We start from the raw sequence: 57,671 nt of genomic DNA on the forward strand, positions 1-57,671 counted from the left end.
ACTTAGTAGGTCCGGAAGCGGTAAGGTTGCCGGTTGAATCATAAAAGTTTAATGCGGAGTTCTTATCCACTTTACGGTAGTACGTAAACTTATAGTCAAACCGCTTTTTCAGATAACTGGCGTTGAAGAAATATTCAGATCCTTGCAGGGAAGACGGAATACGGAAGCCACCATTGAATTTCAGGTCTTCAAACAGATCACTTACCCCAATCTTGATTAATCCGTTCACAGGATCCGTGAGGCGTATAGGGGCCTGCGGCTGACCGGTGAAAGGCTGGTATTTGTTAATCAGTACAGAGTTATCCAATTGCAGGATCAGGTAATCAGAAGCAAACTTGTATTTGTATGGGAACAGCTTAGACTTCTTCAGTATTTGTTCGTCCTCTCTTTTCTTCTCGAACAGTGCAGGGCCTTTAGCCTCACCAGTAGCGGTGCTGTCGGCCGGTTCATTGCCAAATTCATTCTGGAAGAAGTTAGTATGTGTAGTGGTGTCTTTTAATGGCGCCTGATAAGTGGGCAGTCCCAAACGGAGACTATCGTTATGCATCTGTGCGCGTCTGAAGTTGGTAGCACGGGCGGTGATGTTTCTTTTCTTCAGTACCACCGTATCTACTTTCAGCTTCATCAGGCGTTTGATATCGGCATATTGTACCACTTCAGATACTTCTCCCTTTTCACCGGTAATCCGGGATTCCTGTATACCATAGGGGTAGTTGGAAATAGGGAAAGTATAGGTAGAATCTTTAGTGAGCGCCACTGCTTCAATAGAATCCGGCGCTGTGGCGCCATAGGCCGCCAGTGCGGAGTCCAGTTCTTCCGGTTCAGGGTTATGCAAAATTTCCGAACCTACATAAAACAGGGAATCCACGCCATCGGCCTGGGATTTAAAGAACCCGGCATAACGGTTACGGATACCGTTGGCATCGGATACAAAGGTGAAGTGGGTAGTGTTGTACTGCATCGGCAGTTTGGCGTTACCATACTGGAGATCAGTTAACTGGGTGATCTGCTTTTCAGAGCTCTTGTTCCAGTTGTCTACCATAAAAATATTGAAAGGCCTGTTCATCAGCGAAGTATCTGTACCTCTTCCTTTGGGCGAAGGCCTGTTGGAAGAATAGAGAATACCGCTTTTGCCGGGGAATGCAGCAAAGGAAGGATCCAGGTCATCATATACGTCATTGGTGATCTGGTCTGTTTTGGAATTGCTGATATTATAAGTGAAAATATCGGTGTGGCCATTTTTTACGGCAGACAGTAACAGGGTATTTTCCTGTACCGGCATGTATTTAAAGTCGATTACCCGGTCGAACTGATTCAGTTCCTGCCGTATAGTCGTACGGGTAATCAGGTCATAGATCATCAGTTTGGTTTTGCCTTCATGCTCATATACCACGGCGAGACGGTTACCTTTAGTATTCCAGGCCAGCTGCGGATAGTTAGGATCTACCTGGTTGGCCAGTTGCATTACGCCGCTACGCAGCAGTACCTTGGGTTTGTTCCATCCCAGCTGTATCTGCACACGGTATACGCCTTTTTTAAACTCCACTACTGCATAAGAGTTATTCTTAGGGTTTGGATTGAAACGATAGTATTCTGACTTGGGAGTTATTTCCTGGGCTACAATAGTGCGGCCTTTGGCGGATGTTTTTCTCCTGCGGTTATCTTCCTGGAATCGTTTCTGATAAAATACGAAGAAATCTTTAGTTGCTTTTTTAGGAGTTTGGTTCAATACCTGTTCAAATCCTTTTTTCAGTCCGCGGTTAATACGGGTAATGTACATGAGGTACGGCACGGCATCTTTGCCATACTTACTTTCCACATAATACCAGAAAGCCTGACCTGCCAGGAAGGTATGATCATAGGCCAGTGCATTAAAGTTGCTGTATTTGCCGGACATAAGGATCAGTTTCAGTTCCTCATCCTGTTCGGCGGTCCAGTTTTCGGCAGCATATCCTATAAACCCATCTGTAAACCATTTAGGGAAATCTATAAGGGCGGCGTTACCGGCAAATTCGCCGATATCTTCCCCAAAAAGCAATGTTTCCAGCATAATACGGGCAATACCCTGTCTTATCTGCCGGCGGAGGTGCTCATGGTTGCCATCAAAGTAAACGATCATCTTGTTCCCTACCAGCTTTGTTACTCCCCCTGTATTCTGCCACTCTACGCCAATACCGATATTGGACTGCTTCATTTCCCCGAAGGAGTTGTAAACCACAATATTAATGCGCTGTCTGGGGTTGCTCTCCATGAACTGTTCCAGCTGAGGTAATTCCTTTTCGGCTACCTGGGCGGCATATTTACCAAGTTCAAGTCCATTCTGGCTGAAATAGGTATTAAAATGACGGCTTTGATAGTATCTCCACTTAAAGTTCTTGAACTGCACTCGATTTTGGCCGAATTCTACTGTATTGGTCTGGGCTTGCGATACTATCGTTCCAAGTAATAGGGTACCGTGGAATAATAACCGGGTAATAAATCTGTTCATACAGAAAGTATTGATAATATTGTGATCTGTTTTAAAATTAGCCTAAAAAAATCGGGTAACAATGATTGAAATACAACAATTCACTTTTGGTCCATTACAAGAAAACACCTTCCTGCTTATTAACGGTAAAAAGGAATGTATAATTATAGACCCGGGATGTTATTTTCAGGACGAAAGAAAAGAATTATTACAATATATACAAACACACGGGTTAAATGTTATAAGATTATTGAATACGCACTGTCACTTTGATCATATTTTTGGTAATAAACTCGTATCAGATACGTATAAAGTGCGTCCGGAGTTTCATGAGCTGGAACAGCCGGTACTGGATAATTCCCAGAGAGCCGCTGCCATGTACAATATTCCCTTTGAGCCTTCTCCTATGGCTGGCCGATACCTGCTCGAAGGCGAAACCATTCCCTTTGGAACGGATGAACTAACGGTATTGCTTACACCGGGGCATTCTCCTGGCAGCGTATCTTTCTACTGTGCAGGCCAGCACTTCGTGATTGGAGGCGATGTATTGTTCTACCAGAGCATTGGCCGTACCGACCTGCCAGGAGGCAACCACAGCACCCTGTTGCAAAGTATCCGGGAAAAACTGTTTGTCCTGCCAGACGAGGTAAGGGTATTCCCTGGCCACGGACCTTCCACCACGGTTGGTTTTGAAAAGAAGCACAACCCGTTTCTAATCTAAACTGGCCACCCCCTAATAGCTAAAGGGACCGCTAACAGCAGTCGCTAAAAGCCAACCGCTAAAGTCTAATAGCTAAAAGCTAACTGCTAACCGCTACTTCGCTATATACTTGCCGATTACCGGCAACCGGGCAAACTCCTTCTTCTCCATACGGAAAATAAACCAGGCATAGGCTGCAAAGAAAGCTGTTGCTACTGCGAGGGGAAGGGGTTTGAGCGCGTAGATATCTTTAGGTGACAGCACCAGCCCGTTCAGCCAGTTAAACACATAGTAGATACCTACAGCCAATCCTACGTAGGTAATGAGTTTAGGGAGATGATAGGGAATCGGATAGTACTTTTGCCCCCAGACGTAGCACACTACCATCTGAATAAAGTAACAAACCATGGTAGCCAGTGCGGCGCCATAATAGCCCATCACCGGAATCCACCAATAATTCAGCAGGAAAGCAAGAATGGCCGTCAGTATGGTAATCACTGCCCCGGTTTTGGTGCGGTCAGTGAGTTTGAACCAGATGGTAAGGTTATAATAGATCCCCAGGAACATATTGGCCAGCAATAAAACAGGCACAATCCGCATCCCCTGGTAGTAGAAAGGCACCCGGAGGAAGGCTTTCCAGATATTCAGGTAAAGACTTACAAACAGGAACATAAAGCAGAGCATGATCACAAACAGCTTCATGATACGGGCGTACATTTTCCTGGGATCGCCGCTCTCTGCCTGCTTAAAGAAAAAGGGCTCCGCTCCTAACCGGAATGCCTGTATGAACATAGTGATCAGGATGGCCAGTTTGTAATTGGCACTATATAGGGCAATTACTTCTTTTTTAGCTTCCATATTATTCCCCGGCAGGAACTGAGGTAAAAACCAGGCCCTGTCAAAGGTTTCGTTTACCATGCCCGCCATACCTACTATAATCAGTGGCAAGGCGTAGTGCATCATCTGCTTCCACAGCCGGGCATCAAACTTCCATTGAATTTTGCGGATCTGTGGAAGGAAAAGTACCAGGGTAATGGCACTGCCCAGCATATTACTGAGATAGATATATCCCGTCTGGTCGCTGCTGCTTTGTACATCCGGCACCCAGTGGTGGCCTGTAGCGTATAGTTTAGGGCAGATGACCAGGAAAAAAATATTGAAGAAAATAGTGGTAACGATTCCGGCTATACGAATAGCCGCGTACCTCACGGGACGGTCTTCCAGCCGCAACTGGGCAAATGGAATGGCTGTGAGCGCATCAAACGCCATCAGCATCACCACATAGGTATAATAGGTAGGGTGACCATTTAGCCCCGCCAGTTCCCCTGCATAGGAATTTATGACCGAAGACTTCAACAGCAATAATAAGATGGTGATACTGATGGTCGACAGCAGCAGGGATATGGTGGTGGTTCCCAGCACATTCGCTTTGTTTTCCTTTTTGGCAAAACGGAAAAAAGCCGTTTCCATACCATAAGTCAGCACAATATTGGCAAAAGGTATATAGGCATAAACGTTAGACATCTCCCCGAAGGATGCACGGGTTAAAATCGTCAGATAAAAAGGGGTAAGAAAATAATTGAGCAGTTTGCTCACTATATTACTTAACCCATAATACATCGTTTGTCCTGCCAGTTTCTTGATACTCAATTCCCAGATATTTTGGTGCAAAATACGAATTACGGATTATGTATGCCAGATTAATGGGTGCATCCAACGAGTGGAACACCCCGCGGCCAGCTACTCAAATCCGCCCCTGCGCTGTTGTTTCTTATCCGATAACCGTTTTTTTGACTCAATTCTTTTCTCCCTGGCTGCTTTGGATGGCCGGGTGGGTACCCGCTTTTTACGGGGGATCAGCGCTTTGCTGATCATGTCATTCATTTTGGAGATTACCTCCTGCTTGTTGCCCAATTGGGTACGTTCTGTTTGGGATTTCACCTGAAGCAGACCATCCGCGTTGATGCGGTTAGACAATTTCTCCATCAGCACGGTTTTCTGTTCCGGGGTTAACAGGGCAGAAGCCATTATATCAAAATAGCCTTCTACCATGGTTTCCACCTTATTCACGTTTTGTCCTCCGCTACCACCGCTGCGGGCAGTGCGAAACGTGATTTCAGTGGTCACATTGATATTCATGTATATTTAATTTTTAATATAAAAAAGCATTAAAGAAGGGCAATTTATTAAAACTGCAGCGAATATGCCCTTTTCTTTGTGCTTTCAGGCTTTACAGGCTAATGGAAACGTATTTCCTTACACCTATAAAGTATAGGGAATCAGGAATATCCCTGATGAATCCTGTTTCACCGGAACGGGGTTGTCATTCAGCAGGAGGCCATATACTGATGATCCGCAGCAGCCAGACGTCTTCGTCAAAAAAGTCATTTTATCCAACGTAAACTTTCCAGGTCTGCCCACACGTAATGATTGAGGAGTTCTCACATAAAAAAACAGAACTGCCTTATTTTTTGGGGTATCTATCCACTGTCTTACCTGCATAAGCGTGTCGGGCATCTGAATTTTGATGCTGTCTAGCGGTATGCGGGCATCAGGGCCATACACCAGATCATGTCCAGTGCCGGGGTCTACCAGTTTAAACCCAAACATCAGCTGTGCCGGGGAGTCACACATAATACCATCGCAGGGAGTATCCTTTTTTGAACTTTTACAGGCGGAAAATAAAATGAATCCAATAAATAAAACGTAACAGAGACGGGTCATGGAAGAATGATTTTGGTGAAGTTTAAACGTGAGGCAGGGGAGAAAAGTTACAGATTTAACCGATTTGCTTTAATTTCCCACCCATAAAAAATGGAGCCATGAGGGTAGTTATACAACGCGTTAGTTCCGCATCAGTAACGGTAGATGGAGCTATCACCGGACAAATTCAGCAGGGATTGCTGGTGCTGCTGGGCATAGAAGATACAGATACTACAGATGATATTCAGTGGCTGAGCACTAAAATCGTGAATCTCCGGATTTTCAATGATGACGATGGCGTGATGAACGTGTCCGTGAAAGATATTCACGGTGATATATTGCTGGTGAGCCAGTTTACCTTGCACGCTTCCACAAAGAAAGGTAACCGGCCTTCGTATATCCGTGCCAGTAAGCCCGATGTTGCGATCCCCTTGTATGAGAAAATGATTCTTCAGCTGGAGCAGGATTTAGGGACTACTATTCAAAGAGGTGTTTTTGGGGCAGATATGAAAGTGGCGTTGTTAAATGATGGCCCTGTCACCATTATTATCGATTCTCACCACAGGGAATAAAGACGACAGCAATGCAGTCAATCCGTTATCTTTAATAAATAAAAACTAATCCATGACCATTCAGGAAGCCCAGGAAAAAATTGATAGCTGGATAAACACTACGGGAGTGCGTTATTTCAGTGAATTGACCAATATGGCCATACTCACAGAAGAAGTAGGAGAAGTAGCCCGTGTGATGGCCCGCAAATATGGTGATCAGTCATCGAAAGAAAGTGATAATAAAAAACTGCTGGCAGATGAACTGGCTGATGTGATGTGGGTATTGCTCTGCATCGCTAATCAAACGGGTATTGATATGACGGTAGCGTTGGAAAAGAACTTTGAAAAGAAAAATATCCGCGATGCACAGCGGCATCATAATAACCCTAAATTAAAATCCTAATGCAGCCTGCACGCTTTTTGTGTGCTGCTTATAAAACAATGCTATGCAAAAACAGGGAAAGCTAAAAAAGATCTGGCAGGTACTGAAACAATCCGGAAGCGAATTCATGGAAGATAAAGTACTGAAGCTGAGTGCTGCATTGGCTTATTATACTATATTCTCCGTTGCCCCTATGTTGATCATCATCATTTTTTTCTGTGATTTGTTTCTTGGTAAAGATGCCGTAGAAGGTAATATTTACGGACAAATCAGCGGCCTGGTAGGTAGTAATGCCGCTTTGCAGATCCAGGATATGATTAAGAATGCTTCCCTTTCCGGCGATATGAACTGGGCTACCATAGTGGGTTTTGTTACACTCATCATTGGTGCCACCGGGGTATTTGCGGAAATACAGGACTCTATTAACCACATCTGGCGGCTGAAATCCAAACCCAAAAAGAATGGCCTGTTACGCATGATCCTCAACAGGCTCCTCTCCTTTTCCCTGGTGGTGAGTCTGGGCTTTATACTGCTGGTATCCCTGGCTATCAACGGATTGGTTGAATTATTCTCCACGCTGGTGGTGAGCTTGTTGCCGGGAAAGATAACTTCCGGAATCCTGTTTTCCCTGGCGGATTTTGTAGTGCCCTTCCTGGTGATTGCTACGCTTTTTGCTATCATCTTTAAGGTACTGCCAGATGCCCGTATCAAATGGAAAGATGTACGGGTAGGTGCCATTGCTACAGCCATTCTTTTTATGCTCGGTAAATTTGCGATAGGATACTATCTCGGAGCCAGCAAAGTAAGCTCTACTTATGGCGCCGCTGGTTCTATTGTGATAATACTTCTTTGGGTATACTATTCCGCAGCCATCCTGTACTTTGGGGCTGTATTTACCCGGGTATATGTACAGCATTCCGGGGCACAGATTTACCCCAACGAATATGCCGTTTGGATCAAACAAATAGAGGTTCCGCATGAGCCGGAAGTGGTCCAGGAAGGATAGCCTATCTGTTGGTCATTAGGTTACAAATATTTTAATAATCGCATACGTATTTTCAAAATAGGCATTTATCTTTGCGCCACTATGTCTACAGATCAGAATAAATTCCAGGCGATCATATCGCATTGTAAAGAATATGGTTTTGTTTTTCAGTCCAGCGAAATTTACGATGGGCTCAGTGCCGTATATGATTACGGTCAGTAYGGGGCTGAACTGAAGAAAAACATCAAGGATTATTGGTGGAAAAGCATGACCCAATTGCACGAAGATATCGTGGGGATCGATGCCGCCATCTTCATGCATCCTACTACCTGGAAGGCATCCGGACACGTGGATAATTTCAGCGACCCGATGATTGATAACAAGGATAGCAAAAAACGCTACCGTGTAGATCATCTCATTGAAGGGCACGCAGAAACATTATCCAAAGAAGCTGGCGATGCACTCCTGGCACAAATGGATGAACTGCTGAAGGAAAACGACTTCGCAGGGCTGAAAACATTAATAGAAACCAATAAAATAAAATGTAGTGTTAGCGGTACCGTTAACTGGACAGAAGTACGTCAGTTTAACCTGATGTTCTCCACCCAGCTGGGTAGCGTTACAGATGAAGCGAGCGAAATATACCTGCGTCCTGAAACGGCACAGGGTATCTTCGTCAACTTCCTGAACGTACAAAAAACCGGCAGGATGAAAGTGCCTTTCGGTATTGCACAAATTGGTAAAGCTTTCAGAAATGAAATCGTAGCCCGCCAGTTTATTTTCCGTATGCGCGAATTTGAGCAAATGGAAATGCAATTCTTTGTACGCCCTGGCACACAACAGGAATGGTATGAAAAATGGAAAGCAGAACGTATGCAATGGCACCTGAGCCTGGGTATTGACCCTGCTAAATACCATTTCAAAGACCACATAAAATTGGCGCACTACGCTGATGCCGCCGTGGATATTGAATATGAATTCCCATTCGGTTTCAAAGAAGTGGAAGGTATTCACTCCCGTGGTGATTTTGACCTGAAACAACACCAGGAATACAGCAAGAAAAAAATTCAGTACTTCGATACAGAAATCAATCAGAACTACGTGCCTTACGTGATAGAAACTTCTATTGGTCTGGATCGTATGTTCCTGCTTACTATCTGTAATGCTTACGCAGAAGAAGATCTGAGCACTGCAGATAAACAGGATAGCCGTGTAGTATTACGTTTACCTGCTAAATTGGCGCCGATTAAACTCGCTGTTTTTCCGCTCACTAAAAAAGATGGTTTGCCGGAGCTGGCGAGAGAATTGATGAATGATTGTAAACCTGCTTTCCATTGCTTCTATGAAGAAAAAGATGCGATCGGAAAACGTTACCGCCGCCAGGATGCCATTGGTACTCCTTTCTGCGTAACCATTGATCATCAGACCAAAGAAGATGGTACTGTAACCATCCGTCACCGCGATAGCATGGAGCAGGAACGTATCCCGCTGTCAGAAGTGAAAGCACTGGTTTTAAGCAAAATTCTCTAGTACCATTTCCCGGTAACTTATAGTGGCTATGACCGTTATATAAGTATAAGCAAGCACCTTTATGCCTGTACGAAATTATATAACTGTCATAGCCCTTTTTATATGTTGTTTGTCAGTTACCGCGCAAACGCAGCCCCCAGCGGAGGCCACCAACATCTCCGTAAAGAAAGCACCACACCCCTACAGTCAGACAATATTGTTAAGCGGTGCTGGTCCTGCCTGCGGCATATCCCTGAATTATGATATCCGGTTCAACGGTACCTATAAAGGACTCGGCGCCAGAATTGGTTTCGGATATGTACCGGAGTATTCGGAAGAACGGCAATCGTGGAGAACGCATATTACCTATAAGAGAATATATAAAGCCAAAACTACGCTGCCATTCGGCCTTAATTACGTGCTGGCCCCCTCTCCCAAACACATGATAGAATTCGGTGCAGGACTTACGTACATGTCCGGCGATTCTTTATGGTACGATGAGGTTACCACCGGTTACACCTGGATAGGCTGGATGTCCATGCACTATCGCCGTACTATTGGAAAGCACCTGCTCATGAGAGTCGGACTCGCAGCGATGGTCGCAAACAACTATGTTGCACCGTTTCCAACACCGGAGTGGGGAATGGGATTCAGGTTTTAGCGGTTATCCGTATAATTCCTGGTGTATATCATGCCGGTCATAGCCAAGTGCCTGTATCCGGTGCTTTGCCTCGTCAATCATGGCTTTCCAGCCACAAAGGAAAAAGTGGGCCGGACGTTTGTCGTTCTGCAACAGCTCTTCGTATACACTATGTACATATCCTTTTTTACCGGTCCAGTTTTCCTCACGTGATAAAGTTGGGATGTAGTTGAAGTTGGGAAGAGATGCCGACAGTTGCTCCATCTCGGCCGCATATAGCAGATCATGCTGATAACGAACGCCGAAAATAAGGTGAATAGGTGCATGCGGTATCCCATGCAACTGAATGTAATGTGCCATCGAACGGAATGGAGCTATTCCTGTACCCGTACAGATCAGGAATAATTCCCTGTCTAACGGTTCCGGGAGTACGAAAATTCCCTGCGGTCCTCTCAGCAACAGTTCACTCCCTACTTTTATTTCATTGAACAGGTAGGTGCTGCCTAATCCGCCTTCGAGGAGTACAATTACCAGCTCAAACACATTGCTGCCGTCAGGATGAGAGGCAATGGAATAACTACGCCAGCGTTTGTTTTTTTTCTCATGAATAGGCAGATCCAGGGTTACGAACTGCCCCGGCTTAAAGTCAAACCGATCCATGTCCGGTACCTGTATCCAAAAGCGGCGGGTGTTGTGGGTTTCATCCACCAACTTTGTGACGATGCCTGTGTGCCATAGGTCCAACATGGAAAATGAGTTTTGGTCTCACTGAATATACTGAAAATTCGGGATTTTGTTATTTGGATATTTCCTTATTTGATTATTCCCCGGCCAGCTACCTTCCTCAAAACCTAAATATCTTGATAACCAAATATCAAAATCGGTAAATGTTCTTTACCTTTGCTGTCTTCATGAATTTACAGGCTGTATTACAATTATTTCAACGTGATGCTCGCCTGCAGTCGCTGGTGAAGGGGATACAATCACCCACCCCACAATACTTTCAGCTTTCCTCCATTAGTGGGAGTGCAATAAACTTTGTGGCAGTTAGCACCTGGGCGCATGCAGATGCGAACCATCTCTTCATCTTAAACGATAGAGAGGAGGCCGCCTATTTCCATAACGATCTGGAACAACTCAGCCAGGCACTGGACATTTTCTATTTCCCGGACTCTTTCAAAAAAGCAGGTCAGTTTCACGAGATCAACAGCAGCCATAGCATGCTGCGGACAGAAGCCCTCATGAAATTTTCCGGTGACAGCGTCCGTAAAAAAATACTGGTTACCTATCCGGAAGCACTCTGGGAGAAAGTGGCCGGCAACCAGGCTTTTAGCGCCAATATGGTGCAGCTGAAAGTAGGCGATGTACTGAAAGTAGATTCGCTGCTGGAACAATTGATCACCTGGGGCTTTCATGCAACAGATTTTGTGTATGAACCCGGTCAGTATGCGGTAAGAGGTGGTATCCTGGATATCTATTCCTTTGGTAACGAAAAGCCTTACCGTATTGAATTATTTGGAGAAGATATAGACTCCATCCGCCTGTTTGATCCCGAGACACAGCTGAGTGAACGCAAACTCACCCAGGTGACGCTCATCGCTAACATGGACACCCATGGCACCAGCGCGGATCACGGCAAAACACCGCTCACGGAATTTCTTCCTGCCAATACCGTCGTATGGATGAAAGATCCCGCCTATGTACAGGGCGTGATAGAACAAATGGAGCAACGCCTGGATGACTTTCTGCTCACCGGGCAGAAAGTAAAAGTGGATGAAGACGAAGAGATGGTGTTGAAAGAAGACGACTTTGTGAAAGCCGCTCCACTGATACAGCAACTACTGAAAAAGTCCACCATTGTTTTTGGTAACAAAGACTGGCTCGCTGAAAAAGGCTATTCCGCCACAGCTATAGCCTTCGATACCCAGGAACAGCCTGTGTTTAACCGGCAGTTTGATCTGCTGATCAAAGACCTGGGCAAACATAACAGTAATAAATATTCCCTTTTTATATTCTCAGATAATCCCCGTCAGCTGGAACGCTTGCGGAGTATTTTTGAGGACCTCAAAGCAGATTTTGTATTTTTCCCCATTCCTGTTGCAATCAGCACCGGATTTATTGATCACTCGCTGAAACTGGTGTGTTATACCGATCACCAGATCTTCCAGCGCTTCCACAAATACAAGGTAAAGCAAGCCTATAACAAGAATAAGGCTATTACCATGAAAACCTTGCGGGAGCTGCAGTCGGGCGATTTTGTAACACATATCGATCATGGCGTGGGCATGTACAGTGGGCTCCAGAAAATTGAGGTAGGGGGAAAAATGCAGGAAGCCATCCGTATTATTTACAAAAACAACGACCTGTTGTATGTAAATATCAACTCCCTGCACAAAATCAGTAAATATACCGGCAAAGAAGGCGTAGAACCTAAAGTAAATAAACTGGGTAGCGATGCCTGGGATAAGCTGAAGGAAAAAGCCAAAACGCAGGTAAAAGATATCGCGAAAGATCTGATACAGTTGTACGCTGTACGTAAAGCTCAACAAGGTTTTGCGCATACACCGGACACTTATCTGCAAACAGAACTGGAGGCTTCCTTCATTTATGAAGATACCCCGGATCAGAGTAAAGCAACGGCAGATGTGAAACGTGATATGGAGTCACCGGCACCAATGGACAGACTCGTATGTGGCGACGTAGGTTTTGGTAAAACAGAAGTCGCTATCCGTGCCGCATTTAAGTCTATTGTAGATGGAAAACAGGCGGCCGTATTGGTGCCTACTACCATCCTGGCATTCCAGCATTACAAAACTTTTGCAGACCGTTTGAAAGATTTTCCCTGCACAGTAGATTATCTGAACAGGTTTAAATCTTCCAAAGAAAAAAAGGAAACACTCAAGCGCCTCGAAGAGGGAAAGATCGACATCATCATTGGCACACACGCTTTGCTGGGCAAAGAAGTGAAGTTCAAAGATCTCGGTGTACTGGTGGTAGATGAGGAACAAAAATTCGGTGTTTCTGCCAAAGAAAAACTGAAACAGATAAAACATAATGTAGACACCCTCACACTAACGGCAACGCCTATACCGCGCACGCTGCAGTTTTCGTTGATGGGTGCCCGTGACCTTTCCGTTATCAATACACCACCGCCCAACAGGCAGGCTATTGAAACAGAAGTACAGGTATTTAACCAGGACCTGATCCGTGATGCTATTTATTACGAGGCAGAAAGAGGTGGGCAGGTGTACTTTATCCACAACCGGGTAAAAGGACTCAAAGAAATGGCCGGGCTGATTCAGGGATTATGCCCCGACCTCTCTATTGCTACTGCACACGGGCAGCTCGAAGGACATCAGCTGGAAGAAGTGATCCTGGATTTCATTGACCGTAAATACGATGTATTGGTATGTACCAATATCGTGGAAAGCGGTGTGGATATTCCCAATGCAAATACTATCATCATTAATAACGCTCATCATTTTGGGTTGAGTGATCTGCATCAGCTACGTGGCCGTGTAGGACGCAGCAATAAAAAGGCCTTCTGTTATCTGCTGGCACCGCCTATGAGCACCCTGCCTTCCGATAGCCGCAAACGCCTGCAAACACTCGAACAGCACAGTGAGCTGGGTAGCGGCTTCCAGATTGCTATGCGCGACCTGGATATCCGTGGCGCCGGTAACCTGCTGGGCGGTGAACAAAGCGGTTTCATGGCGGAAATAGGTTTTGATATGTACCAGAAAATTCTGGACGAAGCCATCCGCGAACTGAAACAAAATGAATTCCGCGATCTGTTTAAAGATCAGCTGGAAGAAAAGAAAGACTTTGTAAGTGACTGTACTATCGATACAGACATGGAAATATTGATTCCTGATACCTATATAGAGAGTATACAGGAACGTTTGAACCTGTACCAGGAATTGGATAATATCATGGAAGAAGGCAAGCTAAAAGCCTTTGAAGTGGATATGGCTGACCGCTTCGGTCCATTACCTGAGCCGGTAAAAGAACTGCTCACCATGATCCGCTGCCGCTGGATGGCCATACAACTCGGCTTCGAAAAAATGATGCTGAAAGAAGAAAACCTGCGTTGCTATTTCATTAATAACCCCGATTCCCCTTATTTCGAATCCCCTACGTTCAATCATATATTAACGTATATACAAACCCGTACAAACAACGCCAAACTGAAACAGGTAGGCAAAAACTTTATGCTGGTGGCCTCCCGTATCCGTAATATGAATGACCTGTACGACTTCCTCAAGGCAATGACCGACAGCCGCAAATAATTTCCCCTGTAACATAAACCCGTTGTAAACGTTTCATTCATAATATGAAATGTATATAGCTATTTCTGTAACTGTGCATTAACAAAATTTTATAAAACCCCATTGTGGAATCACTTTTAAACGTAGCATCATGAGGGTGTAATTAACAACGGAAACTAATTTTTTAAAAACAATAGAAAACATCGACACATGAAAAAGGTAATGTTATTAGCCGCAGGATTATTTTTGGCCTTAAGCACTTTTGCACAACAGGCAGACAAACAACCGGTAAAAAAGATTGAAGTAAACGGTTCCGCAGAAATGGAAATAACACCGGATGAAATTTATTTCAACATCTCTTTACGTGAATATGTGAAAGGTAAAAACAAAGTAGAGATCAGCACATTGGAAAAACAATTGCAGAAAGCAGTAGCGGACGCAGGTATTTCCAAAGCAGATTTTACCATCGAAAACGTGTATGGTAACAACTTTGAGATATTGCGTAAAAAGAAAGATCCACAGGAATTTATGGCACGCAAACAGTATCGCCTTAAATTAACGAAGCTGGATAAAATCAATGAAATTCTGGGCGCAGTAGATGCAGAAGGAATTGAAAATACAAGAATTGCTTCTTACTCTTCCAGCAAAATGGAAGCATATCGTAAAGAAGTAAAAATTAAAGCATTACTGGCAGCGAAAGAAAAAGCAGAATATATGCTGACTGCTATCGGTAATAAAATGGATGGCGTTATTGAAATCCAGGAAATGAACACTGATAACTATACAGACGTTCGTCCAATGATGATGGCTAATTACAAGTCGGCAGGTGGTAGTGAAGATGCTTCATCTGAGATTGATTTCAAAACCATTAAGATCCGTGCAGAAGTAAGAGTTGTATTTGCGATAAAATAATTACACTGGAGATGTAATAACAAAAAAAGAGGTTGTTCCGTAATGGAACAACCTCTTTTACATTTATAAAGACTAGTTAAATTAGAAGCTGTATCTCAGACCCAGCTGCATCTGATGACGGGATGCAAAGAAATCTTTTGAGTAAGGAGTACCCGGATTGCTGTAGGTATAAGTTGGATAGTTGTTAACCACTTTACCAGTAGGCGTCAGACCCACACTCGCAGATGAGTTGAAGGTATTTGGTGAGAAGTAGGAAATACCCCATTCTTTGTTCAACAGGTTAGTAACGTTCACGATGTCGTAAGTCAGCGTGATAGTGTGTACTTTTTTACCTGCCTTGAAGTTCAGGTCCTGGCTGAAGCGGAAGTCAGCCTGTGTATTCCATGGTGTACGTCCACCATTACGTTCTGTGAAATCACCTTTACGGCTGCTCAGGTATTTGTCGCTGTTTACGTGATCCATGAAAGCTGCTGCTTGTTGAGCGGCTGTAGCTCCACCGATTTTATCAGTAAAGAAGTTGGTAGCTTCGGTTACATCTTTTGGAATGTAAGCCAGGCTCACCTGCTGAGGAGTACCCTGTACAGAGGCGTTTACGAAACCGTAGCTGAATGGCAGACCGGAAGAAGTGTTAAAGAAGGCAGAGAAGTTAGATACCCATTTACCTTTTGTACCCCAGTCCTGTTTGTAGCTAACGGTAGCTACTATACGGTGACGAACATCAAAGTTAGAATAAGCCAGACCCGGATTGTTAGGGTTCAGTGCCTGGTTCAGCTGCCAGTTAGACTCCATAGAGTTACGGATACCGTTGGTGATATCTTTCGCCTGTCCGTAAGTATAGGCAGTCATGAAGTTCAGACCAAAAGGAAACACTTTAGAGATCTGGGCAGTGATGCTGTAACGGTAACCTTTGTCGGTGTTAGACAGGAGGTAAGCGTTTGTATACAGGGAATTGATTTTTTTACCAGAGAAAATTGGTTGTTGTTTATTTACATCGTAAGCATAGTAAGTAGGATTATCTACCAGGTTCACCTGTTGGAACTGCAGATCCTTAATTACTTTGGTATAGATACCTTCGATGGTGAACTTCCACTGATCGTGAGTAGTGTAATCCAGTGCCAGGCTACTTCTCCATACTTGTGGCATTTTGAAGTTATTGTCAATCATATCTACCTGCGTAGCACCTGCTGCGTCTTTTACGTTTACACCATTCTGTGAAGCGAAATCAGCGATACCATTCTGTGAAGGTTTAGCTGCAGGCAGTGGTGTATTTACGAATGGTTTGCTGGATGCTTTATTATCGTATGCACCATAAGTAACACCATTATTATAGTAAGCGTAACCAATCCATGCAAAAGGAATACGACCAGTGAATAAGCCGCTACCACCACGTAATACCAGGCTGTTGTCACCTTTGATATCGTAGTTGAAACCTAAGCGTGGAGAGAACTGTATGTTATTCAGGAAGTCGTTTTTGATATCCTTAGGTTTGGTATAGGAGTAAGTAGTTCCAAAATTAGGATCTTCCGGTGATTTGATAGTTTTATCGCTCAGTGGTTGTTTGTTAGGAATACCAGTGTAGTCTAAACGTAAACCTGGAGTGATTCTGAAGCGATCAGTAATTTGAATTTCATCCTGTCCGTATAAGCTCAGCAGGTTCACTTTGAACTGTGCGGGAGGATTATTCATGATATAATCACGGGAGTTGTTGGTATAATTGAAGTTACCACGTACACGAGCAGGATTGTTAGCCAGGAAAGCTCCAATGCTGTCGTAATCCAGACGACCATTCCAGGAGTTTACGAAACCGTAGGTGATGTTGTAGAACTCATTGTGTGTACCAACAGTAATGGTGTGGTTACCTTTAAACATGGTTACGTTATCTGTGATTTCAAACGTTTTTTGTTTCATGTTAAAGATACTTGCTTCACGGTCAGTACCCAGGAAGATAGTAGAACCTGGTGTTCTTCCTTTGATCTGGATCTGCGGTGTAGCAGGATCAGACAATGGATCTCTGAAATCATGAACGGAAGAGTAACCGAGAATCAGACTGTTAGACAGGAAGCTGTTGAAATTGCTTTTCAGTTCAGCAACTGTGGAGGTCTGGTTATTGGTTTGTTTGAAGTCAATACCTTTGAAACGGAAGTTCTGTTGATCACGTTCCAGGTTGGTGGCTTCAGAAGTAATGGTATTGTTACGGATAGATAACTGATGTTTTTCGTTGATATGCCAGTCTAATCTGTTAAAGAATTTATTAGAGTTGGAATAGATGCTGGTGTTACCTGCAGTACCTGGATCAACACCGTAAGTTTTCATTAAGGCGGTGATGTCAGCTGCATCTTTTTCTGTTAAGATACCACCGTTATCAGCAGAACCTGCAGCGAGGATCACCGGATCAACGCGACGGGTAATTTCTTCGTTGGTAAAGAAGAATAATTTGTTCTTAATGATAGGGAAACCTACACGAATACCAGTTTGGTATTCATGAAAATCGCTTGGTAATTTAGAACCGTCACCGGCATTGTTTTTACCGATCATGGAAGCGTTACGGCCATAACCATAAACGGAACCGTGTACTTCGTTGGTACCGCTGCGTGTTACCGCATTTACGCTACCACCGAGGAAGTTACCTACTTTCACATCAAATGGAGCCAGTAAAACCTGTACATCCTGGATCGCATCGAGCGATACGGGGTTGGTACGGGTACTGCTACCTGGTTGACCGCTGGTGCTGCTCTGTCCACCTAAGGAAGGGCTGAAACCAATTGCATCATTGTTGATAGCACCATCCAGGGTTACGTTATTGTAACGGTAGTTGGTACCCAGGAAGGAGTTGTTATTGCTCTGAGGAGTTACTTTGGTAAGATCCTGCAGGCTACGGCTCAGTGTAGGGAGCGTTTTGATCTGCTCCTGTCCTACTCTGGTACCGCCGGATTTACCGCCGCCAGCATTACCAGTTACTACTACTTCACTCAGGGCAGTTGATTCTTCCTGTAATTTGAAGTTGAAGCTGGTTGTTCCCAGACCCAGATTGACGTCTGCTTTTACTTCTTTCTTATATCCGATAAAGGAAACAGTGATGGTATAAGGACCACCAGGATTCAGGTTCGGCAGGATATAGCGGCCGTCACCATTTGTCTGCACGCCGGATTTGGCACCGGTGCTATTGTTTACTACGACTACAGTAACGCCGGGAATGGCTTGTCCACCTGCATCGGCTACTTTACCCGATATAACAGATGTAGTCACCTGCGCCTGCGCGTTGTTGTAAAAAATGATTACAAGGAAGCTAACTAATAGCGTAAAGAATGATTTCATAAACTGTTTGTAAGTATTTACAGGTGCAAAGGAAACAGTCTAAAACAACCAGAATGTTAACAGATCATTACGGAATTGTTAAGGAGTGCATAAAGTGAACTTAAAAAACTGTGTTTTTTATTTTTATGGTTAAAATAACATCAAGTTTCCATTGCTATTTAACCTTAATGTTAACAGAGCCGAAAAAAGGGGTTATAAATTAATTGTTAACTGAGAGTAAACAATAAACATAAATAATATAACCTTAACGTATATACGAACAAAGCCCCGCCTTTATAGGCAGGGCCAGTGTGCAAAGTCATCAAAAATGATGTTTAATAAATTTCGACTTTGAAAGTCCCGTCCGTTAAAGGTTTTTCAATATCACCATTTGATAATACACCGGAGAATGTACCCTCCGCATGTTTACTATTAATGCTCGTTATATTTACTTTGATATTTCGACCGGTATACCCCATCTCCTTTTGCTGGATTTGCATCAGGGACATTTCTACTCCTTCAAATGAGCCGGTAGTAAGGGAATCCTTAGGAAACGTAATCATCAGTTCCATGTGATAGCCGAAGTTATTGGTCACACCATCCACTACCAGGGTTTTCTTGCCGGCATAAACGGTATCAGTAACATAAGCTTCGGTAGAATTGGACTGATAAGTATCCTTATCCAGTTTAAAGAAAAAGCTGCTGGCTGGCCTGGCGTCATCTTTTTTGGAGCTACAGGCACTCAGTCCTACTCCTAATACCGCAATGATGGCTACCAATAATAATTTCATACGCATGACGTAATAGTTTTTGTTTCGGTATGCCTTTTTAGTCAGGAAAAACCAGTGCCGGCCGCTATGGTGGCGGCCAGCAATAATTTAAATTAACATAGGATACTGGTCAGGTCTGTTGGCATAGGGATAATGTGGGTGCAATATATATAAATAAAAATGAATTAAATAAATTATATATGGATATGGTGTTAATTGATTGTTTTTTCGCAGAAAAGCCTGGTGGGGAGTAGAGCTATAGTTAATTATTAAGTGTGGGATCCGGTGTGGTGGTATCTGGTAACTGTACCTGGACGATTTCATTACCATAAAGATCCTGGAAGTGCAGGAAAGTAGCATCCGGCGTGATCACGGGGCCCTGGGAAATAGTGACGCCATGGTCCTCCAATTGCTGATGATAGGCGTTGAAGGAATCGGTATACAGCACCAGCAGGGGCTGCTCCCCTGCCTGCCTGCCCACCAGTGCGTCTTGCTCAGGGCCTACAGCCTGTAGCAGCCATATACCAGTCAATTCACCGGGAGAGGGCGCCAGATGAAGATACCTTTGCCCATTAAGGGTAGCATCATATAGTTTATGAAAGCCCAGGGCGGCAGTATAGAATCTTCCGGCTTCATCATAATCGCGTACAAGTATGACTACTCTGCCAAGTGTATTTTTCATAAGTGGAGAAGTTTAAGACAGGTCAAAATACTATAATTAACAATTTTTTTGGGCCTGAATTGCGTATTATTACGGCGTTACTGAATATTTTAAAAGCACATTATGTCATCGGAAGTAATAAAGCAATTACAGGAGGCGGTGCAGTTTTCGCCGGAAAATGTGCCTTTACGCATGCACCTGGCGCAGGTACTGCTGCAGGATTATGAATATACCGCAGCTGAAGAGCAATACAGAAAGGTGTTGGAGCTCTCTTCTGCTAATACAGCTGCCCAGCTTGGTCTGGCGCGGACTTTTTACCATCAGCAGAAATACTCAGCTGCTATTGTGGTGCTGGAACAACTGGAACACAAGGAGCCTGATCACTTCGATGCCCTGCTGTTGCATTGCCGCATCCTGGTGAAAGAACAATCTATGTCCCAGGCAAAAGATATATATCAGCATTTACTGCAAATAAATCCAGGCTTCCGCGATGAAGCACTGGACGGACTTTTCCGTGTAGCCCAGCAATCTCCCGCTTCTTTTAGCGGTGAAGATGAGGAAGAAGAAGACGGCGAAAGCTTATTCATGCTGGAAAAGCCTGAAATCAACTTTTCAGATGTAGGTGGCATGGAAAGGGAAAAGCAGGAAATAGATCTGAAGATCATTAAGCCCCTGCAATTTCCGGATCTATATAAAGCCTACGGTAAAAAAGCCGGTGGAGGTATTTTATTATATGGTCCTCCCGGCTGTGGCAAGACCTATCTCGCCAAAGCTACAGCAGGACAGATACAGGCAGAATTCATCAATGTAGGTATTCATGATGTACTGGACATGTGGGTAGGTACCAGTGAAAAGAACCTGCATAGCCTGTTTGAGCTGGCCCGTCAGAGTAAACCCTGTGTGCTGTTTTTTGATGAGGTAGATGCGTTGGGCGCTAACCGGTCTGCACTCCGGCAGTCTGGTGCAACGCATATTATCAATCAGTTCCTCGCAGAAATGGATGGTATTGCGGCCAGCAACGAAAATATTCTCATCATCGGTGCTACCAATGCCCCCTGGAGCCTGGACCCGGCATTCCGCCGCCCCGGCCGTTTCGACAGAATCATTTTTGTGGCTCCGCCCGAAACAGAAGGCAGAGAAGAAATACTGAAACTGCAACTACGCAATAAACCGGTAAGTGACATTAATTATAATGCGCTGGCGAAAGCTACACCAGGTTATTCCGGTGCTGATCTGAAAGCAATTGTAGATATTGCCATTGAAGAAAAACTGCTCGAAGCACTACAAAAAGGTGTACCACAGCCCATCACACAAAAAGAATTATTAAAAGCCGCTAAAATCCATAAACCAACCACAAGGGAATGGTTTAATACTGCCCGTAATTATGCGCTGTATTCAAATGAAACCGGTCTTTATGATGATGTATTGAAATACCTGGATATTAAGAAATAACGTTTATGGCTGTATTAATTCAGCGCGCTCAGATTTTGTTACAGCAAGGCCGCTTCGAAGATGCCTTTACCGCGCTACGGCAGCACCTGAGCACCAATGCACATGATACGGAAGGCCTTTATCTGCTGGCAGTATGTTACCTGGAAACAGGCAATACTGCAGAAGCAGAACAGGTTGCCGCCAATACACTCAGCTTCGCTCCCTATGACGACCGGTTCCTGTATCTCCAGTCAAGGATAGCCTTCATTAAAAATCAATATAATGAAGCGATCAGGGCTATCAGCAGTGCGGTAGCTATCAACCCCCACTATGCGCATTATTTTGCCATGTGGAGCCAGATATTGCTGAACAAGAAGGAGTATGAAGCCGCACTGCGTAAAGCGGATGAAGGGTTGGCGCTGAATCCGGAAGATGAAGCCTGTCTGAACCTGCGCTCCCATGCATTGTTTAGTTTAGGTAGAAAAGAAGAAGCATTTTCCGGCCTCCATGAAGCACTGGAACATAATCCGGAAAACGCTTACACCCACGCCAACCTTGGTTGGAAATGGCTGGAAGCACGCAATCACCGTAAGGCACTGGAACATTTCAGGGAGTCATTAAAAATAGACCCTAATAATGAGGTGGCCAGAAATGGTATGGTGCAGGCCATGAAAGCAAAGTACTGGCTATACCGGCAGTTCCTGAACTACTCGTTCTTTATGGGGCGTCAGAAAGCACGTACCCAATGGGCCATCATCATTGCTATTTTTATACTCACGCAAATTGCCAATCAGTATTTTTATCCACTATATATTGTCCTTGCGTTAATGGCTATTTCCACCTGGTTGATTACGCCGGTGAGTAACCTGTTTCTTCGCCTCAATCCTTACGGCAGATATGCATTGAGCCCGGAGCAAACAAAGGTATCCAACATTGTAGGTATTCTCTTAGGTGGTACATTGCTCTCGGGAACAGCATTTTTAATCACAGGGATTAACGGTCTGCTGGCATTGTGTATATGTACCGGCGTTATGTTGTTGCCATCAGCAGGATTGTATGTATCAGAAAGAAAAAAGAGCCGCAATTTTACAAGATGGTATGTATGGGGGCTCGCCTTGCTGGGCGCGCTAGGAGTGGGTTTCACTTTTTTAACAAACGAACCTTTTAATATATTCGTTACCGTTATGCTGATAGGTGTTTTCGGATACCAGATTTTAGCGAATTATATTCTCACAAAAGAAGGATAAAAAAAGAAACGATAAATAAGAAAGCCTTCCGTTTTTAGCGGAAGGCTTTCTTATTTATAACCTAAACGTATATACGTAATTAAGCATCGATCTTTGCATACTTCGCATGAGATTCAATGAATGCTCTGCGTGGCGGAACTTCGTCACCCATCAGCATACTGAATACACGGTCAGCTTCAGCAGCACTTTCAATAGTTACCTGTTTCAATGTGCGGTGTTCAGGATTCATGGTAGTATCCCACAGTTGTTCTGCGTTCATCTCACCCAAACCTTTATAACGCTGAATGGTTACGCTGTCTTCTTTGCCCGCTCCTGCAAGTTTCAGGGTAGCAGCTTTACGCTCATCTTCTGTCCATGCGTAAGTTTGTTCCTTACCTTTTTTCACGAGGTATAACGGTGGTTGTGCAATGTATACATAGCCCTGTTCTACCATGGCTTTCATATAACGGAAAATGAAGGTCAGGATCAGCGTTGCAATGTGGCTACCATCCACGTCAGCATCCGTCATGATGATGAGCTTGTGATAACGCAGTTTGCTAAGATTCAGTGCCTTGTCATCTTCTTCTGTACCAATGGTTACACCCAGTGCAGTAAAGATGTTCTTGATTTCATTATCCTCGTAGATTTTGTGCTCCATGGCTTTCTCTACGTTCAGGATCTTACCACGCAGTGGCAGGATAGCCTGGTAGTTACGGTTACGGCCTTGTTTGGCAGTACCACCCGCGGAGTCTCCTTCGACAAGGTACAACTCACATTTGGTAGGGTCGTTATCAGAGCAGTCAGCCAGTTTACCCGGTAAACCGCTACCAGTCATTACACTCTTGCGTTGTACCAGCTGACGGGCTTTACGGGCAGCTTCGCGGGCCTGTGCGGCCAGCACTACTTTGTTGATAATCGTTTTTGCCTCACGTGGATTTTCCTCCAGGAATGCGTCCAGTACAGCAGCTACGGAGCTGTCTACCACACCCATTACATCGGAGTTACCAAGTTTGGTTTTGGTTTGACCTTCAAACTGCGGCTCAGGAACTTTCACGCTGATAATGGCGCTCAATCCTTCACGGAAGTCATCTCCGGTTACTTCGATCTTCGATTTCTCGAACATCTTATTTTTATCACCATAAGATTTGAATACACGGGTGATAGCGCGGCGGAAACCGGCTACGTGTGTACCACCTTCAATGGTGTTGATATTATTAACGTAAGAGAAAATGTTTTCACTGAATGCATCATTATACACCAGCGCGACCTCTACTGATACATTGGAAACCGGTTCATGTACTTCTACATAAATAGGTGTTGGTAACAGCGGGTTACGACGGCCGTTCTTGTCGAGCATCTGGATAAACTCTTTGATACCACCTTCACTGTAGAAAGTTTCAGAGAAGTTATTTCCTTCTTCATCCTTTTCCCGCTCATCAGTTAATGTAATCTTGATTTTGCGGTTCAGGTAAGATAATTCGCGTAAACGACCTGCGAGTATTTCGCGGTTGTAGGTAGTTTCCTTGAAAATTTCACCATCTGGTTTGAAGTGTATAGTAGTACCGGTTACTTCACTAACGCCTATTTCACGTACAGAGTACTGCGGTACACCGCGGTGGAACTCCTGTTCAAATAATTTACCTTCAGTTTCTACTGTTACATGCAGTACGTCACTCAGGGCATTCACGCAGCTCACACCCACACCGTGCAAACCACCGGATACCTTGTAAGTGTTCTTGTCAAATTTACCACCGGCGTGGAGTACCGTCATTACCACTTCCAGGGCAGAACGGCCTTCCTTAGGCATGATACCAACAGGAATACCACGACCATCATCCTTTACGCGGATAGAGTTATCCTCCAGGATTGTAACGTCAATATTTTTGCAGTATCCGGCAAGGGCTTCATCAATGGAGTTATCTACCACCTCATAAACCAGGTGGTGGAGACCCTTGATGCCAATATCGCCGATATACATGGCTGGACGCTTACGTACGGCTTCCAGACCTTCCAATACCTGTATACTCCCTGCATCATATTTATTGCTGCTGGGGCTGGGTGCTTGCACTAATTCTTCGCTCATATGTTGGTGTAAAATCTATTAGAAATAAAATCGGTAGACAATCATGCAAAAATACGAAAAATAAGCCTTATTTCCACAAAAGAATGCCTGTTTTTAAGAGGTGAGGACAGGCTAATTTTGCCATTACAGATTTCCGGCGCCAGCAATGTCTTTTACCCCCGTAAATAAAGTTTTCCACACCAGGTTAAAATAGGATTTTTGGATGTCCCGCTGGTAAGTTACGGTAGCAGTACGTGGTTTTTCTCCTTTTAACGGATTGGATTCATTGATAACCAATGAATTAGCAATAAGACTAATGAGTCCTTTCCGCTTAAATTCCTTGTGATCCTTATCCAGCTTCAGTACTGCAATTTTCAGATTCTGATACAGCATATTTACATGTCCATCTGCTTTCCTTTCATCTCCTTTAATATTAAAGGTCAATTCCTGGATATCGCAGGAGCGGATTTCGATTTTCCCCAGTGGTTTGGTAACCACATTCAGGTCTTTCCCATTCATATTTTTAAGTTGCCCGGACACCGCAAAGTGGCCAGCCTTATCATTCAGGGAGAAATCGAACCTGGCTGTGAGCTTACCGCTTTGCATAAATACGGCATCTACATCAGCTATCATATGCCTGTTTTTGGCAACCAGGCTGTCGATATTGGTAATATTTCTGAATTGTCCGTGCACATGACTGAAGTTGATGTGCCCTGATTGCCCGGTTACCGGGCTTAATTCAGTATACCGGATATTTATATTGCTGGCAATAAGCGTATCAATGCTCAGGGGGAGTTTTAACTTATGCAACAGTTGATGGGGATATTGCCCCAATTTGTTTCCGGGGGGCATTGGCAACATGCGGTTCCGGTAAATTTCCACACTACCGCCCTGCATATTTACCCGTTGTGCCCAGATCTGTTGTTCCTGCAGCAAAAGCCGGGGATTCAGGTCATGCAGACTAATATCGTTGAGTATCATTTCATACCTGTCCTGTTGTACGCCGGTTTTTCGTTGAAAAGCCACTTTATCATACCGGGGCTGTACTTCAAATCTACCAATATGGAGGGTACGCAATGCCGCATCATACCGGATACCCCGTACATTGATCCAGTAAAGGCTATCCCGGGTCCTGTTCATATAATCTTTCATCCCTATTTCGTAGTTGCGGGCGTATAAAAAGCGGGTAGGATCATCGAGTGCTAAAGAATCTATCAGGAAATCATTGATATGCACCCGCAGGTTATGAAACTGGTGAACAACGCGGGAGGAATCTTTTCGTGTAAAAATGTATTTAAAATTGGTGCTGTCCAGCGCCAGTTTACCGATAAAAATAGACTTCATCCTGGCAGATATGTTCTGATAGGCTGTTTTCGGTTTACTGGTATCTATCACAGTCGCGTTTTGCTCCATAATAATACTGGGGCCAGTCACGGTAAGAGAGGAGGCACTCAGCTCTTTTCCGATGAAATAGCGCCACGGTTTGAAGTATTTCAGTTCTAATTTGTCTACACTGAAGGTATAGATGTCTGTCGGTGCCCTTTGCTGGGCCAGCAGTTGCCGGTAAATTGCCGTATCTGCTATCATGACTACTTTTTCCACAGTGACGCTGCCGGAAAGTACATCAAGATGCAGATCCTTAAATTTCACTGTATAAAGACTATCTGATAACGCTGCTACATATCCGGGTAATTCGCGCTTCAATAGTGTGTTCCAGTGGCGATTCAGGTACCAACCGGTTGCTATTGCCAATAGAAGGAGGCTGCCGAAAGTGATGAGTACAATCTTAATCAGTTTGCGTATGTTAAATCCGTTTTTTGCCATCAGTAAAGCATAAACGAAATTTATACCAATAAGTTCTGTGAGCGCGCGACTGCAGCGTAAAAGCGTTCCGTTCAGGTGAGGGGACTTTGTAACTGTATTGTCAAAACGTATTTGTTTAAAAAATGAATCCCTAAATTTGTGACTTCGATAACAGCATGGATTTAAAAAAATAGCTAAAGTGAAAGAAATACAGGAAATATTGGCATTAGCCATTCCGCAACCCGCGATGAGCGACCAGCTACAACTGGCGGAGCAGGATAGTGTGTCAGTCCCTGACTGTCTGGACTTTACTTTACAGCGTTTTACATATGATAAGCCGTTGCCGGTTGAAGATGTGGCGATGGTTGTTTACCAACCGGCCAAGAGAGGGCAATCTGCTGCAATTGAGCTCCGGTATTGCGTTGCAGGTACCAAATATTGCAAAAATCCATCCTGCACAGATCAGCTTTGCGCAGAAGGTCATAAAGAGGCTTGTTCAGACAGGGTGCCATCAGTGGATTTGATCACCGTGCGCTTTCAGCCTGCCTTTATACAATCGCTGCAGAAAGGGACCACTACTTTCTCTTTATTTGAAAATCAATCACGTAAGCCTTTTGTGAAAACCATTCAGCCATGTACGAAATCCAAATCCGTACTGGAAACCATGGTGCATCACGATTATGAAGGCATTCTGAAAAATATATTCCTGCAAAGCCGTGCGTTGGATCTGTTGTTATACAGCTCCGACCAGTTTATGCAGAATGATACAGACGAGCGCTACGGTTGCCGCTTCCTGACTCACCTGGAAGACCGTGAAAAAATAGAAAATGCCCGTGGTATTTTACTGGAGCAACTGGATTCTCCTATTACCATCAGGGATTTAGCGCGCCGCGTAGCTATGAATGAATGCTATCTTAAAAAAGGCTTTAAGGCCATGTATGGTACTACCATATATGATTACTTCCAGAAAGAAAGAATGGAAAAAGCCAAGGGCCTGTTGTATGAAAAAGGCATGTCTGTTTCAGAAGTGGCCATGTTAATGGGCTATTCCTGTATTTCCCACTTCTCTACAGCTTTTAAAAAGCACACGGGGCTTAAGCCTTGCGAACTTTTGCTGCGCTAGTAAGCCAGTGTCTGTTTAACTTCTCTTTACATTTTACCTTTACATAGAATTACGATGCCGGGAAACCCGCTATCATAAAGGAGTTATATGTATTTTCCCTTTTCGATCATTTGTTTTCCCGATTTGAAAAATGGAAGATAAAATATAGCTGTTTCTTTGTAACACGATAGGCAAATATCCATTTGCGTTTCCTATAAGCTTCCTTATCAGATTTGACCATGGAAGAAGCTTGGCTGGCAAACAGTAAAGTAAAGCCATAAATAATACTTGCATGAATATCAAACACCATTGAAGTTAAGTGCATCTTGCCAGAAAAGTTTCTACCAGATTTTTATAAAGTCGTTCGCTTCTGCGGGCGACTTTTTTTTGTGGAAGGAGGTGTAAGTGTAGAGAAGCAGTAGGTTGCGGATCAGGAATTCTTGTGTGATAGTATAAATTATAGTCAGCATTACCTATTCATTATGTAGCATCTGCTGATGCTATGCTTAGCACAGGCTAAATACGTATTGTATCACTGCAGTAGAGGTGGACTTGATGTGGACTTGATGTGGACTTGATGCGGGGATGAGTTCCGGATGTATAAATGGTAAGCACTGGTTGAATGGCGTTTAAAGAATATTGGAAAATAATATTCTTCAATTTTTTAACTTAATCCGAGGTTAGGTTCTTCCATGAGATCCTTGAGTGAGGAGCAAAAGAAAACCCCGCCCAAAAGAGCAGGGTCTGTCCTATTTATCCCTATACCTATGAAATACTTGTTTGTGTTATTCAGTAATGGTACCAGCTTCGTTCAACAACACTGATTTGTCTGTACCGTTTTCCTGAATATTTATTTTGTAGTATGAAGCTACATCTGATCTCTCAATTTTCCAGCCATCTTTTATGGTTGCTGCCGGATATTTTGTTTTCAGTGTACCAGACACTGATTCCGGAAGAGTTTGAGCATCATAAGCGCTTCTTGTGGCAATCCATTTGCCATCCGCATCATACTCTGCAATTGTGTTTATGTTTTCTTTTTGGAAACTTGCTGTCCAATGTCCTGCACTTGTCTTTGTCCACTTAGCAGCTGTTGTTCCCGCAAAATTCTGATCAAAAGAACTTTTAACTGCCTCAGGTGCCTGCACCGTTTTAGCAACTATTTTTGTTTTCTTAACTGATTTTTTTTGCTGTGCAAAAGTTATGCCGGAAGTGAATAGAACCGCGCAAAATATTAACGTCAACTTTTTCATATTCGATATGGTTTTTTCCGTTGGGTTAAAATTAACTACTAGGTTTTTCTAATCTTCCTGGCAAGTAAGCTAAAACAATGCCAAAAACGTAATTTAATTGCTCTTTATTGCAAAGTACAAAAAAAACAATAAAAAATATTCAAAAAGCTTTGTTTTTAATAAAGTTGCCCCTTTAGGAGCCAGTGTATTTTCTTAACTTCGCACAATTTTAATCAATTATTGTCTAAATAACATCAAAGGGCGGGGAATTGTTTTATGTCCAGCAAATATCAGGAATATAACCAGTTGAATTTACCTCAGATCGAGAAAGATATACTGCAACACTGGGAGCAGCACCAGACTTTTGAGAAGAGTGTGGAAGTGCGCGATGGCGCCACTCCTTTTGTGTTTTATGAAGGCCCTCCAAGCGCCAATGGTTTGCCGGGTATTCACCATGTTATTTCACGTACTTTAAAAGACCTGGTTTGCCGTTACAAAACGATGCGTGGTTTCCAGGTAAAGCGTAAAGGTGGATGGGATACGCATGGCCTGCCGGTGGAACTGGGTGTAGAAAAAACACTCGGAATTACTAAAGAAGACATTGGGAAAAAAATATCCGTAGCAGAATATAATGATACCTGCCGTAAGGAGGTGTTGAAGTATAAAGATAAATGGGATGACCTGACCCGTAAAATGGGCTATTGGGTAGACCTGAAAGATCCTTACATTACTTTCGATAATAACTATATTGAAACCCTTTGGTGGTGTCTTCAAACCCTCTACAAGAAAGGGTTCCTCTATAAGAGTGTAAGTATACAACCTTACTCCCCTGCAGCCGGTACCGGTTTGAGTTCGCATGAGCTCAATCAGCCAGGTACATATAAGGATGTAAAGGATACTACTATAGTGGCTATGTTTAAGGCCCTGCAGGCAGACAATTCACAATTCCTTTTTGATGCAGCCGGAACGAATGAGGTGTTTTTCCTCGCCTGGACCACTACTCCGTGGACATTGCCATCTAACCTGGGTTTGACGGTAGGTGCTAATATAGAATATGTACTGGTAAGTACTTTTAACCAATACACTCACCTGCCGGTGAATGTTGTTATGGCGAAAGTATTGCTGGGTAAGTATTTTAAGGCAGAAGGTGAAAATGCTGACTTTGATGCTTATAAAGAAGGAGATAAAGTAATTCCCTGGAAGATACTGAGCAGCTTTAAAGGCAGCCAGCTGGAGAATATCCGCTATGAGCAATTATTGCCTTTTGCGCAGCCCGAAGAAGGAGATCCTTTTCGTGTAATTCTGGGCGATTTCGTTACCACGGAAGATGGTACGGGTATCGTGCATACTGCTCCTGCTTTTGGTGCAGATGATAATAGAGTGGGTAAAAAGTATGGTATAGGCATTTTGACTCTGGTAGACAGATCTGGCAAATTCACTGACAATGTGGGCGAGTTTTCCGGCAGGTATGTGAAGAATTATAAAGATGATCCTGACTACAAAGATGTAGACGTAGATATTGCGGTGAAACTGAAAAAGGAAAATCGCGCTTTTAAAGTCGAGAAATACGAGCATACTTATCCGCATTGCTGGCGTACAGATAAGCCGGTATTATATTATCCGCTGGACGCATGGTTTATTAAAACTACTGCGGTGAAAGACCGGATGGTAGAATTGAATAAAACCATTAACTGGAAACCTGCCTTCACCGGAACCGGTCGTTTTGGTAACTGGCTGGAGAACATGGTAGACTGGAATCTGAGCCGTAGCCGCTATTGGGGTACTCCTTTGCCTATTTGGCGTACAGAAGATGGAAGTGAGGAAATTTGCGTTGGTGGTATTGAGGAACTGAATGCAGAGATCCGTAAGGCTAATCAGGTGTTAGGCGGAGATGTGAATAAATCTTATCTGCATGAAGGCATATTGGATCTGCATAAACCATATGTGGATGATATCGTCCTGGTAAGTGCATCTGGGAAACCGATGCGCCGTGAGCCAGATCTGATTGATGTTTGGTTTGATAGCGGTGCGATGCCATACGCACAATGGCATTATCCATTTGAAAATAAAGCTTTAATTGATAGCGGTCAGGGCTTCCCTGCAGATTTTATCGCTGAAGGTGTAGACCAAACCCGCGGATGGTTTTATACCCTTCACGCTATTGGTGTAATGTTGTTTGATAGCGTTGCCTATAAAACGGTGGTTTCCAACGGATTGGTGTTGGATGCCAAAGGGCAGAAAATGAGTAAACGCCTCGGAAACGTGGTAAATCCGTTTGAAACCATTGAAAAGTATGGTGCAGATGCCACCCGTTGGTACCTGATCACCAATGCTTCCCCATGGGACAGTCTGAAATTTGATGTAAAAGGTATAGGAGAAGCACAACGTAAGTTGTTTGGTACCCTGTACAATACATATAATTTCTTCGCTATGTATTCCAATCTTGATAACTTTACTTTCAAGGAAGCATACATTCCATTAGAAGAGCGTCCGGAAATTGATCGTTGGATCATTTCCGTATTAAATACCCTGGTGAAAGATGTGACGAGCAGCTTTGATGATTATGAGCCTACGCAGGCCGGCAGAGCTATCGAGCGTTTTGTGGATGAGCAGCTAAGCAACTGGTATGTGCGTCTTTGCCGCCGTCGGTTCTGGAAGGGAGAATATGAGCATGACAAAATCAGTGCGTACCAGACATTGTACGAATGTTTGGAAAAAATTACACAACTGATGGCCCCGGTTTCCCCATTTTTCACAGATTGGTTATTTAACAACCTGAACAGTGTAAGTGGTCGCAGCAAAGCTGCTTCTATCCACCACACTGATTTTCCGGTAGTTAATACTGCTGCCATAGATACTGATCTGGAAGAAAGAATGCAGCTGGCGCAGGATATTTCGTCACTGGTATTATCCTTGCGTAAGAAGGTGAACATTAAGGTTCGTCAGCCGTTGCAAAAAATCTTAATACCGGTTACTAATGTTCGGATGCAGGAACAAATAGAAAAGGTAGCGGACTTGATAAAAAGTGAGGTGAATGTCAAAGGGATTGATTATCTTACGGAAACGGAAGGTTTTATCAAGAAAAAGATTAAGCCGAACTTCAAGTCGCTTGGTGGTAAAATGGGTGCAAAGATGAAATCTGTGGCTGCCGTTATCGGCGGGTTTACAGATGCAGATATTGCCACGATAGAGCGCGACGGCCATTTCAACCTGGTTGTGGAAGGAGAGCAAGTGCAAATCCAACTCTCTGATGTTGAGATCATTTCCGAAGATATTCCGGGATGGACAGTAGCTAATAAGGGCGCTTTAACGGTAGCGCTTGACATTACTATTACTCCCCAGCTACAGGACGAAGGAAATGCCAGGGAACTGGTAAACCGGATACAGAAAATCCGCAAGGATAGTGATTTTGCTTTAACAGACAGAATCAGCGTAACGGTTGAAAGTGTGGAGGCGCTCAAGTCGGCCATTGTGAACTATAATGACTATATTTGCACGGAAATTTTGGCAGATAGCCTGGAATTAGTGGAGCGATTACATGATGGTACAGAAATAGAGGTGAATGACCTTAAATTTAATGTATTAGTTAACAAAAAAAGCTAATCCCCCATGGCAACAAAAAAGAAGGTTGCTAGTAAAACGACCCAAAAGGTAGCTCCGGTTAAGAAAACGGCGGCAAAGGCTCCAGCAGCAAAGAAACCTGCTAAACCTGCCCCCGCTAAGAAAGCCGCACCCGCACCTAAGAAAGCCGCTGCAAAAAAAGCTGCCCCTGCAAAGGCGGCTCCCAAAGCAGCAGCAAAACCAGCAGCCGGAAAAGCCGTGGTAGCCAAAAGTACCGCTAAAAAAGCCGCCCCTGTGGCGTCGAAACCAGCGGTAAAAAAGGCTTCAGCCATACAAAACAGTAAATTAACATCCGTCAAGAACGTTGCTGTACCTGCAAAATCGACCGTTAAAAAAGAGCCTGCTGTAAAGCAGCAAGTGGTTACGAAAAGTGTTTCCGCTGAAAAAGAGAAACCATTTATTTCTAAGTCAGAAGAAAAAGAACTTAAAACGATGGCAGTAAAGAAAGCAGATACTAAGGTAGAAGTTGCTAAGGAAAAAGAATCCTCGAAAAAAGCAGCTGAAAAGCCAGTTGTTAAGGCTGAAAAATCAGTAAAGACGGAAAGATCCGAAAAACCCGAAAAAACTGAAAAAACCGAGAAAAAAGGTGGAAAAGCTACTTTGGTAACTTATCAACCTGAATTTACCAAGTCAGTGTTGGATCAACCAGCACCCCCTACCGGTCCTGTATACAGATACAGTGATTCTGACCTCCAGGAGTTTAGAGAATTGATCCAAAAAAAGCTGGAATCAGCTAAAAAGGAACTCATCTATCTGCAAGGCTTAATCACCCGTAAAGATGAAGCTGGTACTGACGATACAGAGAACAAATACATGAGCATGGAAGATGGTAGTGGCTCCCAGGAAAGAGAGCAACTTAACCAGATGGCCAGCCGTCAGATTCAGTTCATTGATCACCTGGAAAAAGCCATGATGCGCATTGAAAACAAAACCTATGGTATTTGCCGTGTAACCGGTAAACTCATAGACAAAGCACGTCTCAGAGCTGTTCCACACGCTACATTGAGCATTGAAGCCAAACTGGCTAAAAGTAAATAGTCTTACCCAACGGTAAAGACGCAACGAAAAAGGCGCAGCGGACTAGTCCACTGCGCCTTTTTTATTTCTTCACTGCGATGAGTTATCAGCAGGCGGCTACTTTTTTATTACGCAACTGGCGTACCGCCAGGTAAATTAACCCCGCTCCTGCCAGGCCTACCAAACTACCCACACCAATATTACGTGCCTGTTTTTTACTGATAGCAGGGAGCTTAATACCAAATTTCGAAGGACTTGCCTGCGCTATATCCAACAGTGGTGCGAGTGACAGCCCACTGATAATTTTGTCGGCAACCTTTTCTACAATTTCGCCACGGTACTGTGGACAAAAAGCAACGCCTATGCCTGCTTCTGCCAGTAGCTGGCTGTCTTGCTTCCCCTCTCCTACGTAAATGATGTTTTGCGTATTAATGTGATACTGCTGTGCTATATAGGGGAATACATTGCTCTTGTTATATTGGTCACCTTTCATAAAATAATCGGCTGCGGAAAATTCACCGGTGGCTACACTATTGACCAGATGCAACTTATTGGCAAATACGAAATCCATTCCCAGCTTGTTTTTTATATGACGGGCCACTGTTCCGAAGCCATCTGTGATAAGACCACAGGCATAGCCTCTTTTTTTCAATTCCTGTACTATTTCCCTGAAACCAGGTACTAAAGGAATGGCATCCGCTATCTCCAGCATCTCCGCAATATTGCGCCCTTCAAAGAGCGTGGCGCTTAATTTCATTCTGGTCAATGCATCATAACGGCCAGCTAGGATATCCTGCAGGGCTTCTTCTTTGTCAAATGCAACGGCTGCCCATTGCAGGTAGCTCTGAGTGAATACTGCATGGTCCAGGTTGAAGATGACCATCTTCTGTAATTTATCAATAGACTCCAGGATGGAATATTCCATCTGCTCTCGTATCAGGTTAATATTACCCAGGGTTTCGAGGTTTTCCTGCGGTATATTTTCTGCTTTGCGTAGAATCGTGCGGGATACTTCTCTCGACATTTTGCTTAGCTGTTCCCAGGTTTGCATGGCATTTTCTATCTTCCCGATATTCGCTTCTGTAATACGTGCGCCCAAATGGTGCATATCTATCAGCAGGCCAATATCTACGCCGTAATCATTCTCAAAATGCACACGTGACAGGAATGATTTCCGTGCTGCAATCATACCGCTGAGTGGTTGCTGAAAATGCGAAAGCTCCGGATATAATATACTAAGCAGTGGCTTGGCCACCAATTGGGTGACCCTGCCTGCCTGCCGTTCAAAGTAGGATTTGACGAAGTCGGCTTCATCTTTTTCTATAGGACCAGTTAATAGGTCTATAATATTGTCGGGGTAAGTAAGGATGTCACCGTCTACGTAAGCAATAATATCATGTTTGGCCGCCATCATGCCCTCACGCATGGAAATTCCCTTTCCGCGCTGGCTGCTGGTAATTACTCTCACCTGCTCTTTCATGGCCTCTTCTACAGTGTTGTCTGTAGAGTTATCATCCACTACAATGATCTCAATTTTACGGGACGTTTTTTTCACGGTTTTAATAACCTGGCGTATGGTAGCACCTTCGTTTAATACAGGAATTACGATAGATATCATAGGAGTTCGCTATGTTAAAAGGTTAAAAAATAAGTGCTGCAAAGAGCTGGTGTTGGCATTGTCAGGGCGCAACAATAACAAAAACCGTACCCATTACCACTATCTTTTCAGAAGATAATACAAAGGAAACATAGATGGGGACTGATTAAACGCAGTACGTCCCGCATTTTTGCGGGACGTACTGCGTTTTCGTTTATACTTTAACGTTAGGAATCCTTTATTTAAATTCCTGCATTTCTACCAACTTATGATAGATGCCATGCTGCTGCAATAGCTGATCATGTGTACCGCGTTCTTTGATCTCTCCCTTGTCCATTACAATAATTTCATTGGCATGTTGTATGGTACTCAGGCGGTGTGCAATTACAATGGTAGTACGGTTTTGCATTAGTTTGTCCAACGCAGCCTGTACCAGTTTTTCAGATTCGGTATCCAGTGCAGAAGTAGCTTCATCCAATATAAGAATGGGAGGATTTTTAAAAATAGCCCTTGCAATGGTCAGGCGCTGACGCTGACCACCACTGAGTTTCAGCCCGCGGTCACCAATGAAGGTATCATAGCCATGATCCAGCTGCTCAATAAATTCATGGGCATTTGCAATTTTTGCAGCAGCTATAATCGCCTCCCTGTCAGCATTTGGCTGGCCAAAGGCAATATTGTTGATCACTGAATCATTAAACAAAATTGCCTCTTGTGACACCACGCCAATCAGGCCGCGCAGGTCATGTACTTTAAGGTCGCGGATATCGTTACCGTCTATACGGATGGCGCCATCATTGACATCATAAAAACGCGGTAAAAGGTCGGCCATGGTAGACTTTCCGGCACCGCTGCGTCCAACCAGGGCAATCATCTGTCCCTTATTAATTTGCAGCTGAATATTTTTCAGCACATACTGTTGTTCGTATTTAAAGGATATGTTGTCGAATTGAACATGGCTGTTAAATTCTTTTACTGGTTGTGCATTGGGCTTTTCCTGAATAGTTACTGGTGCATCCAGTATCTTGAAGATCCGCTCACTTGATACCATTCCTTTTTGGATCGTGGTAATAGAAGTAGATACATTTTTAGCCGGTGTCATAATCTGCGAATAGAAAACCAGGTAAGTCATGAAAGTAGCACCAGTGAGCAGTTCACTGCCGGAAAGCACTAATGAACCACCATAAATAACCAGGATGATAATTACTATTACGCCTAGTATTTCGGAGATAGGAGATGCCAGTTCCCGCTGGTTATACATAGACTTACTGACTTTCACAAACCGATTGTTTACTTCTCCGAATTTATTTTTCATAAAGCGCTCTGCGGTGAAAGACTGTATAATCCTTATGCCGCTGAGGGTTTCTTCTGTAACAGACAAAATTTTTCCCAGCAGATCCTGGCTGAACTTGCCTTTTAATTTCAGTTTTTTCGAGACATATGAAATCAGTAAACCGGAAACGGGGAAGAAAACGATGGTAAACAGGGTCAATTTTACAGAGATATAAAACAATGCAGCAAAATAACCAATGATAATGAACGGGTCACGCAGGAGCGTTTGGACGGCATTAATCACGCTGTTTTCAATTTCCTGTACATCGTTGGTCATGGAAGATAACAGATCTCCCTTTTGCTGTTCGCTGTAAAAGGAGAGTGATTGATCCGTAAATCTTTCATACAGGCGGGTGCGTAACCGGGAGAGGACTGTCATTTTCAGGCGTACCATTACCCGGGCACTCATATATCTGCCAAAGTTGGCGATGACTACACATATTCCAATAACTGCGCAAACAAAGTATAAAGCACTCAGTTTAGATCCGCTGGCTTTGATAAAGTCGTAGAAATAATAATAAAACAGGTCTATAAAGTAGTTAATGGAAAAAGTAAAGTGTGGCGCCGTTACTACTTTTGGGACTTCATCTACCTGATTAAAAATAACCGTCAGCAACGGAATCAGCATAGCAAAATTGACCATACCGAATATGATACCGATTAATGTGTAGATGACATATTCCGGAAAATAATGATGTAAAGGGGTCGCAAATCTTAGTAATCGCTTGAACGTCTTCATTCCTGTTGCTTTTAAACTGCTGGCAAAAATAGCATAAATACGATATGTCGGGGTTTAATTGCCACTATTCTTTGCAGGAAAAGGTTAATTTCGCATCTGACGGGCTGCTGGCAGCCTGTTAAGGTTTGGCGCTGTGCTGTAAAAATGCTATTATCGTACACAGGCCCCTTTTTACTAACGATTAAAACTGAATGAGATGCAGGAAACTAAAAGGCAGAAGCAAATAGGACAATTAGTGCAACAGGAACTAAGTGGTATTTTTCAGCGGATGGGATTTAATGTGGTAGATGGAGGAATGATATCTGTTGCTGCTGTGAAAATGACCCCCGATCTGCTGGAGGCTAAAGTATACCTGAGCATGTTTCAGATTAAGGCCCCTGCTGAGATGCTGGAGCGTATCAAGGAAAGAATGGGCGAAATAAAGAAATCGCTTGGAATAGGTTTGGGCAAACAATTGCGCAGAATACCTGACGTGAGCTTCTTCCTCGATGATACCCTGGACTATGTGTTCAAGATGGAAGAGTTGTTTAAAAAGATCAAGGAAGACGATGCAAATATTAAGGATGGCAATAAATAGCATTACGAATTACGAATTTCAAATTACGGATTTGTGGGTAGATAGTAAACGCAAATACCACTATCCGCTTATGTCTACCCACAAATCCGTAATTCGTAATTTATAATTCGTAATTCGTAATTCCAACATTATGGTTTGGCAATTTGCTTCCCGTTACTTCCGGGCTAAAAAATCTACGAATGCTATTAATATCATTGCCTGGGTAAGTGTGGTGGCGATTGCAGTGGGGGCGGGTGCCCTGATTGTGATATTAAGTGTATTTAATGGTTTTGAAGGCCTTGTGAAATCCCTGTACTCGTCTTTTTATCCTGCTATAAAAATAGCACCTGCCAGTGGAAAAACGATTCTCCTCACTCCTGCCCAGTTAAAACAGATAGCAGCCGTTCCGGGCGTAGCCCATTTTTCGGAAGTAATAGAAGAAAAGGCGGTACTGCGCTACGGTGACGAGCCTACGATTGCTGTTTTGAAAGGAGTAGACAGTGGTTATAATAATGTAACAGACGTTAAAAGTAATATCGTAAGAGGACGCTTTGACACCGGAGACAGTGTTGCCTACCGGGCTGTACTGGGACTGGAGCTGGAAGGAGCCCTCGGAGTGGATGTTGTACATAGTCTGGCACCTGTAACGGTATACCTGCCGCGCAGGAATGTAAATGCCTTTGTTACGCCGGAAGACGCCCTGAATAATGGGGTATTATATCCTACAGGAACGTTTGCTATTCAGCAGGAGTTTAACAGTAAGTATGTGATTACCAATATTGAATTCCTGCGTAAGCTACTGGAGTTGGGGGATGATGAAATGTCGGCGCTGGAAATCGGGGCACGGACAGGGGTAAACGAAAAGTTGCTGAAAGAAAAACTGGAGCAGGTACTGGGCAAGGGTTATAAGGTGCAAACCCGTTATGAACAGAACCAATCGCTATATGCGATTATGCAAACAGAGAAGTGGGCGGTATATGTGATACTCAGTTTTATTATGATCATTGCGGCATTCAATATGATTGGCTCTTTGTATATGTTGGTGATAGAGAAACAAAAAGACATTACTATTCTAAAAGCCATGGGGGCGCGTAAATCATTGATCATGCGTATTTTCCTGGCGGAAGGACTCATTATTGCCGGAATAGGCACAGTGGTGGGTTTTGGGTTAGGTATTTCATTTTGCCTGTTACAGCAGCGATTTGGTATAATTAAACTGGAAGGCACCTCATTTCTGGTAGATGCTTACCCGGTAAGCATGCATGCAGAGGATTTTGGATTAGTATTTATTACTATAATGGTGATAGGTATAGCGGCCAGTTGGTATCCTGCAAGAAGGGCAGCTGTAGAGGCTATTACACTAAAGGCAACATGATAAAAAAACATGATTATTTCCTACTTGATAAACAGAGCATAGTCTTTAAAAAAAATTAAAAAGGGTTCGTATAACTATTATACGAACCCTTTTTAATTTTTTTTAAAGACTATGCTTAGTAATCACCGAGTGTTTCAGGTAATTGTGCCAATGCTTTTGCAAGTTGTTCATCACTGGGAGCAATACCATGCCATTCGTGATGTCCTTCCATGAAGTCAACACCCTGGCCCATTACGGTTTTCATGATGATAGCAATAGGTTTACCCTGACCGGTAAAGCTTTTAGCTTTTTCGAGTGTTGCTACAACGTCATCCATATCATTACCATTCATGTGAAGTACATGCCATCCGAATACTTCGAATTTAGCGCCTACATCTCCCAGTCCGGCAACATCATCAGTAGTCCCATCTATTTGTTGACCGTTAAGATCCACCGTAATGATAAGATTATCTACTTTGTGGTGTGGTGCAAACATCACAGATTCCCAGATTTGTCCTTCTTCCAGCTCGCCATCTCCGTGAAGAGAGAACACCAGGTTTTTATCGTTGTTAAGTTTTTTTGCAAGTGCTGCGCCTATGGCCACGCTCATGCCCTGGCCCAGGGAGCCGGAAGCAATACGTACACCTGGTAAGTGTTCGTGGGTGGTGGGATGCCCCTGCAGGCGGGAATTCAGCTTACGGAAAGTACTCAGTTCCTGTACGGGAAAGTATCCTGAACGAGCCAGGGCACTGTAGAAAACAGGAGATATGTGACCGTTGGAGAGGAAGAACAGGTCCTGATTTTTACCATCCATATCAAAAGGAACAGGTTTATGGTCCATTACCTTGAAATATAGTGCAGTTAAAAAGTCTGCACAACCTAATGATCCTCCCGGATGTCCGCTTTGAACACCATGTACCATCCGTACAATATCTCTTCTAACCTGAGTAGCAATATCTTTGAGCTGTGGCATGATAGTTGTTAATTTTTGTGCCGCAAAACTAATAGAATTTCGTAGAATTTGTGGCTGTTGAACTTTTTTTTTGCGATCTCAAAGTATTAAAAAAGTTGATTTTTTTAACGTTTCTTTTCACATTTCATTGAAATTAATATCTTTGCACAATTAAGCCCCACTAATGGAGAATGTATTAATTGCTACCGTCCTAAGTTTTGTGGTTACCTATTTTTCAATTCCAATACTTATCAGAGTCGCGGAATTAAAGCATTTATACGACGAACCGGACGAACGAAAGACGCATAAACAGCGTATACCAACACTCGGGGGAATTGGCTTTTTCTCGGGATTCATAATTGCAGCTGCTATCTGTGTACCCGCAATGGCTAATTCGCCGTTTCAGTATATGATGGCTGCATTCTTTATTATTTTCATGGTAGGTATGAAAGATGATATCGTAGGGCTGTCTCCGTTAAAAAAGTTAATCGGACAACTGGCGGCATCTTTTGCTATTATTTACCTGGGCAATCTTCAGCTCACCAGTATGTACGGGTTCATGGGAATCTATACATTACCTCCCAATATCAGCCTTATGCTGACGTATTTCACCTTTATAGTAGTAATAAATGCGTTTAACCTGATAGATRGTGTGGATGGACATGCCGGTAGCATTGGATTACTGGTAAGTGCTGTACTGGGTGCTTATTTCCTGCATGTGGGTGAAACTACGTATGCTGTCATCGGCTTTGCATTAGCAGGTGGTTTGGCTAGCTTCCTGATTTATAATATCTCTCCTGCCCGCATTTTTATGGGCGATACGGGATCCTTACTGATCGGGTTGGTTAACGCGGTGTTGATTCTCAAATTTATAGATGTGGCAGGAAATCCTGTTGGTAAGATGCCTGTTGCGGCTACACCGGCAGTTGCTTTTGCCATTCTGATAGTACCGCTATTTGATACCTTACGCGTATTTGCGGTGCGTATGATACAAGGTAGGTCTCCCTTCTCTGCCGACAGAAACCACATCCATCACTATCTGCTTGACTTAAAGCTGAACCACAGGCAAACCACGCTCGTTTCCGTAGCCATTAATGCTTCTTATATACTTGGCGCATTTGTGTTACAGGGAATGGGAGCCACCTGGTTGTTGATGGTGGTAATTGGTTCTGCTACCTTCTTTACAGGTATGTTATACCTGGCCCGCAAAAGATCACTGGCTATACAGGCTATACCTGAACCGGTTGTTCAGCCTGCAGCAACAGTGGCAAAAGAATCTACCAAAATATTGCGTGTTACAACAGACGGTGTGCTACAGGATAAATAATTATTTCCGGATAATTTACTGTTAAGGCTTATTGCAAGCATTTCTCCTTCCATTATCATGGAGCGTTACTTTGACGATTAAAAGAAAACCTGTAGGTTTGCACGCACTTAACTATTTATGTTATGCAAGATGATCTAACGCTTATCATTGATGAGGCAGCAGACTCGATGAAAAAAGCAATCGGGCACCTGGAATTGGAGCTTACAAAAATCAGAGCTGGGAAAGCTAATCCGCAGATACTGGATGGCATTTTCGTTGACTATTATGGCGCGCCAACTGCACTGAACCAGGTTGCTAACGTGAGTGTTGCTGATGCCCGTACCCTGACAATACAACCATGGGAAAAAAACATGCTGCAGCCCATTGAAAGGGCTATTATCGCATCTAATATTGGTCTTAATCCACAAAATGACGGTATTATCATCCGTTTATTCCTCCCCCCTCTGACAGAAGAGCGCAGGAAGGAATTTGTGAAAAGAGTAAATAATGAAGGCGAGCAGGCAAAAGTAGCTGTACGGAGTATCCGCCGTGATGCTATTGAATCTGTAAAGAAATTACAAAAAGACGGTTTAAGTGAAGATACTGCCAAGGATGCCGAAGCAGAAATTCAGACAATGACCGACAAACATAGCGTGTTAATTGACAAACACTGCGAAGTGAAAGAAAAAGAAATCATGGCAATTTAAGCAGCATCGGGACTTCCCCATGTGCTTTCAGCCGGTAAATATTAAAGCGGAGATATCAACGGATGCTTGTCCATTGATATCTCCGCTTCTTTTATTCAGCCGGTTTACTTTACCTGCTCCGGAAACTTCTCTACTGGTGCCTTGTTGGCACTGTTTACCAGGTACACACCCAGCAAAATGATCCCCATACATAATACCTGCACCCATGTAATAGGTTCATGTGCCAGTAGTCCCCAACCGACAGCCACTAACGGTAACGCATATGCTACCATAGACGCCATCACCGATCCGGCGCGTTTAATTAACAGGAAAAACAAGACTGCTGCTATACCGGTACCCATTACACCCAGTACAAGGCCTGCTGAAAGCGACCGCCATGGCGCATCCGGTTGCGTAAATTGCGGAAAGAAATTGCTGAACCATAATATCGGGAAGGTAAGTATGGCACAAAAAAACATGGCAATAGAACCCAGTTGGAGAGAAGAGAAGCCCTTGAGCGTATTGTGTACCAGGCTGATATTTATGCCATAGCTGATGGTAGCGAGGATCACGAGGAACGCATAATACCAATGCTCGTTGGTGCTGATCCCTTTGGAGGTAAAAAGCAATACAACACCAGCCAACCCAACAAATATACCTGTGAGCTGTGCCTTTTTAAATGGACTTTTAAAAATGATAATGCCGGAGAGTAAGGCCATCAATGGGACGAGTGCATTTAAAATACCTGCAAGCGAGCTATCAATTTCCGTTTCTGCCAAACAAAAAAGAAAAGCCGGGATACCGTTACCCAGTACACCGGAAAGCAAAATAAGCGGTATTTTTTTCCCTGGCGTTTGCCGTAATGCCTTTGGTAAAAAGGGTAACAGCGCTATGCCTGCCGCCACCAGCCTCAAACTGGCTACCTGGTAGGAGGTGAATGATTCCAGTCCAATCTTCATTAATATAAAGGAACTGCCCCAGGTGAGTGATAGCAAAATGAAAACTCCCCAATGAGCGAAACGTTGGTTCATAGTTATAAATTATGACTACAAAGGTGCAGGTATCGGGAGCATTCAACAAAATATAAATCGTGTTATCGCAACACTTCTGATTTGATTTTGTTAAATTTATTTATAAGAATGCAATACATGAGTAAAATCAAGTTGTCCGCGATCAGTACTACAGCGCCTAAAAAGCTGGATAAAGAAAAGATAAAGGCCAAAACCCAGGAGATTCTACAGGAACTCGATGAACTACAAAACCTGCTTTATGCACAGCATAAGCATAGTATACTGTTGGTAGTACAGGGAATGGATGCCAGTGGAAAAGACGGTGTGATCAAAAATGTTACCGGTACACTGAACCCCCAGGGCTGTACAGTGCACTCTTTTAAAGCTCCCAGTACAGAAGAATCAGAACATGATTTTTTATGGAGAGTACATCAGCAGGCACCTGGCAAAGGAATGATACAGGTATTCAACCGTTCTCATTACGAAGATATCCTGATACAGCGTGTACACAAATGGATTGACGATAAAATGGTGCAAAAACGGATCGAGGCGATTAATGATTTTGAGAAATTGCTGACCGTTCACAATAATACCCATATCATAAAATGCTATCTGCATGTGTCACGGGAAGCACAGCAGCAACGCCTGGTTGAACGCACTGAAGATCCACGTAAGATGTGGAAGTATAACGAAAATGATTTGACAGAAGCCAAACTCTGGGATAAGTATATGGAAGCATATGAGGATGCTATAAATCGCTGTAATTATGTACCATGGCTTATTGTGCCAGCCGATCAAAACTGGTATAAAGAATATTTGATAGCCCTAACGTTAAGGGATACACTGAAATCATTGCAAATGAAATATCCCCGTTTAAAGAAATAATGGATTAATAATTAACGGCTTCGGGGATTATGCTTTATTTTTGTTCACTTATTTTAACCACTAAAACCTTGCATTATGTCGTTCATCAAAGAATTTAAAGAGTTTGCCATGAAAGGCAATGTAATGGATCTTGCTGTGGGTGTGATTATTGGAGCTGCGTTTGGAAAGATCGTTACATCTTTGGTAGATAATATTCTGATGCCCATAATAGGGTTATTTACCCGTGGCAAGAATTTTAATGATCTCTTTGTATTGCTTGACACTAGTAAAGGAGAGTTTGCAACCCTGGCAGAAGCAAAGGCCAAAGGCGTGGGAGTATTTGCTTATGGCGCATTTATTCAGAGCATAATTGATTTCCTGATTATCGCTTTCTGTATTTTCCTGCTGGTAAAATTCATGAATAGACTGACCAAGAAAAAAGAAGAAGACCCTGCTCCAGCTGAATTATCTACACAGGAAAAACTGCTCACGGAAATCCGTGATGAACTGAAAAAATCAAAGTAAAAATCTTCATAAATACCCCCGCCATCATATTTCTTCCCGACCGGGAGAAATATGATGGTTATATATGTATACTCACCTTAAATATTAAATTGATGAAAAAATTCATTTTATCCATTGCCTGCTGTATGCTATTGCTTACAGCTGTACATGCACAAAATGACTGGATGAAGAAGTCACGGGAGGAAGCTGCCGGGAAAATTAAGAAAGACCCTACTGATCCCAATGACACCATTCCCAAATTATGGCGGAAAGGGATGAACATTAATGTAAATATTAACCAGGGATCATTGAGCAACTGGGCTGCAGGTGGAGATAATTTTTCTCTCTCTGTAGGTTCCAATCTATATGCCTGGGCATTCTATAAAAAAGGAAGGCGTTCCTGGGATAATGTGGCTGATCTTGCCTTTGCATATCTCAATACCACGAGCCTCGGAGGTCGTAAAAGTGATGACCGCATTGACCTGACCACCAAATATGGCTATGATATCGGCAACAACTGGTATGTAAGTGGGCTAGTGAATTTACGTACACAATTTGCCAACGGTTACCTGTACCCTTCAGATACTACAAAACAGTTGTCTTCCAAGTTCTTTTCACCTGCATACGTCCTGGTATCACCAGGTTTTGACTATAAACCCAATAATTCATTTTCTTTATTCCTCTCTCCTATTACTTCCCGTTTTGTGTTTGTAATGGATGATTTTCTTTCAAAACAAGGAGCATACGGTGTAGATACAGGTAAACATTTTAAATATGAAATAGGTGCTTATCTGTCTGCCAATTATGTAAAGACGTTTGCGAAAAATATGACTTATAAGGGCCGGCTGGATCTTTTTTCAGACTACTTACATAATCCACAAAACATAGATGTGTTTTTCACCAATGCCCTGGAACTCAAAGTTAATAAGTGGATATCCGCTTTATTGACAGTAGATATGATATATGATGATGATGTAAAAGTGTTTGAAAATAAAGAAACTGGAGTAATGGGCCCCCGACTGCAGATTAAGCAGGTAATAGGGGTTGGTTTTGCTGCGAAGTTCTGATTAGCTGGATTTTTGTTATTTTTGATATCGCACATAGGTACCGTGTATAAAAGAAGTCCGGATGTAATGTATCCGGCATTCATTTCTCGCAGTGCCTTTGTGCGAATTCTTTTTAAACCAAGTATTAAATACATTACGTGAGCGAGCAAGCACCTGTCTATAAGATCAAATTACCGCAATTTGAAGGTCCTTTTGACCTGTTGCTGTTCTTCATCGAGCGTGATGAACTGGATATTTACAATATTCCTATCAATACCCTCACGCAGGATTTTCTGGCCTATATTCACCATATTGAATCATTGAATATTGAGCTGGCCAGTGAGTTCATTCTCTTTGTGTCTACCCTGATGCGCATCAAAGCAAAGATGCTGTTACCGCGTAAAGAGGTAGATGAACAGGGAAATGAAATAGATCCGCGTATGGAGCTGATAGACAAGATCCTTGAGTATAAACGCTATAAGCTGGCTGCGGCCGAATTGGCTGAAATGGAGGCCGATCGTATGCTGCAGATTAAGCGTGGAAATATAGCCAAAGAACTGGCTGAAATCGGAGAAGCTACCAGTGAAGGTACAGAGGTGCAGACACTTACCCTCTTTAAGCTGACCAAAACCTTTGAAAAGGTGATGCAGCGCATGAAAGAGCGCGATAATAAGCCCCAGCACGTAGTATATAAGTATGATTATACGATGGAAGGTTCCAGGATGTATATGGAAGAATTAGCAAGGGCAGAGCGGACATTATCTTTCGAAAAAATATTTGATCACTGTAAAGACCGCGTGCATGCTATATTCCTGTTCCTGAGTATGCTGGAACTGGTACAAATGAAGCACATGGGCATTATGGTGGGAGAAGGAAGAAACAACTTCATTATTGAATATATCGATCCTTCCGACAGGGAGGAGGAACCCGCAGGAACTTTAATAGATGGCTGAGAAACGTGAAAATATCGGAATTGTTTCCTTACCGGAATACGCACATGTAGATCCAGGTTTTGTAGTATCTGGTCTCTGCGAATTAGGCAACAGCTTTTTTGACCAGATTGGTGTGCCCCACCGGCATGATTTCTATACCATTTACTGGATTAAGAAAGGTAAGCTGTTACATACTATTGATGCGGTTACGTATGAAGTTAAAAAGAACACCCTTTTCTTTGTGGCGCCAGGACAGGTACATAACCTGCAGGCCACAGAAAAGATTGATGGATTCATGATTGCATTCCGCGATGCTTTTATGTGTTTAAAAGACCAGACACAGGTATCGGGGATTAACTCCGGCCTGTTTTTTAATAGTCAGTTCAGCAGTGTAATACATCTTAATGATGAACAGGAGAAGGATATTGATGCTGTGGTTCGCCTGATGATGAAAGAATTAACCCTTCATGAACCTGAGTATGAAATGGCCCTGCATGGCTTGCTGCGTTACTTCCTGGTACTGGCATCACGTATTAAGGGTGAAAATGTGGGCATTTCTCCGGAGCAACATGCGGTTCACAATAGTTCTGTCTTCCTGAAATTTAAAAATCTGATAGAAGAAAAGTACCAGGAGTTAAAGACGGTATCTGATTATGCCGGGTTATTGCATATAAAACCCGTACTGCTGAATGAAATCAGCAAGCAATTATCCGGAATTACGGCCGGAGAGCACATCCGTAACCGGGTAATCCTGGAAGCGCAACGTTATTTATACAATACAGATCTAACTGCTAAAGAAATAGCCTACAAGCTGGGTTTTGATGATCCTCACTATTTTAGCCGCTTTTTTAAGAAATATACCAACCAGAGCCCTTCCGAATTTAAAGAGGCCTCCCGCTCTTCTGCAAGCCCTTCTGCCTAGGATTTCCACGAATTTTAAAAAAAGTCCATCACTAGCAGCGTTTTATCCATTCTTGAATGGTGTTACAACATGTACTTTTGTGTTGTCTTAAGGAGGCAAACAATATGAACACAAAAAAACATGTAAGCCAGATCGTAATTGCCGCCGCACCACATATGGTAGGTGACGGTTTCAGGGTACAAAGCACTTTACCCGGAGGCACCCGTTCTGAAAACAACGTGATCAGCCCATTTATTATGATGGACTACGCCGCTCCCAACTACATACCACCAAGCCCAAGGCCACGTGGCGTAGGCGAACATCCGCACAAAGGTTTTGAAACAGTAACCATCGTATACCAGGGCGAACTGGAACACCGGGATTCTACCGGTAGCCATGGATTTCTGTATCCTGGTGATGTACAATGGATGACTGCCGCAGGAGGAATTTTACATGAAGAGAAATATAGCGAAGCATTCACTAAAACAGGTGGTAAAGTAGAATTTGCCCAGCTGTGGGTAAATCTTCCCAAAGCATTTAAACAGAACCCACCCGCCTATCAGAATCTGACTAAAGCAGATATACCTGTAGTAAAGGTGAGTGAGGAAGGTTATGTAAGAGTAATTGCCGGAGCATATAATGGTACTAAAGGCGCTGCTACTACTTTTTCACCTGTGAATGTGTTGGATGTACGTCTGAAGAAAGACGACAGCATCACCTTCAGTGTAGCTGAACATTTCAATACCGTAGCCGTGGTTTTTCAGGGAGAAGCTGATATTAACGGACAACCGGTAAAAGCAGTAGAAACTGCTTTATTCGAAAAGAATGGCACTGACATCACGATTACTGCTCTGAAAGACACTGCTATGGTGGTGTTGAGCGGCGAGCCGATAGATGAACCCATTTTTGCATACGGTCCTTTTGTAATGAATACGGAAGAAGATATCAGAGTGGCTATCGACGAATACAACACCGGTAAAATGGGCGAATTACGCTAATCACTTATCTAACAATACTAAAACAAAAAACTATATGACAACCTGGAAAATTGATCCTTCACACAGTGATGTACAATTCAAAATCAAGCACCTGATGATTACGACCGTAACAGGTCAGTTTGCAAAATTTGAAGGTACCATGCAAACTGCTGATAATGATTTCAGCACTGCCAATATATCTTTCGAAGCAGACATCAATAGTATTTCCACACAGAATGCGCAACGTGATGCACACCTGCAGGCAGCAGATTTCTTTGAAGCAGAGAAATACCCGAAGCTGACATTTGTGTCTAAAGAAGTAAAGAAAATAGACGCAGATACTTTTAAACTGGTAGGTGATTTAACCATCCGTGATAATACCCGTCCGGTAGAACTGAATGTTGAATTTGGTGGTGAAGTAGTGGATCCATATGGTCAGACTAAAGCTGGATTTGAATTAAGCGGCAAAATTAACCGTAAAGATTTTGGTCTTACTTTCCATGCTACTACAGAAACCGGTGGTTTATTACTGAGTGATGAAGTGAGGTTACTGGCGAGTGTACAAATGATTAAGCAATAAAGCATTTTCATTGTTATTATTTAGATATGCTGTTCATTTACAGCCCTGTATCCCGGATAGCATATCTGAATAATAACAATGAAATAATATTTGAAGAAAATGGATATTCTGAATAAACTCGAATGGCGTTATGCCGTTAAGAAATTTGATCCGGCTAAGAAATTAAGTGCAGCACAGCTGGAAAAACTGGTAGCCGCAACAAGGCTCTCAGCGTCTTCCTATGGTTTACAGCCATATAAGATCCTGATTGTGGAAAATCCGGCGGTGCGTGAGCAATTGAAATCGGCATCGAATAATCAGTCGCAGATAACAGATGCTTCACATCTGATTGTATTTGCGAGATATACAGATCTGAATGACTCTCACGTAGATGACTATATGAATAATATAGCGGAAACGCGCAACATAGCCTCTGAGCAGCTGACAGGCTTTTCTGATATGATGAAAGGCACTGTTACCCGCTTAGGTGCAGAAGGAACAGCTATATGGAGCTCAAAACAGGCTTACCTGGCATTAGGTACCCTGCTGACTGCAGCAGCTGTTGAAAACGTTGATGCCTGCCCAATGGAAGGCTTTGACACTGCTAAATATGATGAAATTCTAGGACTGAAAGATAAGGGACTTACTACCGTAGTAATTGCTGGTGTAGGATTCAGAGCAGCGGATGATGCGATGCAACATGCTAAGAAAGTACGTAAGCCAATAGCAGAATTGGTAGAAACGATATAAGAATCAATTGACAGGAACCATGCAAAAGCCGCGCAATATATTGCGCGGCTTTTTTGTGGGGATGATTTACCGGGTTTTAAACCGCAGGAAGCTCCGGCGTTTTTTATTGCCGATTAATTTGTAATTTGGGCCTCCGCACTGATTTTTCTAACGAGAAAAAATAAAAAATAAACATGAAAAGATTTGCATCTGCCAATTGGCAAGGTACCGGTAAAGAAGGTAAAGGCACTTTAACTTCTCAGTCAACTGTGTTAAACAAGACTCAATACTCTTTCAGCAGCCGTTTTGAAGATGGTATTGGTACTAACCCTGAAGAACTGATTGCAGCAGCACATGCTGGTTGCTTCACCATGAAACTGAGCTTTGTTATCACAGGAGCCGGTTTTACACCTGGTAACATTGATACCAAATGCACAATCACACTGGATAATGGTGCTATCACCAGCAGTCACCTGGAAGTAACAGCCAGCGTTGAAGGTCTGGATGCAGCAAAATTTGCTGAGTTTGTAGCAGACGCAGAAGCTAACTGCCCTGTAAGCAAACTGTTAAATGCTACCATTACTTCTGATGCGAAGCTGGTGTAAGTAAGCATAAGGTCAAAAGCTAAAAGCAGAAAGCTATTGAGCGAATGATCCAGGCGGATACGAAAGTGTTTGTTTGGGAGATTCATCTCAATAGTTTTCTGCTTTTTGTTTTACGCCTTCCTCTTTTTGTCCACGCTTTTCAATAGATCATCCATTCTCCACGCGGGCGTTTATAGCGATATTTGTGATGTATTAAATAAAGGAGATTAAGTTATGAAAAAAGTTATTCATCGTGCAGATACCAGAGGATATGCTAACCACGGTTGGTTGAAGAGCCATCATACATTTAGTTTTGCTAATTTCTATGATCCTAACAGGATTCACTTTGGTGCATTACGTGTATTGAATGATGACGCAGTAAAGGGCGGAATGGGCTTTGGCGCTCATCCTCACGATAATATGGAGATCGTATCCATTGTATTGGATGGTGCATTGGAACACCGTGATAATACCGGAAAACAGGAAGTGATCCGCAAGAATGATGTGCAGATTATGAGTGCCGGAACAGGTGTGGTTCACTCGGAGTTCAACGCTTCAAAAACAGACGATGTCAACTTCCTGCAGATTTGGATAATACCTGCAGAAAGAAATGTTACGCCCCGGTATGATCAGAAAACATTTGATCCTGCTGCCCGTGAAAATGCTTTACAGGTAGTGGTTTCACCAGATAAAACAGCCGATGCCCTCTGGCTGCATCAGGATACCTGGTTTACCTTAGGTAAATTTGATGCAGGTAAAACAGTGGAGATTACGCCTAAAGCAACGGGGATAGGCAGTTACCTGTTCCTGCTGAGTGGGGAAGTAAAAGTAGATGGTGAAGTATTGCAAACCCGTGATGCGATTGGCTTGTCTGAGTATGACAAGGCTAACATTGAGGTCATTAAACCGGCAGAGTTTTTGCTGATAGATGTACCAATGCTGAACTAATCATACACATTACTATATACTAACCCGTTACATCTAAAAAAGATCAGCCGATAAGGCTGGTCTTTTTTTTCTATTTTTATTGCAGTTATTATTAAACAGCCACTACAGAGACATCCGCCATGCTATTAGCTACAGATCTGGACGGTACTTTTTTAGGAGGTACCCCTGAAGATAAAGAACGCCTATATACACTGTTACATGATAATAAAAGTATACAATTGGTATTCGTAACAGGAAGAGGCATACGCAGTGTATTACAGTTATTGGAAGACACCGCGCTGCCCCGGCCGGAATATATTATTTGTGATGTGGGTGCTACCGTTACGCACCTGCCTACCCTTGCAGCTGTAGAACCAGTGCAGTCAAATATTGCAGCCAGATGGCCTGGTGATCATGTGAGAGAAACACTGAAAACAGTAAGAGGATTATTACATCAGGAAGCACACCAGCAATACCGTTGTTCTTATTACTATGATGAAGGTACAGATATTGATGGCGCCAGACTGGTAGCTACTTCTCTGCAATGCGACCTCGTGTTATCTGCCGGGAAATATCTTGATGTATTACCTGCTGGTGTTAACAAAGGATATACACTACAGCAATTATTGGAAGTATTGGCGTTGTCGCATCAACAGGTATTGGTAGCAGGTGATTCTATGAATGACTATTCCATGTATGCAACGGGCTTTAAAGGCGTTGTGGTAGGTAATTCGGAACCCGAATTAGTAGCGCGTACTGCTGCCATGGCGCATGTATTGCAGGCACGGCGGGCAGGAGCCGGTGGTATACTGGAAGCCATGGAATTTTTTCCGGAGTTCGGCATTTATCTGTAAAAAGAAGGTTAAAAGTGGCGGGTGGAATAGAAAAAGATTGTACCTTAGAATAGGTCTTTACACACAAATTAATATGGATATTGACAACAGCGTTTGGTATGATGAATAGCTTTTTAATCATCATTTAAATTGATAAATCAATACACCATGGAAATGACAACTCCCACCGAAGAACTGCACCAGCAGCTTAATTCCTGGAAAGAAGAAGTAAATGAAGTGAGAACTGAAGTAAAGATGATGCGGGACAGATTAGAGCAGATTTCGCTTAGTAATGCATCCAGGGAAGTAATGACTAATGTTGAACATTTTGAAAACCGTTTACTACGCCAACGTGAGGTAGCAGATGAAATGCATCACGACATTAAGCAATGTGCTAAAAAGATATCAGATACGCCCGTAACTGTAATTCATGATGACCGGCCCGTGGACGATTTTGACACCATACAGCATCGTATGGAAATATTCCAGAAACTATATATAGCATTAAAAGAAGACTTCAATCATTTTGCTTTGTGAACTCAAAATGACTATTGAAGTTTTTTTACTTTATGCTCTATTTTATGAATGATATCATCCAGCTGTTGTGTGGATTCATGTAGCCATTCCATAAGCTGGGAGTTGAGATGTCTGTCCTGGTTGCTTTTATCAAACAGGCCGGTAATGCTGAGTATGGAAACGACCGGACGGCGTATTTCATGAGAATTGATCCAGGCAATTTCTTTCAATGTCCTGTTTTGTTCCTCCAGCTGTATAGCTTGTTTTACGTGTTTGTCTATGTCCTGCATCATACCAATCATGCGCAAAGGCGCCTTGTCTTCATATATGATAAAGGCACGGTCCACCACATATTTATAGTATCCGTCTGCGCATTGAAACCTGTATTCTTCTGACCAGTAGTTAGAGCCGGCAGCAATACAGGCAGCGAGTGACGCATTGATCCGGGCATGATCGGCGGGATGTATGTTTTCCTGCCACCACTGTACGAGGTCAGTATTTTCATTGCTGTTATACAGGAAGAGGTTTGACAAGCCGTGATTCCAGGTAACCTGATTTGTAACCAGATTTTTGTCATACACTGCATCGTTGGTGGCCTGTGCCAGCAGTTCATAGCGCATACCCAACTCTCTTGCTTCTTTGCTGGCTTTCACTTCGGCATCTACGTCTTTGGCCATAATAAAGCGGGCGTTCTTTCCGTAGTAGATAGCCGGTAATGAATATATTTCCACAAAGAAATTAGTGCCATCTTTTTTTCGGTGCCGCCATATTCCTCTATACTCTGTGCCATTGCACCGTTCTGCTGCGTTGTCAATCAAAAGCGGTATATCTTCTTTATTACGTATATCCTTCAACGTTATCTCCATGAAATCCTTTCTGCTATAACCATATTTTTGGATGGCCGCGTCATTAACAGAGAGGAAGCGCATAGTAGATTTTTCATAGATCCACATGGGAATCGGATATTCATTAAACAGGTGCTCAAATTGGAGGGAGCGCTGGTTACGCCAGCCGGAGGCAATAAAAAGTATGATGAAGATGCTACCGGATATTAGAATGCTGCCGGCAAGCAAGAGGGCATGCTGTCCGGATCCGATTTTTATGAGGAGATAGCTGTTTATCAAAATGACAAGTAACAACAAACATAGACAAGCCATCTTTAATGGGGCATTCCGCATGACCTGATTTTAAAGATAATTTAGCCAAATTTTAACCAATAGAAAAATTATCTCAGAGCATTATGATTGATACTATTTTTTATATTATAACTGATCATAATTCAAGAATAATTTCGTTGCTTGCAGGATATCCTACGCAGGTAAGCACGAGTCCTTCTGCCAGCTCTTTATCTGTTAATACTTCATTGACAGGCATCCAAACTTTACCACTTACACATTGGGCGGTACAGGAACCACATACGCCTCCCTTACAACTGTAAGGCAGCAACACTTCGTTTGCCAGGGCATAGCTCAAAATGGTTTGATCGCCTGGAATGGAGAGCTGATACTCCTGGTTACGATAACGTATCAGCACATTTTTGAGGTGATGATCAGCCGGCAGCGGTGTTTTAGCAATCCGGGCATCGGTATTTACCACGAAATTTTCTTTGTGCAATTGTGTTTCCGGAAAACCCATAAATGTAAGGGTGAGCATAATGGTGCGCATATAGTCTGGCGGTCCGCAGAGGAAAAACTGTGCATCCTCACGGGGATAGCGTATATGCGTTGTTACCAGTTGTTCCAGTAAAATATTATTGAGTCTTCTGTAGGCATGATGGCTGTCCGGGTCATTGCTGAAAAGATATATAATCTGGAGTTGTTCGGGATATTGTGTCTGCCATAGCTGCAGTTGCTTATAGAAGATCGTTCTTTCCGGTGTGGTGTTACTATAGATGAGTTTAACGTGTGCACCTGGCTCTTTCTGCAGGATGTGTTTCAGCAACGAAAATACGGGCGTAATGCCACTACCGGCAGCCAGGAGGAAAATGTCTTTTACGGGTGCAGCCGTCTTTTCATAAGTAAAACGTCCGGAGGGTTCGAGTGCGGTAACGATATCTCCTTTTTTCCAGGAATGGATCAGATGCCGGGATATTTCGCCATTTTCTTTTTCGCGGATGGTAACGGATAGGAATGGGTCTATGCCGGGTGTAGAGCTGAATGAATAAGAACGTCTGTACTCCTTATTGTTGAGGGTAATAAGGAATGTCAGGAATTGTCCTGCGAGGTATTCAAGTGGCTCCGGTGTGGTATTCTCCAGTTGGTAGGTGTAAGTACCGGGTGTTTCGCGTATGATATCCGTTATCCTGAGCTGAAAGTACATGGGAAGGAAATAATTACGAATTAGCAATTACGAATTACGAATTTGGTGGGAGATGGTCAACGATCAATCGCTTCTATCTACTACCAAATTCGTAATTCGTAATTATTAATTCGTAATTCTATTTAAATGGTCACCGTAATTTTTTCCTTCAGCATCTCCCTGGTAGTGCGGGCAATGCCGGCGGCATCAAATCCGCATTCGCGATAGAGTTCTTCCGGTTTACCGTGTTCTATTAATCTATCAGGGATGCCTAATCTTTTTATTTCTGCTCTGTAGTTGTTGGTGGCCATAAATTCTATTACGGCGCTGCCGAAGCCACCTACTATGGTTCCATCTTCCACGGTAATTATCTTGTCGAATGACTGGAATATTTCGTGGAGCATGGCTTCGTCCAGTGGTTTTACAAAGCGCATATCGTAGTGAGCGGGTTGCAGCCCATCTCCTATCAGTTCTTTACAGGCTTCTGTAACGAAGTTGCCGGTATGTCCGAGGGAGAGAATGGCAATATCTTTACCATCACGGATTTTACGGCCGGTACCAGCTTTGATTGCTTTAAACGGTGTACGCCATTCGGGCATTACACCTTGTCCGCGTGGATAGCGGATAACATAAGGCATATCGTTTTCCGGTAGTTGTGCGCTGTACATCAGGTTACGCAGTTCTTCTTCGTTCATTGGTGCGCTGATGATTACATTTGGGATACCACGCATATAGGCGATATCGTAGGCGCCATGGTGTGTAGGTCCATCTTCTCCCACCAGTCCTGCCCTATCCAGGCAGAATATAACGGGGAGTTTTTGAATGGCTACGTCATGAACGGCCTGATCGAACGCACGTTGAAAGAAAGAAGAGTAGATCGTACAGAATACACGCATGCCCTGGGTAGCCATCCCTGCGGATAGGGTTACTGCGTGTTGTTCACAGATACCAACATCGAATGCTCTCTGCGGCATTTTCTCCATCATAAATTTGAGGGAAGAGCCGGAAGGCATAGCGGGGGTGATACCGATGATTTTATCGTTTTGTTCTGCGAGTTCAATGATGGTGTGGCCAAAAACGTCCTGGTATTTAGGAGGTTGAGGGGTGGTCACTGGTTTTTTGAATATTTCGCCGGTGATTTTATCGAACAGTCCTGGCGCATGCCAGGTGGTTTGATCTTTTTCTGCGAGGGCATAGCCTTTACCTTTTGTGGTAACGATATGCAGCAGTTTGGGGCCGGGAATATCTTTCAGGTCCTGCAGGGTATCAGCCAGTTTGGTGATATTGTGGCCATCGATGGGGCCAAAATAGCGCATCTTCAGTGCTTCGAAGAGGTTACTGGATTTGGATACAACACCTTTGAGGCTGGCTTCCAGTTTGGAGGCCATGTCACGGGTGAATTTTTTGCCTACAGGGAGTTTTCCCAACAGGTTCCATACATCGTCCCTTACTTTGTTGTAGGTGGGAGAAGTAGTGATATCTGTGAGGTATTCTTTCAATGCACCCACATTAGGATCTATGGACATGCAATTGTCGTTCAGAATAATGAGCACATTGGCGTTAGCTACGCCGGCGTGATTCAGTGCTTCAAAGGCCATGCCTGCTGTCATGGCGCCATCGCCAATAACGGCAATGTGCTGACGGTCAAATTCACCTTTATAGTGGGAGGCCATGGCCATACCCAGTGCTGCAGAAATGGAGGTAGAGGAGTGGCCTACACCAAAGGTGTCGTACCGGCTCTCATCTCTTTTCGGAAATCCGCTGAGTCCTTTGTATTTCCTGTTGGTAGGAAATGCTTCCCGGCGACCGGTCAGGATTTTATGACCATACGCCTGGTGACCTACGTCCCATACTAACTGGTCGTATGGCGTGTTATAAACATAATGCAAAGCTACTGTCAGCTCGACTACACCAAGACTGGCCGCAAAGTGGCCACCATGCACACTTACAACGTCAATAATGTATTGACGCAGCTCCTCACATACCTGGTGAAGCTGTTCTTTATTCAGCTTTCGCAAATCAGCGGGATATTCTATCTGGCTCAACAGTTGACCTGCCTTAATATTCATAATTGGGCTCAGGGTTTATATTAAGTAACAAAAATACATAAAAATATGTGGTAAATCGTGATCCTGTACCAGGAAACTAGGACAGAATGGAGATATCTCACCATTCAGATAGAGGCATCTGCCATTTACCAATTTTGATTCACCATTTATAACATTTAGGTTTCTGCGGGGGGAGCTGTAGGGTATTTTTGGAATATAGGTGAAGTTTACTAATTTGATTTAATGTTTAGACAAATAAACAAATATTGGTGGTGTCAGATTTTGGGGTGGTCGGCTTATTTCGTGTTAAATTGTTTTTTTTACTACGCCCTTGATAAGTCGATACTTAGACTATCTGACTTCATTAATTTATTGATATTCATTACATTAGGACTTTCCTTAACGCATCTTTTCCGGACATTGATTAACAGGCGTAACTGGGTAACTTATAGTTCTGAAAAGCAGATTTTTTTATTTTTTACCATGGTGGCTGGTACGGCAGTGACGTTATATATGAGTTATAACGGGCTGATGTACTTTGTATTTAAATATAAGCAGGAAGATCTTGTTCCCAGCATCATCAAGGGGCTGGTATCTGCATTTGGTATTGCTTTTTTCTGGTGGATGATCTACTATATCTGGCACTATATAGAACGGAACAGGAGTTCACAGGTAGATCAGTTGAAGCTGGAAACGACCGTGAAAGAGCTGGAACTTAAAACAATTAAGGCCCAGTTAAATCCGCATTTTATTTTTAATGCGTTAAACAGTATCAGGGCGTTGGTAGATGAGAATCCTCAACGAGCCAGAACCGCTATAACAGAGCTTTCCAATATATTACGCAGTTCTATGCAAACGGAGAAGGCGGAGACAGTGAGTCTGGAAAACGAATTGAATATAGTAAAGGATTACCTTGCACTGGAACATATCCGTTTTGAGGAGCGCCTGAATGTGAAGTATGAAATTGATCCGGATACATTGGAGTTGCAAGTGCCACCTATGATGTTGCAAACACTGGTGGAAAATGCCATCAAGCATGGTATTTCCCGCATTATCAAAGGAGGCTCGGTTTATATTAACTCTTCCCT

General features: G+C 43.3%; 48 protein-coding genes (2 of these 48 only partly in view). 30 read left to right on the forward strand and 18 right to left on the reverse strand.

Going from position 1 to position 57,671, the window contains the following annotated elements:
• Positions 1-2,488: the 5' portion of a hypothetical protein gene (locus tag AB4Z08_RS07415; protein ID WP_441573094.1), read on the reverse strand. Its footprint begins 920 nt before the window's first position; the window shows 2,488 of its 3,408 coding nt (coding positions 1-2,488); its start codon is at positions 2,486-2,488; its stop codon lies beyond the left edge, outside the window.
• Between the two features lie 61 nt (positions 2,489-2,549).
• On the opposite strand from AB4Z08_RS07415, the gene AB4Z08_RS07420 reads away from it, so the two are divergent.
• Positions 2,550-3,188 (forward strand): MBL fold metallo-hydrolase, encoded by a 639-nt coding sequence (locus tag AB4Z08_RS07420; RefSeq protein ID WP_441573095.1) that lies wholly within the window; start codon positions 2,550-2,552, stop codon positions 3,186-3,188.
• A 93-nt stretch (positions 3,189-3,281) separates the two neighbouring features.
• Here the strand turns inward: AB4Z08_RS07420 and AB4Z08_RS07425 are convergent, their stop codons facing one another.
• The 3 genes from AB4Z08_RS07425 to AB4Z08_RS07435 all read right to left on the reverse strand — a co-directional run bounded on the left by AB4Z08_RS07425 (position 3,282) and on the right by AB4Z08_RS07435 (position 5,891).
• A complete protein-coding gene (locus tag AB4Z08_RS07425; RefSeq protein WP_441573096.1) occupies positions 3,282-4,817 on the reverse strand; it encodes an oligosaccharide flippase family protein in 1,536 nt (511 codons plus the stop codon).
• Between the two features lie 90 nt (positions 4,818-4,907).
• Positions 4,908-5,306, reverse strand: a complete 399-nt coding sequence (gene arfB / locus AB4Z08_RS07430; protein ID WP_441573097.1) for an alternative ribosome rescue aminoacyl-tRNA hydrolase ArfB — start codon at positions 5,304-5,306, stop codon at positions 4,908-4,910.
• A gap of 123 nt (positions 5,307-5,429) precedes the next feature.
• On the reverse strand, positions 5,430-5,891 hold the full coding sequence (locus AB4Z08_RS07435; protein WP_441573098.1) for a hypothetical protein: 462 nt from the start codon (positions 5,889-5,891) through the stop codon (positions 5,430-5,432).
• A gap of 98 nt (positions 5,892-5,989) precedes the next feature.
• On the opposite strand from AB4Z08_RS07435, the gene dtd reads away from it, so the two are divergent.
• From dtd to AB4Z08_RS07460, 5 genes are all read left to right on the forward strand, one after another.
• Positions 5,990-6,442 (forward strand): D-aminoacyl-tRNA deacylase, encoded by a 453-nt coding sequence (gene dtd, locus AB4Z08_RS07440; protein WP_441573099.1) that lies wholly within the window; start codon positions 5,990-5,992, stop codon positions 6,440-6,442.
• Positions 6,443-6,494: 52 nt separating this feature from the next.
• Positions 6,495-6,824 (forward strand): nucleotide pyrophosphohydrolase, encoded by a 330-nt coding sequence (locus tag AB4Z08_RS07445; protein WP_441573100.1) that lies wholly within the window; start codon positions 6,495-6,497, stop codon positions 6,822-6,824.
• Between the two features lie 43 nt (positions 6,825-6,867).
• Positions 6,868-7,809: a YihY/virulence factor BrkB family protein gene (locus tag AB4Z08_RS07450; protein ID WP_441573101.1), complete on the forward strand. Its 942-nt coding sequence runs from the start codon at positions 6,868-6,870 to the stop codon at positions 7,807-7,809.
• An 81-nt stretch (positions 7,810-7,890) separates the two neighbouring features.
• Positions 7,891-9,318, forward strand: a complete 1,428-nt coding sequence (locus AB4Z08_RS07455; RefSeq protein ID WP_441573102.1) for a glycine--tRNA ligase — start codon at positions 7,891-7,893, stop codon at positions 9,316-9,318.
• A 109-nt stretch (positions 9,319-9,427) separates the two neighbouring features.
• Positions 9,428-9,958 (forward strand): hypothetical protein, encoded by a 531-nt coding sequence (locus AB4Z08_RS07460; protein WP_441573103.1) that lies wholly within the window; start codon positions 9,428-9,430, stop codon positions 9,956-9,958.
• Between the two features lie 3 nt (positions 9,959-9,961).
• Here AB4Z08_RS07460 and AB4Z08_RS07465 read toward each other — a convergent pair whose 3' ends face one another.
• A complete protein-coding gene (locus tag AB4Z08_RS07465; RefSeq protein ID WP_441573104.1) occupies positions 9,962-10,684 on the reverse strand; it encodes a ferredoxin--NADP reductase in 723 nt (240 codons plus the stop codon).
• A 164-nt stretch (positions 10,685-10,848) separates the two neighbouring features.
• On the opposite strand from AB4Z08_RS07465, the gene mfd reads away from it, so the two are divergent.
• Complete coding sequence (gene mfd, locus AB4Z08_RS07470; protein ID WP_441573105.1) at positions 10,849-14,226, forward strand: transcription-repair coupling factor; 3,378 nt, start codon at positions 10,849-10,851, stop codon at positions 14,224-14,226.
• A gap of 189 nt (positions 14,227-14,415) precedes the next feature.
• Positions 14,416-15,117 carry an SIMPL domain-containing protein gene (locus AB4Z08_RS07475; RefSeq protein ID WP_441573106.1) on the forward strand — a complete coding sequence of 234 codons (702 nt, stop codon included), beginning with the start codon at positions 14,416-14,418 and terminating at the stop codon, positions 15,115-15,117.
• Between the two features lie 81 nt (positions 15,118-15,198).
• On the opposite strand, the gene AB4Z08_RS07480 is transcribed toward AB4Z08_RS07475, so the two are convergent.
• The 3 genes from AB4Z08_RS07480 to AB4Z08_RS07490 all read right to left on the reverse strand — a co-directional run bounded on the left by AB4Z08_RS07480 (position 15,199) and on the right by AB4Z08_RS07490 (position 19,863).
• On the reverse strand, positions 15,199-18,432 hold the full coding sequence (locus tag AB4Z08_RS07480) for a TonB-dependent receptor (RefSeq protein WP_441573107.1): 3,234 nt from the start codon (positions 18,430-18,432) through the stop codon (positions 15,199-15,201).
• A gap of 314 nt (positions 18,433-18,746) precedes the next feature.
• Entirely contained in the window at positions 18,747-19,208 is a 462-nt protein-coding gene (locus tag AB4Z08_RS07485; RefSeq protein ID WP_441573108.1) for a hypothetical protein, read from the reverse strand.
• Between the two features lie 235 nt (positions 19,209-19,443).
• Positions 19,444-19,863: a VOC family protein gene (locus AB4Z08_RS07490; RefSeq protein WP_441573109.1), complete on the reverse strand. Its 420-nt coding sequence runs from the start codon at positions 19,861-19,863 to the stop codon at positions 19,444-19,446.
• A gap of 102 nt (positions 19,864-19,965) precedes the next feature.
• Between AB4Z08_RS07490 and AB4Z08_RS07495 the strand changes: the two genes are divergently transcribed.
• Both AB4Z08_RS07495 and AB4Z08_RS07500 read left to right on the forward strand, forming a co-directional pair.
• Positions 19,966-21,294 (forward strand): AAA family ATPase, encoded by a 1,329-nt coding sequence (locus AB4Z08_RS07495; protein ID WP_441573110.1) that lies wholly within the window; start codon positions 19,966-19,968, stop codon positions 21,292-21,294.
• Positions 21,295-21,299: 5 nt separating this feature from the next.
• A complete protein-coding gene (locus AB4Z08_RS07500) occupies positions 21,300-22,520 on the forward strand; it encodes a tetratricopeptide repeat protein (protein ID WP_441573111.1) in 1,221 nt (406 codons plus the stop codon).
• A 79-nt stretch (positions 22,521-22,599) separates the two neighbouring features.
• Here the strand turns inward: AB4Z08_RS07500 and gyrB are convergent, their stop codons facing one another.
• The gene (gyrB, locus tag AB4Z08_RS07505) at positions 22,600-24,582 is read right to left on the reverse strand and encodes a DNA topoisomerase (ATP-hydrolyzing) subunit B (protein ID WP_441573112.1); all 1,983 of its coding nucleotides are present in this window, start codon (positions 24,580-24,582) and stop codon (positions 22,600-22,602) included.
• Positions 24,583-24,705: 123 nt separating this feature from the next.
• Positions 24,706-26,385: a hypothetical protein gene (locus AB4Z08_RS07510; RefSeq protein WP_441573113.1), complete on the reverse strand. Its 1,680-nt coding sequence runs from the start codon at positions 26,383-26,385 to the stop codon at positions 24,706-24,708.
• Between the two features lie 178 nt (positions 26,386-26,563).
• Here AB4Z08_RS07510 and AB4Z08_RS07515 point away from each other — a divergent pair, with 178 nt between their 5' ends.
• A complete protein-coding gene (locus tag AB4Z08_RS07515; RefSeq protein WP_441573114.1) occupies positions 26,564-27,487 on the forward strand; it encodes a helix-turn-helix domain-containing protein in 924 nt (307 codons plus the stop codon).
• Positions 27,488-28,251: 764 nt separating this feature from the next.
• Here AB4Z08_RS07515 and AB4Z08_RS07520 read toward each other — a convergent pair.
• Positions 28,252-28,716 carry a PepSY-like domain-containing protein gene (locus tag AB4Z08_RS07520; RefSeq protein WP_441573115.1) on the reverse strand — a complete coding sequence of 155 codons (465 nt, stop codon included), beginning with the start codon at positions 28,714-28,716 and terminating at the stop codon, positions 28,252-28,254.
• A 255-nt stretch (positions 28,717-28,971) separates the two neighbouring features.
• Between AB4Z08_RS07520 and ileS the strand changes: the two genes are divergently transcribed.
• Positions 28,972-32,298 carry an isoleucine--tRNA ligase gene (gene ileS / locus AB4Z08_RS07525; protein ID WP_441573116.1) on the forward strand — a complete coding sequence of 1,109 codons (3,327 nt, stop codon included), beginning with the start codon at positions 28,972-28,974 and terminating at the stop codon, positions 32,296-32,298.
• A 6-nt stretch (positions 32,299-32,304) separates the two neighbouring features.
• A complete protein-coding gene (locus AB4Z08_RS07530) occupies positions 32,305-33,354 on the forward strand; it encodes a TraR/DksA C4-type zinc finger protein (protein WP_441573117.1) in 1,050 nt (349 codons plus the stop codon).
• Positions 33,355-33,439: 85 nt separating this feature from the next.
• Here the strand turns inward: AB4Z08_RS07530 and AB4Z08_RS07535 are convergent, their stop codons facing one another.
• Positions 33,440-34,951, reverse strand: a complete 1,512-nt coding sequence (locus AB4Z08_RS07535; RefSeq protein ID WP_441573118.1) for a glycosyltransferase — start codon at positions 34,949-34,951, stop codon at positions 33,440-33,442.
• Between the two features lie 217 nt (positions 34,952-35,168).
• The gene (locus AB4Z08_RS07540) at positions 35,169-37,001 is read right to left on the reverse strand and encodes an ABC transporter ATP-binding protein (protein WP_441573119.1); all 1,833 of its coding nucleotides are present in this window, start codon (positions 36,999-37,001) and stop codon (positions 35,169-35,171) included.
• Positions 37,002-37,197: 196 nt separating this feature from the next.
• Here AB4Z08_RS07540 and rbfA point away from each other — a divergent pair, with 196 nt between their 5' ends.
• Positions 37,198-37,578 (forward strand): 30S ribosome-binding factor RbfA, encoded by a 381-nt coding sequence (gene rbfA / locus AB4Z08_RS07545; RefSeq protein WP_441573120.1) that lies wholly within the window; start codon positions 37,198-37,200, stop codon positions 37,576-37,578.
• Between the two features lie 130 nt (positions 37,579-37,708).
• The gene (locus AB4Z08_RS07550) at positions 37,709-38,932 is read left to right on the forward strand and encodes an FtsX-like permease family protein (protein ID WP_441573121.1); all 1,224 of its coding nucleotides are present in this window, start codon (positions 37,709-37,711) and stop codon (positions 38,930-38,932) included.
• A 115-nt stretch (positions 38,933-39,047) separates the two neighbouring features.
• Here the strand turns inward: AB4Z08_RS07550 and AB4Z08_RS07555 are convergent, their stop codons facing one another.
• On the reverse strand, positions 39,048-39,884 hold the full coding sequence (locus tag AB4Z08_RS07555; protein WP_441573122.1) for a transketolase: 837 nt from the start codon (positions 39,882-39,884) through the stop codon (positions 39,048-39,050).
• A gap of 388 nt (positions 39,885-40,272) precedes the next feature.
• On the opposite strand from AB4Z08_RS07555, the gene AB4Z08_RS07560 reads away from it, so the two are divergent.
• Together AB4Z08_RS07560 and frr are read left to right on the forward strand one after the other, a co-directional pair.
• Positions 40,273-41,190 carry an MraY family glycosyltransferase gene (locus tag AB4Z08_RS07560; protein WP_441573123.1) on the forward strand — a complete coding sequence of 306 codons (918 nt, stop codon included), beginning with the start codon at positions 40,273-40,275 and terminating at the stop codon, positions 41,188-41,190.
• Positions 41,191-41,312: 122 nt separating this feature from the next.
• Positions 41,313-41,876, forward strand: coding sequence for a ribosome recycling factor (frr, locus tag AB4Z08_RS07565; protein WP_441573124.1), 564 nt, complete (start codon positions 41,313-41,315; stop codon positions 41,874-41,876).
• A gap of 104 nt (positions 41,877-41,980) precedes the next feature.
• Here frr and AB4Z08_RS07570 read toward each other — a convergent pair whose 3' ends face one another.
• Complete coding sequence (locus AB4Z08_RS07570) at positions 41,981-42,886, reverse strand: DMT family transporter (RefSeq protein ID WP_441573125.1); 906 nt, start codon at positions 42,884-42,886, stop codon at positions 41,981-41,983.
• A 117-nt stretch (positions 42,887-43,003) separates the two neighbouring features.
• Here AB4Z08_RS07570 and AB4Z08_RS07575 point away from each other — a divergent pair, with 117 nt between their 5' ends.
• The 12 genes from AB4Z08_RS07575 to AB4Z08_RS07630 all read left to right on the forward strand — a co-directional run bounded on the left by AB4Z08_RS07575 (position 43,004) and on the right by AB4Z08_RS07630 (position 52,258).
• Positions 43,004-43,750 carry a PPK2 family polyphosphate kinase gene (locus AB4Z08_RS07575; RefSeq protein ID WP_441573126.1) on the forward strand — a complete coding sequence of 249 codons (747 nt, stop codon included), beginning with the start codon at positions 43,004-43,006 and terminating at the stop codon, positions 43,748-43,750.
• A gap of 75 nt (positions 43,751-43,825) precedes the next feature.
• On the forward strand, positions 43,826-44,254 hold the full coding sequence (gene mscL, locus AB4Z08_RS07580) for a large conductance mechanosensitive channel protein MscL (protein ID WP_441573127.1): 429 nt from the start codon (positions 43,826-43,828) through the stop codon (positions 44,252-44,254).
• 92 nt (positions 44,255-44,346) lie between these two features.
• Positions 44,347-45,300, forward strand: coding sequence for a DUF3078 domain-containing protein (locus tag AB4Z08_RS07585; RefSeq protein WP_441573128.1), 954 nt, complete (start codon positions 44,347-44,349; stop codon positions 45,298-45,300).
• A 137-nt stretch (positions 45,301-45,437) separates the two neighbouring features.
• The gene (locus tag AB4Z08_RS07590; protein WP_441573129.1) at positions 45,438-46,232 is read left to right on the forward strand and encodes a segregation and condensation protein A; all 795 of its coding nucleotides are present in this window, start codon (positions 45,438-45,440) and stop codon (positions 46,230-46,232) included.
• A complete protein-coding gene (locus AB4Z08_RS07595) occupies positions 46,225-47,133 on the forward strand; it encodes a helix-turn-helix domain-containing protein (protein ID WP_441573130.1) in 909 nt (302 codons plus the stop codon). Before AB4Z08_RS07590 ends, AB4Z08_RS07595 begins: the two co-directional genes overlap by 8 nt.
• Before the next feature lie 104 nt (positions 47,134-47,237).
• Positions 47,238-48,110: a pirin family protein gene (locus AB4Z08_RS07600; protein WP_441573131.1), complete on the forward strand. Its 873-nt coding sequence runs from the start codon at positions 47,238-47,240 to the stop codon at positions 48,108-48,110.
• A gap of 34 nt (positions 48,111-48,144) precedes the next feature.
• A complete protein-coding gene (locus AB4Z08_RS07605) occupies positions 48,145-48,669 on the forward strand; it encodes a YceI family protein (RefSeq protein ID WP_441573132.1) in 525 nt (174 codons plus the stop codon).
• Between the two features lie 99 nt (positions 48,670-48,768).
• The gene (locus AB4Z08_RS07610; protein ID WP_441573133.1) at positions 48,769-49,398 is read left to right on the forward strand and encodes an NAD(P)H-dependent oxidoreductase; all 630 of its coding nucleotides are present in this window, start codon (positions 48,769-48,771) and stop codon (positions 49,396-49,398) included.
• A gap of 173 nt (positions 49,399-49,571) precedes the next feature.
• Entirely contained in the window at positions 49,572-49,982 is a 411-nt protein-coding gene (locus AB4Z08_RS07615) for an OsmC family protein (RefSeq protein WP_089891713.1), read from the forward strand.
• Between the two features lie 213 nt (positions 49,983-50,195).
• Complete coding sequence (locus AB4Z08_RS07620; RefSeq protein WP_441573134.1) at positions 50,196-50,909, forward strand: pirin family protein; 714 nt, start codon at positions 50,196-50,198, stop codon at positions 50,907-50,909.
• A 119-nt stretch (positions 50,910-51,028) separates the two neighbouring features.
• Positions 51,029-51,742, forward strand: coding sequence for an HAD-IIB family hydrolase (locus AB4Z08_RS07625; RefSeq protein ID WP_441573135.1), 714 nt, complete (start codon positions 51,029-51,031; stop codon positions 51,740-51,742).
• Positions 51,743-51,889: 147 nt separating this feature from the next.
• On the forward strand, positions 51,890-52,258 hold the full coding sequence (locus AB4Z08_RS07630; RefSeq protein WP_441573136.1) for a hypothetical protein: 369 nt from the start codon (positions 51,890-51,892) through the stop codon (positions 52,256-52,258).
• Between the two features lie 11 nt (positions 52,259-52,269).
• Here the strand turns inward: AB4Z08_RS07630 and AB4Z08_RS07635 are convergent, their stop codons facing one another.
• The 3 genes from AB4Z08_RS07635 to dxs form a co-directional block, all read right to left on the reverse strand.
• Complete coding sequence (locus AB4Z08_RS07635; protein ID WP_441573137.1) at positions 52,270-53,415, reverse strand: PAS domain-containing protein; 1,146 nt, start codon at positions 53,413-53,415, stop codon at positions 52,270-52,272.
• 94 nt (positions 53,416-53,509) lie between these two features.
• Complete coding sequence (locus tag AB4Z08_RS07640) at positions 53,510-54,556, reverse strand: 2Fe-2S iron-sulfur cluster-binding protein (RefSeq protein WP_441573138.1); 1,047 nt, start codon at positions 54,554-54,556, stop codon at positions 53,510-53,512.
• 122 nt (positions 54,557-54,678) lie between these two features.
• The gene (gene dxs, locus AB4Z08_RS07645; RefSeq protein ID WP_441573139.1) at positions 54,679-56,604 is read right to left on the reverse strand and encodes a 1-deoxy-D-xylulose-5-phosphate synthase; all 1,926 of its coding nucleotides are present in this window, start codon (positions 56,602-56,604) and stop codon (positions 54,679-54,681) included.
• Positions 56,605-57,066: 462 nt separating this feature from the next.
• On the opposite strand from dxs, the gene AB4Z08_RS07650 reads away from it, so the two are divergent.
• Positions 57,067-57,671 carry the 5' portion of a sensor histidine kinase gene (locus tag AB4Z08_RS07650; protein WP_441573140.1) on the forward strand. 193 nt of this gene lie beyond the right edge of the window, so 605 of the gene's 798 nt are visible here — the first part of the coding sequence; its start codon is at positions 57,067-57,069; the stop codon falls past the right edge of the window.

The sequence above is a fragment of the Chitinophaga sp. RAB17 genome, assembly GCF_052114225.1.
Classification (GTDB): Bacteria; Bacteroidota; Bacteroidia; order Chitinophagales; family Chitinophagaceae; genus Chitinophaga.

Coding starts and splice junctions, on each gene's coding strand:
- AB4Z08_RS07420 (WP_441573095.1), top strand. CDS start 2,550: ATGATTGAAATACAACAATTCACTTTTGGTCCATTACAAGAAAACACC.
- arfB (WP_441573097.1), bottom strand. CDS start 5,306: ATGAATATCAATGTGACCACTGAAATCACGTTTCGCACTGCCCGCAGC.
- AB4Z08_RS07435 (WP_441573098.1), bottom strand. CDS start 5,891: ATGACCCGTCTCTGTTACGTTTTATTTATTGGATTCATTTTATTTTCC.
- dtd (WP_441573099.1), top strand. CDS start 5,990: ATGAGGGTAGTTATACAACGCGTTAGTTCCGCATCAGTAACGGTAGAT.
- AB4Z08_RS07445 (WP_441573100.1), top strand. CDS start 6,495: ATGACCATTCAGGAAGCCCAGGAAAAAATTGATAGCTGGATAAACACT.
- AB4Z08_RS07450 (WP_441573101.1), top strand. CDS start 6,868: ATGCAAAAACAGGGAAAGCTAAAAAAGATCTGGCAGGTACTGAAACAA.
- AB4Z08_RS07465 (WP_441573104.1), bottom strand. CDS start 10,684: ATGTTGGACCTATGGCACACAGGCATCGTCACAAAGTTGGTGGATGAA.
- mfd (WP_441573105.1), top strand. CDS start 10,849: ATGAATTTACAGGCTGTATTACAATTATTTCAACGTGATGCTCGCCTG.
- AB4Z08_RS07475 (WP_441573106.1), top strand. CDS start 14,416: ATGAAAAAGGTAATGTTATTAGCCGCAGGATTATTTTTGGCCTTAAGC.
- AB4Z08_RS07480 (WP_441573107.1), bottom strand. CDS start 18,432: ATGAAATCATTCTTTACGCTATTAGTTAGCTTCCTTGTAATCATTTTT.
- AB4Z08_RS07485 (WP_441573108.1), bottom strand. CDS start 19,208: ATGCGTATGAAATTATTATTGGTAGCCATCATTGCGGTATTAGGAGTA.
- AB4Z08_RS07490 (WP_441573109.1), bottom strand. CDS start 19,863: ATGAAAAATACACTTGGCAGAGTAGTCATACTTGTACGCGATTATGAT.
- AB4Z08_RS07495 (WP_441573110.1), top strand. CDS start 19,966: ATGTCATCGGAAGTAATAAAGCAATTACAGGAGGCGGTGCAGTTTTCG.
- AB4Z08_RS07500 (WP_441573111.1), top strand. CDS start 21,300: ATGGCTGTATTAATTCAGCGCGCTCAGATTTTGTTACAGCAAGGCCGC.
- gyrB (WP_441573112.1), bottom strand. CDS start 24,582: ATGAGCGAAGAATTAGTGCAAGCACCCAGCCCCAGCAGCAATAAATAT.
- AB4Z08_RS07510 (WP_441573113.1), bottom strand. CDS start 26,385: ATGGCAAAAAACGGATTTAACATACGCAAACTGATTAAGATTGTACTC.
- AB4Z08_RS07520 (WP_441573115.1), bottom strand. CDS start 28,716: ATGAAAAAGTTGACGTTAATATTTTGCGCGGTTCTATTCACTTCCGGC.
- ileS (WP_441573116.1), top strand. CDS start 28,972: ATGTCCAGCAAATATCAGGAATATAACCAGTTGAATTTACCTCAGATC.
- AB4Z08_RS07530 (WP_441573117.1), top strand. CDS start 32,305: ATGGCAACAAAAAAGAAGGTTGCTAGTAAAACGACCCAAAAGGTAGCT.
- AB4Z08_RS07535 (WP_441573118.1), bottom strand. CDS start 34,951: ATGATATCTATCGTAATTCCTGTATTAAACGAAGGTGCTACCATACGC.
- AB4Z08_RS07540 (WP_441573119.1), bottom strand. CDS start 37,001: ATGAAGACGTTCAAGCGATTACTAAGATTTGCGACCCCTTTACATCAT.
- rbfA (WP_441573120.1), top strand. CDS start 37,198: ATGCAGGAAACTAAAAGGCAGAAGCAAATAGGACAATTAGTGCAACAG.
- AB4Z08_RS07550 (WP_441573121.1), top strand. CDS start 37,709: ATGGTTTGGCAATTTGCTTCCCGTTACTTCCGGGCTAAAAAATCTACG.
- AB4Z08_RS07555 (WP_441573122.1), bottom strand. CDS start 39,884: ATGCCACAGCTCAAAGATATTGCTACTCAGGTTAGAAGAGATATTGTA.
- frr (WP_441573124.1), top strand. CDS start 41,313: ATGCAAGATGATCTAACGCTTATCATTGATGAGGCAGCAGACTCGATG.
- AB4Z08_RS07570 (WP_441573125.1), bottom strand. CDS start 42,886: ATGAACCAACGTTTCGCTCATTGGGGAGTTTTCATTTTGCTATCACTC.
- AB4Z08_RS07575 (WP_441573126.1), top strand. CDS start 43,004: ATGAGTAAAATCAAGTTGTCCGCGATCAGTACTACAGCGCCTAAAAAG.
- mscL (WP_441573127.1), top strand. CDS start 43,826: ATGTCGTTCATCAAAGAATTTAAAGAGTTTGCCATGAAAGGCAATGTA.
- AB4Z08_RS07585 (WP_441573128.1), top strand. CDS start 44,347: ATGAAAAAATTCATTTTATCCATTGCCTGCTGTATGCTATTGCTTACA.
- AB4Z08_RS07595 (WP_441573130.1), top strand. CDS start 46,225: ATGGCTGAGAAACGTGAAAATATCGGAATTGTTTCCTTACCGGAATAC.
- AB4Z08_RS07600 (WP_441573131.1), top strand. CDS start 47,238: ATGAACACAAAAAAACATGTAAGCCAGATCGTAATTGCCGCCGCACCA.
- AB4Z08_RS07605 (WP_441573132.1), top strand. CDS start 48,145: ATGACAACCTGGAAAATTGATCCTTCACACAGTGATGTACAATTCAAA.
- AB4Z08_RS07610 (WP_441573133.1), top strand. CDS start 48,769: ATGGATATTCTGAATAAACTCGAATGGCGTTATGCCGTTAAGAAATTT.
- AB4Z08_RS07615 (WP_089891713.1), top strand. CDS start 49,572: ATGAAAAGATTTGCATCTGCCAATTGGCAAGGTACCGGTAAAGAAGGT.
- AB4Z08_RS07620 (WP_441573134.1), top strand. CDS start 50,196: ATGAAAAAAGTTATTCATCGTGCAGATACCAGAGGATATGCTAACCAC.
- AB4Z08_RS07625 (WP_441573135.1), top strand. CDS start 51,029: ATGCTATTAGCTACAGATCTGGACGGTACTTTTTTAGGAGGTACCCCT.
- AB4Z08_RS07630 (WP_441573136.1), top strand. CDS start 51,890: ATGGAAATGACAACTCCCACCGAAGAACTGCACCAGCAGCTTAATTCC.
- AB4Z08_RS07635 (WP_441573137.1), bottom strand. CDS start 53,415: ATGCGGAATGCCCCATTAAAGATGGCTTGTCTATGTTTGTTGTTACTT.
- AB4Z08_RS07640 (WP_441573138.1), bottom strand. CDS start 54,556: ATGTACTTTCAGCTCAGGATAACGGATATCATACGCGAAACACCCGGT.
- dxs (WP_441573139.1), bottom strand. CDS start 56,604: ATGAATATTAAGGCAGGTCAACTGTTGAGCCAGATAGAATATCCCGCT.